The 57,671-nt window shown below is 73.8% G+C and carries 46 protein-coding genes and 1 pseudogene (1 of these 47 running past the window's edge); 21 read left to right on the plus strand and 26 right to left on the minus strand.

Going from position 1 to position 57,671, the window contains the following annotated elements:
- Window positions 1-170: 170 nt before the first annotated feature.
- The 3 genes from ACFU9E_RS14415 (at window position 171) to ACFU9E_RS14425 (ending at window position 6,818) form a co-directional block, all read left to right on the plus strand.
- Entirely contained in the window at window positions 171-4,028 is a 3,858-nt protein-coding gene (locus ACFU9E_RS14415) for a DUF5682 family protein (RefSeq protein WP_380688869.1), read from the plus strand.
- Between the two features lie 17 nt (window positions 4,029-4,045).
- On the plus strand, window positions 4,046-6,205 hold the full coding sequence (locus ACFU9E_RS14420) for a hypothetical protein (RefSeq protein ID WP_380715025.1): 2,160 nt from the start codon (window positions 4,046-4,048) through the stop codon (window positions 6,203-6,205).
- A 145-nt stretch (window positions 6,206-6,350) separates the two neighbouring features.
- Window positions 6,351-6,818, plus strand: coding sequence for a MarR family winged helix-turn-helix transcriptional regulator (locus tag ACFU9E_RS14425; RefSeq protein WP_380679385.1), 468 nt, complete (start codon window positions 6,351-6,353; stop codon window positions 6,816-6,818).
- Between the two features lie 82 nt (window positions 6,819-6,900).
- On the opposite strand, the gene ACFU9E_RS14430 is transcribed toward ACFU9E_RS14425, so the two are convergent.
- From ACFU9E_RS14430 to ACFU9E_RS14450, 5 genes are all read right to left on the minus strand, one after another.
- Window positions 6,901-7,473: an ATP/GTP-binding protein gene (locus ACFU9E_RS14430; RefSeq protein WP_355362772.1), complete on the minus strand. Its 573-nt coding sequence runs from the start codon at window positions 7,471-7,473 to the stop codon at window positions 6,901-6,903.
- A 49-nt stretch (window positions 7,474-7,522) separates the two neighbouring features.
- Complete coding sequence (locus ACFU9E_RS14435) at window positions 7,523-7,903, minus strand: DUF742 domain-containing protein (protein WP_355362774.1); 381 nt, start codon at window positions 7,901-7,903, stop codon at window positions 7,523-7,525.
- Window positions 7,900-8,331 (minus strand): roadblock/LC7 domain-containing protein, encoded by a 432-nt coding sequence (locus ACFU9E_RS14440; RefSeq protein ID WP_355362776.1) that lies wholly within the window; start codon window positions 8,329-8,331, stop codon window positions 7,900-7,902. The genes ACFU9E_RS14435 and ACFU9E_RS14440 overlap by 4 nt, the downstream gene beginning before the upstream one ends.
- Window positions 8,331-10,418, minus strand: coding sequence for an ATP-binding protein (locus ACFU9E_RS14445; RefSeq protein WP_380679390.1), 2,088 nt, complete (start codon window positions 10,416-10,418; stop codon window positions 8,331-8,333). The genes ACFU9E_RS14440 and ACFU9E_RS14445 overlap by 1 nt, the downstream gene beginning before the upstream one ends.
- Before the next feature lie 395 nt (window positions 10,419-10,813).
- Window positions 10,814-12,085, minus strand: coding sequence for an acyl-CoA dehydrogenase family protein (locus ACFU9E_RS14450; protein ID WP_380679511.1), 1,272 nt, complete (start codon window positions 12,083-12,085; stop codon window positions 10,814-10,816).
- Between the two features lie 481 nt (window positions 12,086-12,566).
- Between ACFU9E_RS14450 and ACFU9E_RS14455 the strand changes: the two genes are divergently transcribed.
- The 4 genes from ACFU9E_RS14455 to ACFU9E_RS14470 all read left to right on the plus strand — a co-directional run bounded on the left by ACFU9E_RS14455 (window position 12,567) and on the right by ACFU9E_RS14470 (window position 19,280).
- On the plus strand, window positions 12,567-13,634 hold the full coding sequence (locus ACFU9E_RS14455; RefSeq protein WP_355362780.1) for a GAF domain-containing protein: 1,068 nt from the start codon (window positions 12,567-12,569) through the stop codon (window positions 13,632-13,634).
- A gap of 352 nt (window positions 13,635-13,986) precedes the next feature.
- Complete coding sequence (locus tag ACFU9E_RS14460) at window positions 13,987-15,441, plus strand: lipase maturation factor family protein (RefSeq protein ID WP_380679514.1); 1,455 nt, start codon at window positions 13,987-13,989, stop codon at window positions 15,439-15,441.
- Between the two features lie 294 nt (window positions 15,442-15,735).
- Window positions 15,736-18,066 carry a hypothetical protein gene (locus tag ACFU9E_RS14465; RefSeq protein ID WP_380715027.1) on the plus strand — a complete coding sequence of 777 codons (2,331 nt, stop codon included), beginning with the start codon at window positions 15,736-15,738 and terminating at the stop codon, window positions 18,064-18,066.
- Window positions 18,067-18,242: 176 nt separating this feature from the next.
- Window positions 18,243-19,280 carry an LD-carboxypeptidase gene (locus ACFU9E_RS14470; RefSeq protein ID WP_380679397.1) on the plus strand — a complete coding sequence of 346 codons (1,038 nt, stop codon included), beginning with the start codon at window positions 18,243-18,245 and terminating at the stop codon, window positions 19,278-19,280.
- A 39-nt stretch (window positions 19,281-19,319) separates the two neighbouring features.
- Here the strand turns inward: ACFU9E_RS14470 and ACFU9E_RS14475 are convergent, their stop codons facing one another.
- The gene (locus ACFU9E_RS14475) at window positions 19,320-20,147 is read right to left on the minus strand and encodes a helical backbone metal receptor (protein WP_380679517.1); all 828 of its coding nucleotides are present in this window, start codon (window positions 20,145-20,147) and stop codon (window positions 19,320-19,322) included.
- A gap of 228 nt (window positions 20,148-20,375) precedes the next feature.
- Between ACFU9E_RS14475 and ACFU9E_RS14480 the strand changes: the two genes are divergently transcribed.
- The 3 genes and pseudogenes from ACFU9E_RS14480 to ACFU9E_RS14490 form a co-directional block, all read left to right on the plus strand.
- A complete protein-coding gene (locus ACFU9E_RS14480) occupies window positions 20,376-21,467 on the plus strand; it encodes an ABC transporter substrate-binding protein (RefSeq protein ID WP_380679400.1) in 1,092 nt (363 codons plus the stop codon).
- Between the two features lie 3 nt (window positions 21,468-21,470).
- The gene (locus ACFU9E_RS14485; RefSeq protein ID WP_380679403.1) at window positions 21,471-22,619 is read left to right on the plus strand and encodes a FecCD family ABC transporter permease; all 1,149 of its coding nucleotides are present in this window, start codon (window positions 21,471-21,473) and stop codon (window positions 22,617-22,619) included.
- Window positions 22,616-23,401: pseudogene (locus ACFU9E_RS14490) on the plus strand (ABC transporter ATP-binding protein); the annotation flags it as partial. The gene ACFU9E_RS14485 and the pseudogene ACFU9E_RS14490, both read left to right, overlap by 4 nt.
- 203 nt (window positions 23,402-23,604) lie before the next feature.
- Here ACFU9E_RS14490 and ACFU9E_RS14495 read toward each other — a convergent pair.
- From ACFU9E_RS14495 to ACFU9E_RS14510, 4 genes are all read right to left on the minus strand, one after another.
- Window positions 23,605-24,627, minus strand: coding sequence for an L-tyrosine/L-tryptophan isonitrile synthase family protein (locus tag ACFU9E_RS14495; RefSeq protein ID WP_380679406.1), 1,023 nt, complete (start codon window positions 24,625-24,627; stop codon window positions 23,605-23,607).
- Between the two features lie 132 nt (window positions 24,628-24,759).
- Window positions 24,760-26,121 (minus strand): cytochrome P450, encoded by a 1,362-nt coding sequence (locus tag ACFU9E_RS14500; protein ID WP_380679409.1) that lies wholly within the window; start codon window positions 26,119-26,121, stop codon window positions 24,760-24,762.
- 55 nt (window positions 26,122-26,176) lie between these two features.
- Complete coding sequence (locus ACFU9E_RS14505) at window positions 26,177-27,643, minus strand: MFS transporter (protein WP_380679412.1); 1,467 nt, start codon at window positions 27,641-27,643, stop codon at window positions 26,177-26,179.
- 305 nt (window positions 27,644-27,948) lie between these two features.
- Complete coding sequence (locus tag ACFU9E_RS14510; protein WP_380679415.1) at window positions 27,949-28,536, minus strand: sigma-70 family RNA polymerase sigma factor; 588 nt, start codon at window positions 28,534-28,536, stop codon at window positions 27,949-27,951.
- A gap of 55 nt (window positions 28,537-28,591) precedes the next feature.
- On the opposite strand from ACFU9E_RS14510, the gene ACFU9E_RS14515 reads away from it, so the two are divergent.
- A complete protein-coding gene (locus ACFU9E_RS14515; RefSeq protein ID WP_355362797.1) occupies window positions 28,592-28,903 on the plus strand; it encodes a zf-HC2 domain-containing protein in 312 nt (103 codons plus the stop codon).
- A 400-nt stretch (window positions 28,904-29,303) separates the two neighbouring features.
- On the opposite strand, the gene ACFU9E_RS14520 is transcribed toward ACFU9E_RS14515, so the two are convergent.
- Window positions 29,304-30,188, minus strand: coding sequence for a hypothetical protein (locus tag ACFU9E_RS14520; protein WP_380679418.1), 885 nt, complete (start codon window positions 30,186-30,188; stop codon window positions 29,304-29,306).
- 358 nt (window positions 30,189-30,546) lie between these two features.
- On the opposite strand from ACFU9E_RS14520, the gene ACFU9E_RS14525 reads away from it, so the two are divergent.
- Window positions 30,547-31,860 (plus strand): cytochrome P450, encoded by a 1,314-nt coding sequence (locus ACFU9E_RS14525; protein ID WP_380679421.1) that lies wholly within the window; start codon window positions 30,547-30,549, stop codon window positions 31,858-31,860.
- On the opposite strand, the gene ACFU9E_RS14530 is transcribed toward ACFU9E_RS14525, so the two are convergent.
- Window positions 31,850-32,626, minus strand: coding sequence for an MBL fold metallo-hydrolase (locus tag ACFU9E_RS14530; protein WP_380679424.1), 777 nt, complete (start codon window positions 32,624-32,626; stop codon window positions 31,850-31,852). The genes ACFU9E_RS14525 and ACFU9E_RS14530 overlap by 11 nt on opposite strands.
- 70 nt (window positions 32,627-32,696) lie before the next feature.
- Here ACFU9E_RS14530 and ACFU9E_RS14535 point away from each other — a divergent pair, with 70 nt between their 5' ends.
- Window positions 32,697-34,205 (plus strand): CoA transferase, encoded by a 1,509-nt coding sequence (locus ACFU9E_RS14535; RefSeq protein WP_380679427.1) that lies wholly within the window; start codon window positions 32,697-32,699, stop codon window positions 34,203-34,205.
- Window positions 34,206-34,286: 81 nt separating this feature from the next.
- Here ACFU9E_RS14535 and ACFU9E_RS14540 read toward each other — a convergent pair whose 3' ends face one another.
- On the minus strand, window positions 34,287-34,886 hold the full coding sequence (locus tag ACFU9E_RS14540; protein WP_380679430.1) for an HdeD family acid-resistance protein: 600 nt from the start codon (window positions 34,884-34,886) through the stop codon (window positions 34,287-34,289).
- 212 nt (window positions 34,887-35,098) lie between these two features.
- Between ACFU9E_RS14540 and ACFU9E_RS14545 the strand changes: the two genes are divergently transcribed.
- Window positions 35,099-36,943 (plus strand): NAD-binding protein, encoded by a 1,845-nt coding sequence (locus ACFU9E_RS14545; protein WP_380679433.1) that lies wholly within the window; start codon window positions 35,099-35,101, stop codon window positions 36,941-36,943.
- A gap of 185 nt (window positions 36,944-37,128) precedes the next feature.
- Here ACFU9E_RS14545 and ACFU9E_RS14550 read toward each other — a convergent pair whose 3' ends face one another.
- The 6 genes from ACFU9E_RS14550 to ACFU9E_RS14575 all read right to left on the minus strand — a co-directional run bounded on the left by ACFU9E_RS14550 (window position 37,129) and on the right by ACFU9E_RS14575 (window position 42,201).
- On the minus strand, window positions 37,129-38,232 hold the full coding sequence (locus ACFU9E_RS14550) for a GDSL-type esterase/lipase family protein (RefSeq protein WP_380679436.1): 1,104 nt from the start codon (window positions 38,230-38,232) through the stop codon (window positions 37,129-37,131).
- A gap of 116 nt (window positions 38,233-38,348) precedes the next feature.
- Window positions 38,349-38,675 (minus strand): hypothetical protein, encoded by a 327-nt coding sequence (locus ACFU9E_RS14555; RefSeq protein ID WP_380679439.1) that lies wholly within the window; start codon window positions 38,673-38,675, stop codon window positions 38,349-38,351.
- Between the two features lie 99 nt (window positions 38,676-38,774).
- Window positions 38,775-39,443 carry a class I SAM-dependent methyltransferase gene (locus tag ACFU9E_RS14560; protein WP_380679441.1) on the minus strand — a complete coding sequence of 223 codons (669 nt, stop codon included), beginning with the start codon at window positions 39,441-39,443 and terminating at the stop codon, window positions 38,775-38,777.
- A gap of 211 nt (window positions 39,444-39,654) precedes the next feature.
- Window positions 39,655-40,236: an HD family hydrolase gene (locus tag ACFU9E_RS14565; RefSeq protein WP_380679444.1), complete on the minus strand. Its 582-nt coding sequence runs from the start codon at window positions 40,234-40,236 to the stop codon at window positions 39,655-39,657.
- A 139-nt stretch (window positions 40,237-40,375) separates the two neighbouring features.
- Window positions 40,376-40,891: a GNAT family N-acetyltransferase gene (locus ACFU9E_RS14570; protein ID WP_380679447.1), complete on the minus strand. Its 516-nt coding sequence runs from the start codon at window positions 40,889-40,891 to the stop codon at window positions 40,376-40,378.
- Window positions 40,888-42,201 carry an XRE family transcriptional regulator gene (locus tag ACFU9E_RS14575; protein WP_380679450.1) on the minus strand — a complete coding sequence of 438 codons (1,314 nt, stop codon included), beginning with the start codon at window positions 42,199-42,201 and terminating at the stop codon, window positions 40,888-40,890. The genes ACFU9E_RS14570 and ACFU9E_RS14575 overlap by 4 nt, the downstream gene beginning before the upstream one ends.
- A 235-nt stretch (window positions 42,202-42,436) precedes the next feature.
- Here ACFU9E_RS14575 and ACFU9E_RS14580 point away from each other — a divergent pair, with 235 nt between their 5' ends.
- The 3 genes from ACFU9E_RS14580 to ACFU9E_RS14590 are packed head-to-tail and all read left to right on the plus strand — an operon-like array spanning window position 42,437 to window position 45,143.
- Entirely contained in the window at window positions 42,437-42,940 is a 504-nt protein-coding gene (locus ACFU9E_RS14580) for an ATP-binding protein (RefSeq protein WP_380679453.1), read from the plus strand.
- Window positions 42,941-42,957: 17 nt separating this feature from the next.
- Window positions 42,958-44,997 (plus strand): hypothetical protein, encoded by a 2,040-nt coding sequence (locus ACFU9E_RS14585; RefSeq protein WP_380679456.1) that lies wholly within the window; start codon window positions 42,958-42,960, stop codon window positions 44,995-44,997.
- The gene (locus ACFU9E_RS14590) at window positions 44,994-45,143 is read left to right on the plus strand and encodes a hypothetical protein (RefSeq protein ID WP_380679459.1); all 150 of its coding nucleotides are present in this window, start codon (window positions 44,994-44,996) and stop codon (window positions 45,141-45,143) included. Before ACFU9E_RS14585 ends, ACFU9E_RS14590 begins: the two co-directional genes overlap by 4 nt.
- A gap of 73 nt (window positions 45,144-45,216) precedes the next feature.
- On the opposite strand, the gene ACFU9E_RS14595 is transcribed toward ACFU9E_RS14590, so the two are convergent.
- Window positions 45,217-45,996, minus strand: a complete 780-nt coding sequence (locus ACFU9E_RS14595; protein WP_380679462.1) for an enoyl-CoA hydratase — start codon at window positions 45,994-45,996, stop codon at window positions 45,217-45,219.
- Between the two features lie 133 nt (window positions 45,997-46,129).
- On the minus strand, window positions 46,130-47,164 hold the full coding sequence (locus tag ACFU9E_RS14600; protein WP_380679465.1) for an enoyl-CoA hydratase/isomerase family protein: 1,035 nt from the start codon (window positions 47,162-47,164) through the stop codon (window positions 46,130-46,132).
- Window positions 47,165-47,275: 111 nt separating this feature from the next.
- Between ACFU9E_RS14600 and ACFU9E_RS14605 the strand changes: the two genes are divergently transcribed.
- From ACFU9E_RS14605 to ACFU9E_RS14620, 4 genes are all read left to right on the plus strand, one after another.
- Window positions 47,276-50,494, plus strand: coding sequence for a caspase family protein (locus ACFU9E_RS14605; protein WP_380679468.1), 3,219 nt, complete (start codon window positions 47,276-47,278; stop codon window positions 50,492-50,494).
- Window positions 50,495-50,759: 265 nt separating this feature from the next.
- A complete protein-coding gene (locus ACFU9E_RS14610) occupies window positions 50,760-51,338 on the plus strand; it encodes a hypothetical protein (RefSeq protein ID WP_380679471.1) in 579 nt (192 codons plus the stop codon).
- Window positions 51,335-51,691 (plus strand): hypothetical protein, encoded by a 357-nt coding sequence (locus ACFU9E_RS14615; RefSeq protein WP_380679474.1) that lies wholly within the window; start codon window positions 51,335-51,337, stop codon window positions 51,689-51,691. The genes ACFU9E_RS14610 and ACFU9E_RS14615 overlap by 4 nt, the downstream gene beginning before the upstream one ends.
- Window positions 51,688-52,293, plus strand: a complete 606-nt coding sequence (locus ACFU9E_RS14620) for a hypothetical protein (RefSeq protein WP_380679477.1) — start codon at window positions 51,688-51,690, stop codon at window positions 52,291-52,293. Before ACFU9E_RS14615 ends, ACFU9E_RS14620 begins: the two co-directional genes overlap by 4 nt.
- A gap of 151 nt (window positions 52,294-52,444) precedes the next feature.
- Here the strand turns inward: ACFU9E_RS14620 and fahA are convergent, their stop codons facing one another.
- The 5 genes from fahA to ACFU9E_RS14645 form a co-directional block, all read right to left on the minus strand.
- Window positions 52,445-53,665, minus strand: a complete 1,221-nt coding sequence (gene fahA, locus ACFU9E_RS14625; protein WP_380679480.1) for a fumarylacetoacetase — start codon at window positions 53,663-53,665, stop codon at window positions 52,445-52,447.
- Window positions 53,662-54,534, minus strand: a complete 873-nt coding sequence (locus tag ACFU9E_RS14630) for a hypothetical protein (RefSeq protein ID WP_380679483.1) — start codon at window positions 54,532-54,534, stop codon at window positions 53,662-53,664. The genes fahA and ACFU9E_RS14630 overlap by 4 nt, the downstream gene beginning before the upstream one ends.
- Window positions 54,531-55,730, minus strand: a complete 1,200-nt coding sequence (locus ACFU9E_RS14635) for a homogentisate 1,2-dioxygenase (protein WP_380679486.1) — start codon at window positions 55,728-55,730, stop codon at window positions 54,531-54,533. The genes ACFU9E_RS14630 and ACFU9E_RS14635 overlap by 4 nt, the downstream gene beginning before the upstream one ends.
- Before the next feature lie 101 nt (window positions 55,731-55,831).
- Window positions 55,832-57,046, minus strand: a complete 1,215-nt coding sequence (gene hppD, locus ACFU9E_RS14640; RefSeq protein ID WP_380679489.1) for a 4-hydroxyphenylpyruvate dioxygenase — start codon at window positions 57,044-57,046, stop codon at window positions 55,832-55,834.
- Between the two features lie 374 nt (window positions 57,047-57,420).
- On the minus strand, window positions 57,421-57,671 hold the 3' portion of the coding sequence (locus tag ACFU9E_RS14645) for a phosphoribosyltransferase family protein (RefSeq protein WP_380679492.1). 1,144 nt of this gene lie beyond the right edge of the window; 251 of the gene's 1,395 nt are visible here — the last part of the coding sequence; its start codon lies beyond the right edge, outside the window; it ends in the stop codon at window positions 57,421-57,423.

A 57,671-nucleotide genomic window follows, 5' to 3' on the forward strand; every position in this document is an offset into this window, starting at 1 on the left:
CGCCGGGGGTGGTACGTTTTTTTATCCCGCCCGGGCCCGCCCGGGGGCCCCGCCCCCCCCGGGGGCGGGGGCCCCCGGGGGGGCCCCCCCCCCGCCCGACCCCCCACCCCCGCTCCCCGTCTCCGATTCCGAACCTCCGACCTTCCGACCTTCCACCGAGAGGTGAACACATGAGCAGCGCGGTGCCGCCCGGCGGGGCGGGCCCCGGTCTCGACGACCCGCGCGGGACGGTCGAGGCCCAGGCCGCCCGACTGGCCGCGTCCGGCCTCGACACGCCCGGCCCCTACCTGATCGGGGTACGCCACCACGCGCCCTCGCTCAGCGCCGTCGTGCCCGCGCTGCTCGACGCCGCCGCGCCCGAGCTGCTGCTGGTCGAGCTGCCCGCCGAGTTCCAGCCCTGGCTCGACCTGCTCGCCGACGACGCCACCAAGGCTCCGGTCGCCCTCGCCGCCGCGCCCGCCGCCGACCGCTCGGACGAGCGCGCCGACGGCATCGGCGCCGAGGCCGGCCACGGCCCCGGCCTCGCCTTCTACCCCTTCGCCGACTTCTCGCCCGAACTCGCCGCCCTGCGCTGGGCCCGCCGCCACGGCGTCGAGACCATCGCCTGCGACCTGCCGCTCGCCGCCCGCGACCGCGGCACCGGACGCGAGCGCACCGGCCCCGACACCGGCCCCGATGCCCGCCCCGGCGTCGCCGACGCGCTGCGCCACCGCCTCACCGGCCGCGACGACGACGAGGACCTCTGGGACCGCCTCGTCGAGACCGCCGCCCCCGGCTCCGCCCCGGAGGCCGTCCGGCGCGCCGCGCTGCTGGTCGGCTGGGCGCTGCGCCGCGACGCCGAGGACGGCCCCGGCGTCGACCCGTACGACCTGCGGCGCGAGGCCTGGATGCGCGAGCGCATCCGGGAGGCGGGCGCGGGCGGGCGCCGGGTCGCCGCCGTCATCGGCGCCTTCCACGCCCCCGCGCTCACCCAGGACGCACCCGGCGAGCCCACCGGGCCCGTCGGCTCGACCGCGCTCACCGACGAGCCGACCCCGGACGCCCGTCATGTGGTCTCCCTGATCCCGTACACCTACCCCCTCCTCGACGCCCGCTCCGGCTACCCCGCCGGCATCCGCGACCCCGAGTGGCAGCACACCGTGCTCGACGCCGCCGGCGATCCGAACCGGCTCGACGAGGCGCTCGTCCGCACCGCCGTGCGCATCTGCGAGGCCCTGCGCGCCCAGGACCACCCCTCCGGCCCGGCCGACGCCCGCGAGATCGTCCGGCTGGCCGGCGACCTCGCCCGGCTGCGCGCACTCGCGGCCCCCGGGCGCGGCGAACTCGTCGAGGCGGTGCAGACCGTCCTCGCCCAGGGCGAACCCCTCGGACGCGGCCGGGCGGTGGCCCGCGCCCTGGAGAAGGTCCTGGTCGGCACCCGCACCGGTGAGCCCACCCCGGCCGCCCCGCGCAGCGGCCTCGGCCCCGCCGTCGAGCGGCTGCTCGCCGACCTCGGCCTCCCCGGTCCCGGGGACACCGCCGAGTCGGCGCCCCGCGAACTCCGCCTCGACCCGCTCCGCTCACCGCTCGACCGGCGCCGCGAACTCCTGCTCAACCGCCTCACCGTCTGCGGCGTCCCCTACGCCGAAACCGTCGAGACCACCGGCGCGGGCGGCACCGAGACCCTCACCACCCGCTGGCGCGTCCGCTGGACCCCGGCCGTCGCCGCCATGCTGACCGTGGCCGGCACCCGGGGCGTCACCCCGGCCCAGGCGGCCGAGGGAGCCCTGCGGGAACGGCTGCGCCGCGAACAGCAGGCGGACGGTCCCACCGCCCGGGAGGTGCTCCGGGGCCTCGCCGACGCCGCCGCCTGCGGCCTGCCCGCCCTCACCGACACCCGTCTGACCCAGCTCACCGCCGTCCTCCCGTCGAGCGGCACCCTCCCCGACCTGCTCGACGGGCTCGCCCTCCTCGACCGCCTCACCGCCACGCACCAGCCCTCGGCGCCCGCCGACCCGGCCTCCTCCACCGCGGCCCCGGGGGCGCCGGTCACGACGCCGCCCACCGGTGGTCCGGCGGTCGCCGCGCCGCAGGGCGAGGCGCCCGCCGCTGCCGACCCGGTTCTCGGCGCGCTCGCGGCGGCGGCCGAGGTCGTGACGGTGGCGGCGGTGCGGCAGTTGGAAGGGCTCGGCGGATCGGACGACGCGGACGACGCCCGGGCGCTGGTGGAGCTGGCCCGGCGGGCGGACCTCTCCGGAGGCATCCGGCTCCACCACGTGCTGACCGAACTCGCCGACGGAGGCAGCCCCTTGGTGCGTGGCGCGGCCGGGGCGGTGCGGGTGCTGCTCCGGCAGGAGGAGCCGGCGGTGTTCGGCGACCGGGCCGCCTCCTGGGTGGACGGCGCCACCGGCCCCGACGCCCGGCACGCCCTCGGACGTTCCCTCGTCGGACTGCTGACGGCCGCCGAAGGACTGTTCTCGACCGCCCCCGGGGTGCTCGAACCGGTGCTGGAGCGGGTGGTCACGCTCTCCGACAGCGCCTTCCTGGACCGTCTGCCGGCGCTGCGCGGCGGGTTCGACACGCTCAGCCCGGCCGCCCGTGACCGGCTGCTGCAGCTGGTCGAGGAACGCCTGGGCACCCGCCTGGAGACGCTCCCCGAGGAGGTACCGCCCGCGCTGCTCGCCGACTGGTCCCGCGCCGACCTGGCCGCCCGCGCGGCGCTCGCCCGCCGTGGCCTGCTCCCGGCCCTCCTCCCGGCGCCCACCGGCGAGGTACCGGACCCCGCCCCGGCCCCCGTCCAGGCCACCACACCCGCCCCCGCCCCCGCCCCCGCCCCTGCCCCCGCCCACGCCGGGATCGACACCGGGACCGGTACCCGGACCCACGCCCTGAGCCCGGCCGAGCGCTGGCGGCTGCTGCTCGGCCGGCCGGGCAGCGGCGGCCTCGGCGGCCGGGCCGCCCGTCTGGCGACCGCGCTCGACGAGCTCTACGGCACCGGACAGGGTGAGGGCTCCGGGCCCGGCCTGGAGGGCCGGGGCGGTGCGGGCGGCAACCGGGGCGGGCGTGAGGCGCCGTACCCGGGGGTGCGCGAGTGGTCCGAGGAGCTGACCGCCCTGTTCGGGCCGGGCCTGCGGGAGGAGGTGCTGGCGGCAGCCGTCGCCCAGGGCCGGGGCGACGCCCTGGAGGCGATCGACCCGGGCGCCGTCCGCCCGTCGGTCGACCTGCTGCGCACCGTGCTGGAGCACGCGGGCGGCCTGCCCGAGGCCCGGTTGGCGGGGCTGCGTCCGCTGGTCCGGCGCCTGGTCGACGAGTTGAGCCGGGAGCTGGCGACCAGGCTGCGCCCGGCGCTCACCGGGATCAGCGTGCCGCGCCCGAGCCGCCGCCCGGGCGGCGGGCTGGACCTGCACCGGACCATCCGGGCCAACCTCGCCACCGCCCGCCCGGCCGACCCCGTCGGCGGTCCGTCCGCCGACGGCCCGTCCGGCGGCGAACCGGGCGGCATGGTGATCGTGCCGGAGCGCCCGGTCTTCCGGACCAGGGCCCGCCAGGCGTCCGACTGGCGGCTGATCCTGGTGGTGGACGTCTCCGGCTCGATGGAGGCGTCGACGGTCTGGGCGGCGCTGACGGCGTCGATCCTGGCCGGAGTGCCCTCGCTGAGCACGCACTTCGTCGCCTTCTCCACCGAGGTGGTCGACCTGACCGACCGGGTGGCGGACCCGCTGGGCCTGCTCCTGGAGGTCCGGATCGGCGGCGGCACGGACATCGCGGGGGGCCTGCGGTACGCGCGGAGCCTGGTGACCGTGCCGTCCCGCACGCTGATCGCGGTGGTCAGCGACTTCGAGGAGGGCGGCCCGGTCGGCGGGCTGCTCGCGCAGACCCGGACGCTGGTCGGTTCCGGCTGCCACCTGCTGGGCTGTGCGGCCCTGGACGACACCGGGACGGCCCGGTACTCGAAGGCGGTCGCGGGCCAGCTGGTCGCGGCCGGGATGCCGGTGGCGGCACTCAGCCCGCTCGAACTGGCCCGCTGGGTGGGGGAGAAGGTCCGATGACGGAGGTGGCAGGGACAGTGACGGGAACAGGGACCGGGACGGGGCCGGGCGGGCAATGGCCGGCGGTCCGGCCCGAGGTGGTCGCCGAGGTGGTGGCCGGGCTGTCGGCGCGGCTGCAGAAGCGTCTGGACGGCGCCGCGGCCAAGCTGGCGGAGCGACCGGTGGAGCGCGCCGGCGAGGACTGGCGGATCGCCGTCGACGAGGAGACGGTGCTCGTCCTGCACGCACCGGGCGGGGTCGTCGCCGACCAGGCGGACGTGCGCTGCGGCTGCCTGCTGGCGCCCGCCTGTGTGCACCGGGCCGCGGCGGTCACGGTCTGCCCGCTCGCCGACGACGAACCACCGGCCGACGCGGACACCGCACCGGAGGAGGCCCCGACCGTCCCGCCCCCGGCCGCGGACTCCCCGTCGGACCCGTCGGACCTGGCGAATCCGACGGCTCCGCCCGGGCCCGCCCGCCCGGCCGAGTCCCTGCCCGCCGGAGCCGGGTCCGCCGGAGCCGGGTCCGGCGAGGCCCTGCCCACCGAGGCGCTCACCGCCGCCGAACTGGCCGCCGTCGAGCACCTCCACCGGGTCGGCTCCGCCGTGGTGGCGGCGGGCGTGGGCGGCGCGGGCGCGGTGCTGCAGGCGGAACTGCTGCGCGCGGCCCACCGGGCCCGGCTGGCCGGCCTGTACCGGCCGGCCGCCGCCGCGGTGGCGGTGGTCACCAGGATCCGCGCGGCCCGCTCGGGCGAGCCGGACCACCGGCTCGCCGATCTGGTCGCCGGTCTGCGCGAACTCCTCGGCCTCAGCACGGCACTGGCCCTCGCCGCCACCCCGCGACCGGACGTACCGGGCGAGCCGGGCGTGCCGGGCGTCGCGGAGCTGCGCGGCACGGCGCGCCAGGCCTACGCACCGGCGGGCGGCCTGCGGCTGTACGGGCTGTTCGCCGAGCCGGTGCTGACGGCCACCCACGCCGGTGTGCTCACCTGGGCGGTGGACGCGGGCGGTGGGCTGCACACGATGGCGGAGGTGATGCCGCACGCCGACGCCACGGCGGCGGCGCCGCAGGCGGTCGGGGCCGGGAACCGGACGGTGCGGCTGGGGGACGCGATGCTCAGCCACCGCGAGTTCACCCGGGCCGGGCTGGCCGTCCAGGGGGCTACCAGGTCGGCGGCGGGACGGCTCGGGGCGGGCGCCTCGGTCCGGGCGGTCCGCGCGGCGGGCGCGGCCTGGACGGCGGAGCCGCTCGCGGGGCTCTGGGCCGAGCCCCCGGCCGCCCAGGTGGCGCGGGCGCTCGCGGCGGGGGCGATGCCGCCGGAGGTCCGGCCGGCCGGGAGCGAGTTGCTGTTCCTGGACGTGACGCTGCTCGGTGCGGTGCCGTACGGGCCGGGCGGGGAGCCGCGGCTGCTCGCGGAGAGCGACGGGGTGGTGCTGGCGCTGCGTGCCGCGCACGACCATCCGGGGCTGGCGTACCGGGGCAATCTGGCGTTGCTGGCCACCGCCCCCGGCCTGCGGCTGCGGGTGATCGGCCGGCTGGAGCGCGCGGCCCGTCCCGAACTGCGGCTGCTGGCCATCGGCCTGCCGCCCACGGGCCCCTCCGCGACGGCCGGTTCCACAACGGCCAACTCCACAACGGCCGGCTCCACGGCAGCCGGCTTCGCGACGGCCGCCGACGGCGACGCCGGTACCGCGTACCCGGGGGAGCCCTCCCTCGCGCTGCCCGCCGACCGCTCGGGCCGGGTCAACCTGGGCCTGGAGCGGCTCCAGACGGCGGACCTCACCCTCCCGCGCGCCGACCCGACCGGTCCTGCGTCACCCACGGCGTCCGGTGCACCGGTCGGCGGCGAGGCCCCGACGCCCCCGGTGCACCTGCTCACCCGCCGGGTGGGCCAGGCGGTGACCGGCGGCCGTGACGCGCTGGCGCTCGCTTCCCGGGTGGCCTACGGCGACCGGGCCCGGCTGCGGTCGGCGGGACTGGCCACCGGTGCGGCGCTGCTGGACGGGCTGCTCGCCTCGGCGGTGGACCAGCCGCGCGACGTCTTCGGCCGGGTGGTCGCGGACGACCACGGCGCCTTCGCGGCCGCGTGGCTGGCGGCGGCCTGGTACGAGGAGGAACTGGCCTCGGCGCTCTGCGCGACCGCCTGGTCCGGGCCCCAGGGCGCGGTTTCGTCGGAGGCGACCACGAATCGGCCATGAGGATAACTATTTGCACAAGCAGGTAAGCCGCGCCGACTGGCATAATTGAGCCGGGGGGAGCGCGTTCCACCGGAACCGCACCCCTCCGGACCGGAGCACAACCCGAGCACAACCTGAGCAGAATCCGAGCAGAGAGGGGCGAGCCATGGGAATCCAGGACGACGCCGCCGAGATCCGCGCCGGCGGCTGGCGGACGCTCGCCGCGCTGCACGGGCTGATCGACTCGGCGCTGGAGAAGGCGCTGCAGGCGGAGCACCGGCTCTCGGTGGTCGAGTACACGGTGCTGGAGGCGCTGTCGCGACAGGACGGCTGGCACATGCGGATGCAGCAGCTGGCCCGCGCGGCCGCGCTGAGCAGCAGCGCCACCACCCGACTGGTGAGCCGGCTGGAGGAGCGGGGGCTGCTGAGCCGCTACCTCTGCGCGGACGACCGGCGCGGCATCTACACCGAGCTGACCCCGCAGGGGCGCGAACTGCTCGCCGCGGCCCGGCCGTTGCACGACGCGACCCTGGAGGCGACGCTCACCGAGGCCGCCGACCTGCCCGAACTGGCGCCGCTGGTCCGGGCCCTGTACGAGCTGGAGCTGGCCCCGGCGGCCCCGACCAAGGCCTGACCGTCTCACCCAGGCGCCCCACTCGGCTGCCCCACGCGGCCGCCTCACCCGGCCGCGTCGCCCCGTCGGCGGCGCGCCGGTCTCACCCGTGCGCCGCCAGCGCGTCCCGGTGGACCCGGTCGAGGAGGGCGAGCAGCAGTTCCTTGCTGGACGCGCGCTCCCGGACGTCGCACAGCACCACGGGCACGCCCGGGTCGAGGTCCAGCGCCCGGCGGACGTCCTCGGGGGCGCAGTCGCGGCGCCCGTAGAAGCAGTTGACGCCGACGGCGAAGGGGATGCCGCGCTGCTCGAAGAAGTCGACGGCAGCGAAGCTGGACTCCAGCCGCCGGGTGTCGGCCAGCACGATGGCGCCGAGCGCGCCGAGCGCCAGGTCGTCCCACATGAACCAGAAGCGGAACTGGCCGGGCGTGCCGAACAGGTAGAGCACCAGGTCCTCGCGGACGGTGATCCGCCCGAAGTCCATCGCCACGGTGGTCGTCGACTTGTCCTGGACGCCGTCGAGGCTGTCGATCCCGATGCTGGCGCGGGTCATCCGCTCCTCGGTCTGCAGCGGCTCGATCTCGCTGACCGAGCCGACCATGGTGGTCTTGCCGACGCCGAAGCCGCCGGCGACGAGGATCTTGACCGCGCCCGGCACCAGGCTCTGGGTCGTCACGTCGGGTCTCCTGAAGGGGGGAACGGGGCCGAGGAGGGAGCGGGGCGGCTCAGAGCCGGCGGACACCCTCGATCACGGCCTGGATCAACGCGATGTCCGGCGCCTCGGCAAGCTCGACGGGTGCCCGGGTGAGGATCATCCGGGCCTCGGCGAGATCGTCCAGCAGCACCTTGACCACGCTCACCGGGAGGTCCAGCACGGCCGCGATCTCGGCCACCGCGAGCGGGCGTTCCCGGCAGAGGTCCAGGATCGCGGCCGGTTCGGGCGTCAGCCGGCTGGTGTCGGTGCGGGGGTCGGCGGTGACCACCAGGGTGATCAGCGCGAAGCCGTCACGGACCGGACCGGTGCGCCCGTTGGTGATGGCGTAGGGGCGGACCAGATGGCCGGCCTCCTTGTCGAAGAACCAGGCCTCGGCGGCGTCGGCGGTCACGCACCGCCACCCGCATCCGGATGGCCGGCGTCGCTGCGCGGTGCTGCGGTGAGGTACTGGCCGACCTGCTTGACCAGCATGTTGATCTCGTAGGCCATCAGCCCGGCGTCGACCGCCTCGCTGGTCAGCACGGCGAGCCGGGCGCCCTGGCCGGCGGTCGTGACGAACAGGAACAGCCGGTCCATCTCGATCACGGTCTGCCGCACCCGCCCGCCGTCGAACCGGTGGCCGGCGCCGCGGGCGAGGCTCTGCAGGCCGGACGCGACGGCCGACAGGTGCTCGGCGTCGGCCCGGTCGAGCCCCTGGGAGAGCCCGACCAGCAGGCCGTCCTCGGACAGGACGACGGCGTGCCGGGTCTCCGGGACCCGCGCCACCAGCTGGTCCAACAGCCAGTTGAGGTCGCGCTCGGCGTCGGTGTGCTGCGTCATCACTGCTGTTCCTTAGCTGCGGAAGGCGCGTCCGGGTCGGGGGTCGTGGCACGGGCGGTGCGGGTGCCGCGCTGGATGGCGGCCATGGTGGCCCGCGAGCGCTGCGGGGAGGGATCGTCGCCGGGCGGTGCGGGGAAGCCGGGCTGCCCGCCGTCGTAGGGCGAGGGCTGTCCGTGCGGGGCGGGGGAGGACGCGTGGGCCTCGCGCAACTGTTCGGCGAGGCTGGCGTTGCGGACCCGCTGGGGCAGGATGCGCGGCGTGCGCAGCTCACTCTGGGGCCCGTGCTCGTCGCGGGCCTCCCCGGCACGCTGGTGCACGGGCGCCGCTGCTGCCGCGGACGGCGCGGGTGCCCCCGGCGGCGCGGCCGACGGCCCACGGGTACCGCCCTCGAACACGCTCGGCCGGGGGTCGTCCACCGGCTCCTGGTACGGCAGCGGCCGACTGGGCCGCGCCACGACCACCGCGCCCGGCAGGCCGGGGATCGGCGAGCCCACCGGCAGACCGCCGTTGACCGTCGGATCGTCCTGGTCCTGCGGGCCGGCGCCCTCGGGGTAGCGCGCGACCAGCTCGCCGATCACCAGACCGCCGTCGCCGTCGCCGTCGCTGCCGCTACCACCGCCGCCCGCGGGCCCGTCGCCCCTGGCGGCCACCTCATCCGGACCAGCACCAGCACCAGCGGCACCCGGACCGGGTCCCACCGCGGCGGGCCCGCTGCCCATCAGCCCGTCGAGCACCCCGGCGAGCGCGCCCGAGAGCTCCTGGTCGATCCTGCCGACGCCCGTACCGACGCCCGTACCGGTGCCCGCACCGGTGCCCGCGCCCACACCCGCAACCGGCCCCGCCGCGCTCTCCGGAGCTGCGCCGGGAGCGCCACCGGGCTCGTTGCCCGGCCGCAGGTCCGGGGCCGGGGACCGGGTGACCCGGGCGCCCGCCGGCAGGCCGGTGACGGCGGACGGCGCCTCCGCCTGGTGCAGCAGCGCCGCCGGCACCAGCACCACGGCCCGCGTCCCGCCGTACGGCGAGGGGCGCAGGGTGACCTGCACGTCGTGCCGGGCGGCCAGCCGGGCGACTACGAAGAGCCCGAGCCGCAGGTCGTCGCCGAGCGCGGAGACGTCCAGCTCCGGCGGGTTGGCCAGGTAGTCGTTGAGCCGCTGGTACTCGTCCTCGACCATGCCGAGGCCGCGGTCCTCGACCTCCACCACCAGGCCCTTCGGGACCTCCTGCGCGGAGACCTGCACCTGGGTGTAGGGCGGGGAGAAGGTGGTGCCGTTCTCGATCAGCTCGGCGACGAGGTGGATCACGTCGGCGACGGCCTGGCCGCCGAGCGAGGTGCGCGGCACGCCCTGGACGACGACCCGCGAGTAGTTCTCGGTCTCGGAGACGGCGCTGCGCAGCACGTTGACCATGGGCACGGCGTTGCGCCAGCGCCGGGCGGGCAGCGCGCCGCCGAGGATGACCAGGTTCTCGGCGTTGCGCCGCATCCGGGTGGCGAGGTGGTCCACGGCGAACAGCTCGCGCAGCAGGTCGGGTTCCTCGTGCTCGCGCTCCAGCGCGTCCAGCATGCTGATCTGGCGGTGGATCAGGATCTGGGTGCGGCGCGCGATGTTGAGGAAGACCTTCTTCGTCCCCTCGCGGCCCTGGGCCTGGTGGACGATCGCGGCGACGGCGGCCTGCCGGACGGCGGCGAGGCCGTCGGCGGCCTGCTGGAGTTCGTCGCCGGTCCGCCGGGACGGGGTCCTGGCGGGCGGGGTCGGGACCGACTCGCCGGCCCGCAGACGGCCGACGACCTGCGGGATCTCCTGCTGGGCGATCGCCAGGGCGTCGGCGTGCAGGGCGGAGATCCGGGCCGGCAGGACGCGCGCGGTGCGCAGCCCGCGCGCCAGGCTCAGGAGCAGGACGACACCGACGGCCGCGCTGCCCGCGTACAGGGCGTTGCGCTCTCCGGTCCCGCGCAGCAGGTAGCAGGCGTAGCCCCAGGCGGCGGCGAGGCCGAGGCAGGGGACCAACGTGAGGGTGAGGAGCGAGCTGCGTAGGGAGCCGGGCCGGCCGGCGCGGTGGCCCGTCCGGGGGGCCGATATGCCTGGCATCTGATTCCTTGTAGCAGGGCCGAACGGCGGGGTGTCCGTGTGCGGTCCGGCGGGGCCGCTGGGGCGCCACGGCCGACAGTGCCCGGAGGGTTGCCGGAGCTGGTGACCCGGGGGTGCACCGTCCGGACGGATGCAGCACGGCCGCCGACTTCAGGCACGCTACCAGCCCCGGGTGCCCTTCGGGCAACATCAACTGACCATATGTGAACGCCTGATGACAGGTCGTCCGGACATCCCGTGGCCGCCCGATCGGGTATTCGCACTGGTCAGCGAAGGCGTGGGGGGAGTGTCGGACGGCTTTCCGGCGGCCGGGGTCGCGGGCGCCGGAAAGCCGTCAGGGACAGGTCAAGAAGCGCTGTCCTGATGGGCCGCGCCGAACGCGCGGACCCGGCGGGTCAGCCCGCCAGCGGCATCCGCAGCACCGCCGCCGCGCCGCTCTGCAGCTCCGCCTCCGCGCGGGCCTCGCGTTCGGCCGCCTCGCTCCATGCCCAGCCGGCCAGGTCGGCGAGCTCGGCCGACCACTGCTTGCCGTAGGTGCCCGAGGCCACCTGGCCGAGCCGCAGCCGCTGGACGTCCGAGGTCCCGGCCGGCGGGTAGGTGTGGGTGGCGTCGCGCAGGTAGCGCTCGATGTGGAACTCCGCCTGCAGGCCGCGGCCGGCGTGGATCTCCATCGCGTTGCGCGCCGAGTCCAGCGCGTACTCGGTGTTGACCAGTTTGGCGTTCATCAGTTCGGCGTCGCAGGGCTTGCCGTGGTCCAGCAGGTGCGAGGCGTGGTACGCGGCGAGCTTGGCGGTCATCAGCCGGGACTGCATCTCGCCCAGCTTCAGCGCGATGTTGGGCAGTTGGGAGAGCGGCTTGCCGTAGAGCACGCGCGCCTCGGCGAACCGCACGGTGTCCTCGACGATCGCCACGTGGATGCCGAGGGCGACCGCCGCCAGGTTCAGCCGCCCGTAGAGGGTGGAGGAGGAGTAGGCGACGTCCAGGCCCTGGCCCTCCCGGCCGAGCAGGTTGGCGGCCGGGATCCGGCAGCCCTCGAAGACGAGCTCGCCGAAGCTGAAGCCGTGCAGTCCGCTCTGCGAGCCGAGGGAGCCGGTACGGAACCCGGGCCGGTCGCTCTCCACCAGGAAGGCCGAGAGCCCCCGGCTGCCCTGGCCGGTGCGCAGCACCACGCCGTGCACGTCGCCGATGTGCGAGTTCCCCACGAACCACTTGCGGCCGTCGAGCACGTACTCGTCGCCCTCGCGGCGGGCGGTGCCGCTCATGCCGAGCACATGGCCGCCGGACTCCGGTTCGGTCACGGCGATGGTGGGCAGTGCCGCGCCGGAGGCGAACCTGGGCAGCCAGTGGCGGCGTTGGGCGTCGTCGCCGAAGTGGATGACCTTGGCGACGCCGAGCTGCGAGGCCTGGGCCATCGCCCCCATGGCGCCGCTGACCCGGGACAGCTCCTCGACGATGACGGTCTTGGCGAGGTGTCCCAGCCCCAGCCCGCCGAATTCGCGCGGGATGGTCACGCCGATCCAGCCCCGGCGGGCGATCTCCTGCGCGAGTGCGAACTCGACCTGGCGCTCGGCCTCCATTCTGGCCACCTGCGGGCGCACTTCCTTCTCCGCGAACTCGCGCACCTCCGCACGGAGGCTCTCGTGTCGTTCGTCGGTGAAGTAGTCCATCGCCATGCCCCGGTCCTCTCGGGTTCGGTTCGTTCGGTGGATGTGCCTCCGTCCGTGCAGCCGATCCGCGTCGGCCGCCGAGGGCGTGGGGGATGTGACGGTGGCGGCCGGGCGCCCCGTTGCAGCGGGCGCGTGCGGAAGTGCCGGCGGTGGCCCTCGCTGCCCTTGGGGACCGCCGATTTTCGGCAGGGCTCATTGTCATATGTGCTTGGGAAGCGCTCTACGGAGGATCTTGGATTGGCGCGATCAGGTCGTTCGGGCGCGGTGGAGGGTTGAAACCCCGCGAGGCGGGGATATGAGGTCCCCCCGATCGCCGGATCGGTCGGATCCGACGGTTCCGCTTCCGGTTCCCCTCCCGTTCCCGACAGGCGGCCTGGCCGCCGCCTCCTTGTCCAACATCAGGCTTTGACGGCTCATCAGCAGTCGAGACGGCGCGGGCCGAGAGCGCCGAAGCTGCCGGATGTCTGATTACATGTGCGCCATGACTGATGTGATGAGCACTCAAGGCCAGTTCCCGGGTGCCGCCGGGGAGTCGGAACGGGCCCGCAGGCTTCGCAGCCTGGGGCTCGACGAACCCACCGCGGACGAGGCCTTCGACCGCTTCGCCCACCTGGCCGCCAGCATCACCCGCGCCCCCATCGCGATGGTCAACTTCATCAACGACGAGCGCCAGATGTTCCGGGGGCTCTACATTCCGCCAACCTCCCCCGACATTCCGGCCGGAGAGGGCTCCTCCTGGGCCGACCGCGGCATCGCCTTCGACCTGCCGACCCGGCAGATGCCGCTGAGCCACGGCTTCTGCCCCCACGTCGTCGCCCAGCGCTCCCCCCTCGCGCTGGACGACATCCTCGCCTACCCCCGGTTCGCCGGTAACCCGGTCGTCGACGAACTCGGCGTACGCGCCTACCTCGGCGCTCCGCTCGTCGACGACACCAACACCGTCATCGGCACCGTCTGCGTCCTCGACCGCGAACCCCGCCAGTGGGGCCGCGAGCGCCTGCGCGACATCCAGCACCTCGCCGAGGCCCTGCTCTCCGAGATCCGGCTGCGCGACAACCTGCTCGCCCAGCAGCAGGAGATGTTCGCGGCCTTCGACGGCTCGCCCTTCCCGATCATGCTCACCGACGGCCCCGGCCAGGAGATCCGCTACGCCAACGCCCAGCACGCCGAGGTCTTCGGCGCCCCGGCGGCGTACGGCGCCATCGGCCAGGCCTACCCCCAGCTCGGCGCCGCCGGCCTCCAGCAGGCGGTCTCCGAGGCCTACCGCACCGGCCGCGCGACCGTCCTCAACGACGTCCGCGTGCCGTCCCTGCGCCCCGACGCCCAGCGCGGCCAGCAGATCTTCAGCTTCACCTGCAGCCCGCTGCGCACCGCGCGCACCGGTCAGGTCACCGGCGTGCTCACGGTCGGCATGGACGTCACCGCGCAGTCCCGCACGGAGGAGGAACTCGGCACCCTGGCCGCGCTCCTGGTCGACCGCCTCCAGCAGAACGGCGCCCCCGTCACCCGCCCCGGCACCGGCGAGGCCGGGCTCGTCCTGCCGGCCTGAGCGCCGGCCGTCTCCCGCCACCGCACCGGTTCCCACCGCACCAGCCCCTATCGCACCGTCTCCCCACCGCACCGGCCCCCTGCCGTGCAGGCCTGCTACCACAGGCCCCGAAGGACCCCGGGCACCCGCCGCACCCCGACCGTGCGCCCGGTTCCGCCGCGTCCGCCACCGCGGCGGGGCGCCTCTCACCCCCGAGGAGAGGCCCCCCGCCACGGTGCTGTCCCGACCGGCGCGGTCCGGCCCGGCGCCGTCCCGACCGGCGCCGTCCGGGTGAACGCCGTCCGGGTGAATCGGGCCCGCCGCCCCGCCGCGCACGCCCGCGCGAGCGCCGCCGGTGGTAGGCATGGGCCGCATGCAGTGGTTCGCCGCCCCCGAGTACTGGCTCAGCAGGCTCCTCGTGCAACGGCTGCTGGCCGCCCTCTACCTCACCGGCTTCCTCGCCGCGGCCCTCCAGTTCCGCGCTCTCATCGGAAGCCGCGGCATGCTCCCCGTCCCCCGCTTCACCGCCCGGGTCCCGTTCCGGCAGGCACCCGGCCTCTTCCACCTCCACTACAGCGACCGCTTCTTCGCCGCCGTCGCCTGGACCGGCGCCGCACTCTCCGCCGCCCTCGTCGGCGGCCTCGGTGACGCCGTGCCGCTGTGGACGTCGATGCTCTGCTGGGCGGCGCTCTGGGCCCTCTACCTCTCGATCGTCAACGTCGGGCAGACCTGGTACTCGTTCGGATGGGAATCGCTGCTGCTGGAAGCGGGCTTCCTGGCCGTCTTCCTCGGCAACGGCGACACCGCCCCACCCCTTCCCGTGCTGTGGCTGCTGCGCTGGCTGGTCTTCCGGGTCGAGTTCGGCGCCGGACTGATCAAACTGCGCGGCGACAGCTGCTGGCGCGACCTGACCTGCCTGCGCTTCCATCACGAGACCCAGCCGATGCCCGGACCGCTCAGCTGGTTCTTCCACCACCTGCCCGACCCGCTGCACCGGGTCGAGGCCGCGGCCAACCACGTCACCCAACTCGCCGTCCCCGTCTTCCTGCTGCTTCCACAGCCGGTCGCCACCTACGCCGCCTGCGTCGTCGTCGCCACCCAGTTCTGGCTGGTCGCCTCCGGCAACTTCGCCTGGCTCAACTGGCTCACCATCGCCCTCGCCCTCGCCGCCGTCGAACCGGCCCGCCTCGGCCTGCCCGTCCACCCCCGCGCCTACGGCGACACACCGCCCTGGTTCGAGGCCCTCGCGCTCGCCGTCACCGCCACCGTCCTCGTCCTCAGCTACTGGCCGGTCCGCAACATGCTCTCCCGCCGTCAGGTCATGAACCGCTCGTTCAACGGCCTGCACCTGGTCAACACCTACGGCGCCTTCGGCAGCGTCAACCGGACCCGCCAGGAGGTCGTCGTCGAGGGAACGGACGAGCCGGTGGTCACCCGGCACACCGTGTGGAAGGAGTACGGCTTCAAGGGCAAACCCGGCGACGTGCGCCGGGCCCCGCGCCAGTACGCCCCTTACCACCTGCGGCTCGACTGGCTGATGTGGTTCGCCGGGATCTCACCGGGCTACGCCCGGCCGTGGTTCCTGCCGTTCGCCGCCAGGCTGCTGGTCAACGACCCGGACACACTGCGCCTGCTGCGCCACAACCCCTTCCCGGAGGGTCCGCCGACCCACGTCCGGGCGACCCTCCACCTCTACCGGTTCACCGGTTGGCGCGAACTGCGGCAAACCGGAGCGTGGTGGCACCGCACGGCGCTCTACGAGTACCTCGCGCCGGTCGACCTCGCCACCCTGGCCCGCGCCGGCCACCGTCCGCCGCCCGCGCGGTGACCGGGCGCCGGAGCACCGGCGGCCCCCGGGTGACCGGGCGGCGCACGACCGGTGGACGACCACCCGACCGGCCCTCCCGAGTGGCGCCCGGGCGGGCGGTACGGCACGCCACACCGCCCCGAGGGACGGTGGGTGCGTGCATGGCTCGAACGGGCACCCGTATTCTTGGCCTCCGACCGGCAGCCCGACCGCGCGCCCCCGGCCCCTCGCACCGAGGCCCACCGCGCACCCGGACCGCCGCCCCCTCGCCGCCCGTCCACGCCCCCGCCGCAGCCGCCCAGAACCGGACCTCACATGACAGTGCTTCACTCCCGCAACGCCGACGCGGCCGACGCAGCCGGCTCCGCAGACGTCAAGGACACCACGGACACCAAGGCCGCCACGGACACCGCCGACACCGCCGACACCGCCGAGAGTGCCAACCCCGCGGACACGACGGACACGACGGACACCAAGGACGTCGCCGCCACGGCCGACACCGGCACCGACACCGGCCTCCGCGAGGACCTCGGCCGCTACGCCGAACTCGGCGCGTTCACGCTCACCGCCGACACCCACCCCTGGTACGCGGCCCTCGACACCGTCGCCACCCCCGAGGACGCCCGCGCCGCGTCCACCGTCCTCGCCGAACTCCGCGGCCACGACCTCCAGCAGGTGTGGGAGGACGTCACCACGCTCGCCGCCGACGTCAAGCTCGACGCACCGGACACCGTCGGCAAGAGCGCGGTGCTCGTCGAGATGCTCCAGCTGGTCCGTCGCACCGCGACCGTCCTCGTGCCCGCCGCGTACGACACCGACCTCGAATCCCTGATCGCCGCCACCGCCGACCGCAACTGGCGGCGCGAGCGCGGCGTCAAGCTCTCCTGGCTGCGCGCCCGCTCGCTGCGCAAGCAGGCCGCCGCCCTCGCCGTCACCAGCCGCCCCCGCGCGCAGGACCTCCACGAGGCGCTCGCCTCCGCCGAGGTCGAGCGGCGCGCCTGGGCCGCCCTGGCCTCCGTCGGCACCCTGCCCAGCGCGCCGTCCGACGGCGAGCTGGCCCACCGCACGGCGCAGGCCTTCGAGGCCGTCAACAGCGGCGTGCGCGAACTCGCCCGCCTGCTGCCCGGCCAGGACCTCGACGGGCTGTCCTTCCCGGACCTCGTCGACCTGGTCGACCGCCTCGCCACCGACGAGGGCACCCTCTACCGGCTCCCCACCCTCCGCGGTCTGCGCGCCACCCTGGAGGACGCCGGCCTCGCCGACCTCCTCACCGAACTCGCCGCCACCCACGCCGACCGCCGCGCCGCCGAGGCCGCCTACACCGCCCGCCAGGCCCTGGCGGGCGGCCAGCGTGACGGCCTGACGCCGGCGACGGAGGAGCGGGCGGCGGACGCCACCGAGGACGCCGCTGCGGAGGCCGTCGAGGGGACCGCCGAGGCGGTGAACGAGGCCGAGGCCGAGGCCGAGACCGAGACCGCCGAGGCCGTGACCGCCGTGACCGAGCCCGAGGCGGCGGCGGAGGCGGAGGCCACGACCGACGAGAAGCCGCTCAGTGTCACCCTCCCCGCTCCGTCCCCGGCCGCCGACGACCTGGTCGGCATCACCGCCGCCCCGCCGGCCCAGCCCTCCGCCCCCGACGCCGAGACCATCGCCCCCGACGAGGCGGAGGCCGAGGTCGCGGTTGAGGCCGAGGCCGAGGGGCCGGCCATCGCCGTGGTCACCACGTTCGTCGCCGTCGACGACACCAAGCCGGAGCCCGTGGCGGAGGCCGAGGCTGCTGAGGAGCCCGCCGAGCCGGCCATCGCCGTGGTCACCACGTTCGTCGCCGTCGACGACACCAAGCCGGAGCCCGTCGCGGAGGCCGAGGCTGCCGAGGAGACGGTCGAGCCGGCGGTTGACCTGCCGGTCGAGGCTGAGCCGGTTGCCGAGGAGGCAACGCCCGAGGTTGTGGCGGAGCCCGTGGCTGACGAGGTGGTCGAGCCGGCGGCGGAGGTCGCGGTCGAGGCTGCTGAGGAGACCCTGCCCGAGCCGGTTGCCGAGGTTGCTGCTGAGGCTGTGGCCGAGACCGCCGTGGAGGCGCCGGCTGACGAGGTGGCCGAGACCGACGTTGAGGAGGTAACGCCCGAGGCTGCTGCCGAGGTTGTGGCGGAGCCCGTGGCTGAGACTCCGGCTGAGGAGACGGTCGAGCCGGTGGTTGAGCTGCCGGTTGACGTTGAGCCGGTTGCCGAGGAGGCAACGCCGGAGGTTGTGGCAGAGTCCGCCGTGGAGGTTCCGGCCGACGATGAGGTCGAGCCCGAGACTGCTGCTGAGGACGCCGTGGCGACTTCGGCTGAGGCCGAGGCTGCCGTCGAGCCCGAGCCCGAGGCCGAGCCGGTCGCCGAGACTGCCGAGGAGCCGGCCACCGAGCCCGCCACCGCCCCCGAGGTCGGTGGGCGGCCGGAGAAGCCGGAGTTCACGCCGGGGCGGCCGGTGACCGCGTACTCGGCGGAGGAACTGCTCGCGATCGTGCGCTGGGTGGACGGCGACGGGGTCGAGCGGAGCGACGAGGAACTGCTGCGGGCGGCGATGAAGGAGCTCGGCTTCGCCCGTCTCGGTCCGCGGATCAAGGAGGCGCTGGGCGCCGCCGTCGGCGCCGCGCGCGCCTGACACCCGACGGGTACCCGGGAAGGCTCCGGGCGTGCGGTCACCGACCGTGTGCCCGGGGCCTTCGCCGTGTCCACCCTTCGAAATCCGATTGCCCTGCCTGCGCGGGCTGTTGAGACTCGGCGACGGTCGGACAAACCGATCAACGCCGATCGGCGCCAACAGAGTGGAGCCCCCGCATGCCCGACCTCCTGCGTCCCCGCGCCCTCGGCCCGGGCGACCTCGTCGCCGTCGCGGCGCCCGCCGGACCGTTGGAGGCGGACGCCGCGCCGCTGCTGGAACGCGGCGTCGCGACGCTCACGGCCATGGGCTTCCGCGTGCGCCGCACGCCGCTGACCGAGCCGGGGCGCCGCCGCTGGTGGGCGGCGGCCGGGCCCGCCGAGCAGGCCGAGGAGTTCAACCGGCTGCTGCGCGATCCCGAGGTCCGGGCGATCGTCGCGCACACCGGCGGGCAGGCCACCGCGGGGTGGCTGGACCGGCTGGACGTCGACGCCGTCCGCGCCGACCCCAAGCCGGTGCTCGGGTGCAGTGACGTCTCGCTGCTCCTGCTCGCGCTGCACGCCCGTACCGGCCTGGTCGGTGTCCACGGCGACATGGCGACCTACGGACTGGGCGGCTCCTGGCACACCGCCGAACCGGCCACCGAACCAACCACCACACCGACCACCACACCGACCGCCACGACGCTCGCCGGCCTCTACCGCCGCGTCCTCACCGACCCGGCCGTGCCGCTCGGTCCGCTCCCGGAACTCCGCGCCTCGGGCGGCCGGGAGTGCTGGCGGCCCGGCCGCGCGTCCGGACCGCTGCTCGGCGGCCTGCTCGGGCGGCTGGTCGCGCTCCAGGCGACGCCCTACGCGCTGCCCGCCGAGCGCTTCGACGGGGCGGTGCTGTTCTGGGAGGAGGTGGACCGGCCGCTGTCGGGGGTGTGGCAGGACCTGCACCTGCTCCGGATGTCCGGCGTGTTCGACCGGATCGCCGGGATGGTCGTCGGGGTGCCGCACCGGGTCACCGCGGCCGGCTGCGCGGACGACGCCCCGGCGCCGGCGCTGCGCGAGGTCGTGCTCGACGTGCTGGGCGACCGGCCGCTGCCGGTGCTCGGCGGGGTGGATCTCGGCCACGCCGGTCCCAACCTGCCGCTGCCGCTGGGTGTGCGCGCCACCGTCGACGCCACGGCCCGCACCCTCGGCCTCGACGAACCGGCCGTCACCCCGCGCTGACGCGGCCCGGGCGCACCCGACCCTGGACGACCGGATCCCTCACCCGTGCACCGACGCCCGGGCGAGCTGCCGGGCCAGCACCGCCGGGGCCTCCGCCAGGGACGGGCCGTACCAGGTGAGGTGGCGGCCGCTCACCAGGGCCGTCGGGATGTCCGGGAAGCACTCCGGGCCGTCGTCGGCGGTGAAGCGGTAGGGCTCGTCGGGCAGGACCACCAGGTCGGGGCGGGTGGCGAGCAGATCGGGGAGCGGGACGGCGGGGTAGCGCTCGGGCCGGGCCGGGTCCTCGGCGTGGGGGAGGCGCAGGCCGAGACGGCGCAGCAGGTCCCCGGCGAAGGTGTCGTGGCCGAGCACCATCCAGGGGCGGCGCCAGATCGGCACCACCGCCCGGCGGGCCGGTCCCGGCAGCGGCCGGACGTCGGTCCGGGCCGCGGCGGGCCGTGCGGCGTCGCTCCGGGCCACGGCGTCCGAGGCGCCCAAGGTGTCCAGGGCGGCCCAGGCGGCCTCGGCGGCGTCCAGCCAGGGCGGGCGGGGCAGGCCGCAGCCGACGGTGAGCAGCCGGTCCAGGGAACGGAACGCCTGGTCCAGGGTGCGGATGTCGGTGACCCAGACGGGCAGGCCGGCCGCGCGCAGGGCGTCCAGGTCGGGGCGGCGGTTCTCCTCGTCGTTGGCGATCACGAGGTCGGGGGCGAGTGCCGTGATCCGGGCCACGTCCGGGTTCTTGGTGCCGCCGATCCGGGGCACGTCGAGGCCGGCGGGGTGGCTGCACCAGTCGGTGGCTCCGGCCAGCAGCCCCTTCGCGCTCGCGGCGACCGCCTCGGTGAGTGAGGGCACCAGCGACACCACCCGCCGCACCGGCCCCGGCCCCAGCGGCACGGGCAGCCCGAGGTCGTCGGCCGCAAGCCCGACGGCGGAGGGCCCGTCGGCCGACGGGCCCGGCCCGGGGGTGGCGGAGAGCGAGGTCACCGCGTCACCATAACGGCAACGGCCGGTGGCCGAAGGGGCAAACTCACGGGAACCGGGCGGGCACAGCGGCCGACTACTGGTCCGGGTTCAGCGGACGAACCCGAGCACAACCATTCACCAGGAGAGTTTCTGATGCGCCCTCGCGTCTTCTGCGGTATCGCGGCCGCCGTCGCCCTGTTCGCCACGGCGTGTACCAGCGGTGGTGACGGCGGTGGGGACACCGCGGGGGGTGGCGTCAGCGCCTCGGCGGGAGCCGGTGGGGCGTTCCCGGTCAAGGTGGCCGACTGCGCCGGCAAGGAGACCACCGTCAAGCAGGCGCCCCGGCGGATCGTCACCAGCGACGCCGCCGCGCTGGAGATGCTGCTGCAGCTGGGCGCCGGCGAGCGGGTCGTGGGCACCGGGTTCCCGCCGGGCAAGGGCAGCCTGCCGGCGGCCGTCGCCGAGCAGGGTGCCAAGGTGCCGACGCTGGGCGACACGCTGATCCCCAAGGAGAAGCTGCTCGGCTCCGGCGCCGACCTCTACGTGGACACCTTCGGGCCGATGCCGGGGATGGGCGCGGCGGGCGCCGGGCCGAGCGAGGAGGAGCTGAAGGCGGTCGGCATCCAGCACGTGCTGCTGCTCTCCACGGCCTGCGCCACCGGGCCCAAGGCCGCCCAGGGCCCGCGCACCGACCTCGCCGCCGTCGAGGAGGACATCCGCCGCCTCGGCGCGGTCACCGGGACGGCGGCCCGGGCCGAGGAACTGGTCGGGGTGATGGAGAAGCAGATCACGGAGGTCAAGAACGCCACCGCGGGCGTACCGGAGGCGCAGCGTCCCGGGTACTTCCTCTTCGACTTCGACGCCGGTACAAAGCAACCGATGGCCGTCTGCGGCAAGCAGGTCGCCAACGCGGTGATCACCTTGGCCGGCGCGCGCAACGTGTTCGCCGACTGCGACGCCGACTTCCGGCCCGTCTCCTGGGAGGACGTGGTGGCGAAGAACCCGGACTGGATCCAGCTCGCGGTGCGCGACCGCGGCGGCGAGGACGCGAACCGCAAGGCCTTCGACGAGGCCGAGGCGTTCCTCAAGGGCTTCCCGGCCACCCAGGGACTGAAGGCCGTGCAGGAGGGGCACCTCCTGCGGATCGGCTCCGAGGTCACCACCATCGCCGGGACCCGCACCGCCGACACCGTGCGGCAGATCGCGGCGGCGCTCCACCCGACGCTCGTCAAGAACGGGCAGTAGGCGATGGCCAGGGCCACCACCCCCGCGACCGCCGCCACGGCCGCCGCGGAGCCGTCGGCCGAGGACGTCGGCGGGGCGGCCGCCGGCACCGCCTTACGGCGCAAGCGCGTGCGGGCGCTGCGTGCCGGACCGCTCGCCGCCGTGCTCACCGTCGCCCTGGTCGTCGCGCTGACCGCCGCCGTCTCGCTCGGCGCGGTGGACATCCCGCCCGGCGAGGTGTGGAGGGTGGTCGGCCGCCGGATCACCGGGCAGCACCCGGCGCCCGGCACCCGGGACCTCATCATCTGGCAACTGCGCGTGCCGCGCGCCCTGTTGGCGGCCGTGGTCGGGGCCGGGCTGGGCGTGGTCGGCACCGCCGTCCAGGCCCTGGTCCGCAATCCGCTCGCCGATCCGTTCCTGCTCGGCATCTCCTCCGGTGCCTCGCTCGGCGCGGTCGGCGTGATCGTGCTCGGCAGCGGCCTCGGCCTGTCGCTGACCATCGGCGGCATCGCCGGGATCACCGTCTCGGTGGCCGCCTTCCTCGGCGCGCTCGCCGCGTTCTCGCTGGTGTGGGTGCTGGCCCGGCGCGGCGGAGGATTCTCCCCCTTGCGTCTGGTGCTGGCCGGCATCGGCATCGGCCAGTTCCTCACCGGCCTCACCAGCTACCTCGTGCTGCAGACCGGCGACGAGCAGCAGACCCGGGGCGTGCTGTTCTGGCTGATGGGCAGCCTGAGCGGCGCCACCTGGAGCCAACTCGCCGTCCCCGCCGCCGCCGTGGTCCTCGGCGCGGTCCTGCTCCAGGGCCGCGCCCGCGGGCTGAACGCCATGCTCATGGGCGACGAGACGGCCGCCGGCCTCGGCATCGACGTCGCCCGGCTGCGCCGCGAGATCTTCGCCGTCACCAGCGTGCTCACCGGGGTGCTGGTCGCCGTCTCCGGGGCGATCGGCTTCGTCGGGCTGATGGTCCCGCACGTGTGCCGGATGCTGGTCGGCGGCGACCACCGCCGGCTGCTGCCGCTGTCCGCCCTCACCGGCGCGGTGCTGCTGGTGGTCGTCGACCTGCTCGCCCGCACCGCGCTGGACGGCCAGGAGGTGCCGATCGGCGTGGTGACCGCCCTGCTCGGCGCGCCCACCCTGCTCTACCTGCTGGACCGACGACTGGAGCGGAATTGAGAATCGCCGTCGAAGACGTGAGCGTCGCCCTCGCCGGGCGGACGGTGGTGGCCGGGGTCCACCTGGTCGCCAAGGAGGGCGAGATCGCCGGCCTGGTCGGTCCCAACGGCAGCGGCAAGTCCAGCCTGCTGCGCACCGTGTACCGGCATCTGCGGCCGAGCGCGGGGCGGGTGCTGCTGGCCGGGCGGGAGCTGTCCGAGCTGAGCCCGGCGCAGTCCGCCCGGCACATCGGGGCGCTGCCCCAGGAGCGCGGCGGGGACTTCGAGTTGACCGTCCGCGAGGTGGTCGCGATGGGCCGCACCCCCTACAAGCGGGCCTTCGCCAAGGACGACGCCGAGGACCACCGGCTGGTCGGCGAGGCGCTGGAGCGGGTCGGCATGGCGCACGCGCCGGACCGCCGGTTCGCCCAGCTCTCCGGCGGCGAGCGCCAACGCGTGCTGCTGGCACGGGCGTTGGCCCAGCAGCCGGACGTCCTGGTGCTGGACGAGCCGACCAACCACCTGGACGTCCGGCACCAGGTGGAACTGCTCGCGCTGCTGCGCGAACAGCGCCGCACCACGCTGGTCGCGCTGCACGACCTCAACGCGGCGGCCTCGGTGTGCGACCGGCTGCACGTGCTGCACCGCGGCACCCTGGTCGCCTCGGGCGAGCCGCGCGAGGTGCTGACCCCGGAACTGCTCGCCGAGGTGTTCGGCGTCCGAGCGGCGGTGGTCGAACACCCGCTCACGGGTGATCCGTTGATCGCGTTCGACCACCGCACGCCGGCCGGCGCACCGGTCCCGGGGCTGCCGGGAGCGGGCGCTCGGGATTCAGCGGCGGCCCCGGGACGTGACGTGCCGGCCGTGGACGTACCCGGCGTGGAGCTGCCGGACGTGGACGGACCGGCCGTGGACGTCCCGGGGGAGGGTGCACCGCTGTCCGGGGCGGGGGCGCTCCGGAGGTCCTCCGGACTCCCGGTCACCGCCGCCCCGGCCTCCGTGGAACGTCAGGAGGTCTCGTAGTGGCTGGGGCGGCCGTTGCGCTCGACCAGGCGGCCGACCTCGGCGGCCTGCTCGCTGCGCAGCAGCTCCCATCCGCCGTCCTGGCGGTGCAGCACCGAGGAGTGCCACGGCGTCATCCACATGTCCGCGTGCTCCAGCAGCCGGATGCCGAACTTCAGCACGCCGACCTTCTGCGGGTGGATGGAGAGCCGGAACGAGCGGGGGTGCTGCTCGGCGATGAGGTCGCCCCAGGCGCGGCTGCGCTGGATGACGCCGTAGGCACGCTGACGGCAGTCCTTCTGCAGGGCGGACTTGGTGCCGGTCCAGCCGAAGGTGTCCTCGGTGAGGAAGCGGGTGATGCCGCGATAGAGCTTGGCGGTCTCCTCGTCGGTCAGCACTTGCTCGCGCAGCTCCTCCTTGGTGGGCGCGTACTGCGCGTGCACCCGGGCGCGCTTCTCGTCGAACGGCAGGTCGCCGAGGACGGCCCGCAGGTCGAAGGTGTCGAGGTGGGACAGGCCCTCGCGCTCGATCAGCGCGGACAACTCGTCGGAGTACTGGTCGATGTGGTCGTCGGGCACGTGGATGAGGTCGCCGAAGATGTGGCCGTCGGAGCAGATCAGGATCTTGGCGCCGGGCTCGTAGAGCTTGCCGATCTCCTGGGCGAGGCCGTTGAGGAAGGTGAGCGAGAGCCGCTCGCCCTCGTCGGGCAGGTGGCCGAGCACCTTGGCGAGGTTGGGGGACTTGCAGGGGAACCCGGGGAGGGTGAACAGGATCGGGTCCCCGGCCGTGATGAAGTCGGCCAACTGCTCCATCTGGAGGGGGAATTCTGCGGGTGTGGCGGCGACCTCGGGATCGGAGGCGCGGCGGTGCGGGAGCAGCAGGTCGAGGATCTCGGCGGACAGCCGGGCCACGGTCTGCTGGTCGGGGACGGTGTACCCGGTGGTGGTCTGCACGGTGGTCACGGTGCTCTCGTTGCTGTCGGCCTGGGAGTTGCTGGAGTCAGTGGCGACGGCGCCGGCGCGCGGCATGGTGGTCCTCCATGGAACGGTGAACGGGCTTCGGGCAGGCGGAGCCACGCCCCGGCGGTGTACGCCGGGACGCTGTGGTGGATGCAGGGAGATGCGTGGGTGCCCCTTCGCGGGTGCTCGGATCCGCGGTGCTCAGATCCGCCGGTCGTAGGCGACCGGGAGCCGGTTGACGCCACGGGCCAGCACCGCGGGCACCCAGGCGAGCGCGTCGATGCGCTCGTCGTCGGCCACGGAGGGGCGCAGCCCGGGCAGCCGGGTGAGCAGGGTGGCGATGGCGATCTGCAGCTCGGCCCGGGCCAGGGCGGCGCCGGGGCAGAAGTGGATGCCGTGGCCGAAGGCGAGGTGGGCGTTGGGGGAGCGGTCGAAGTTCAGGACGTCGGTGTCCGTGAACTGTTCTTCGTCGCGGTTGGCGGCGCCGAGCGAGACGATCACCGAGTCACCGGCCGGGACGACGGTGCCGTGCAGGTCGCTGTCCTCGGCGAAGAAGCGCCAGGTGGTGAGTTCGAACGCGCCGTCGTAGCGCAGCAGTTCCTCGATCGCCCGGGGGAGCAGGCCCGCTTCCCCGCCGGCCGTGGCGGGGTCGAGGCTGCTGCGCAGTCGGTCGAGCTGCTCCGGGTGGCGCAGCAGGGTGATCAGCATGGTGGTGATCTGGTTGGTGACCGGCTCCTGGCCGGCGACCAGCAGCTGGAACACCATCGAGTCGAGCTCCTCGGGGCTCAACTCGCCGGTGTCGCAAGCGGTGACGAGCCGGCCGAGCAGGTCCACGTCGGGCCCGGCGGGGTCGTAGGTGGCGCGCTTGTGCGCGACCACGTCGGCGATGTAGGTCTGCAGGCCGCGCAGGCGGCCCTCGTACGCCGGTCGGCCCGGGTCCTGCGGGCCGACCGGTTGCACCACCTTGCCCCAGTCGCGGTCGAACTTGACCGCCAACTCCTGCGGAAGGCCGATCACTTCGGCCAGCACCCGGAAGGGGTAGTGGGCCGCGAAGCCGTCCACCAGGTCGGTTCCGCCGGCCGGCGCGGTCGGCGGCAGCTCGTCGATCAGGGTGTCGGCGAGCTCCTGGATGCGCGGGCGCAGCGCCTCCACCCGGCGCGGTGAGAAGGCGTCCAGGACGAGCTTGCGCATCGTGGTGTGCTTCGGCGGGTCCTGGTGCAGCAGGTGCACCTGGAGCTGCGAGTGCTGCGGTTCGGGCATGATCGAGGCCAGCCGGCGCCAGTCCTCGTTGCCGAGCTCGTGGTTCTTGCCGAGCCGGGGGTCGTTGAGCGCCTCGTGTGCGGCCTTGTAGCCGGTGACGAGCCAGGCGCCGACGCCGCTGGGGAAGGTCACCCGGTGGACCGGGCCGGCGGCCCGCATCTGCCGGTACAGGGGGTAGGGATCGCTCTTGTACTCAGGCCCGAACAGCGGCACGGGATCGGGGAGTTCGTCGTATCCGAACGGGCAGCGTGGCCCGTCGGGCGCCTCGCCCGCCGCGGTCGGGTCGTGGACGGTGTCGGTCATTGCGAATGTTCCTCCGGTGTGGATCTGTGGTGTGCAGGCCGGCCTTGACGGCGCGTCAGGCCGGGCTGCCGATCGTCCGGTCGTTCTCGGTGGCGCTGGTGGTGCCGTCGGTGCTCTCGGTACGGTCGGTGGTCTTGGTGTGCTTGTCGGAAGTGCGGTGATGCAGGGTCAGCAGGGCCACGGCGATGGTGGCGGCGAGTCCGGCGAGAGTGAGGCCGGCCCGCACGCCGGCGATCTCGGTGGCGCCGTACAGGGTGGCGGCAGTGCCCAGGGCGGGGCCGAGCGCGAAGCCGAGGCTGCGGGAGAGCTGGACGGCCGAGCCGGCGGTGGCGAGCTGGTCCGGCGGGGCCGAGGTCATCACAAGGGCCTGGACCGGGCCGCCGTTGAGGCCCATGCCGACGCCGGCCACGGCGAGGCGCCAGGCGATGTCGGGGGAGGACCAGTCGGTGTCCACCGGGACGAGCAGCAGCAGGCCGAGGGCGGTCACGGCGGCGCCGGTCAGCGCCGTCGGGCGGGCGCCCCAGCGGTCCGCGAGCCGCCCGCCGAAGCGGCCGGCCACCACCATGCCGAGCGGGAACGCCAGCATGGTGAGCGCGGTGGCGGTGGCGCTCTCGCCGTCCTCCCGGCGCAGGTACTGGGCGAGCAGGAAGTGGTTGGCGGCGAAGCCGGCGGCGAGCGCCAGCACCGAGCCGTTCACGGCGGCGGTGCCCGAGGCGCGCATCACGGTGGCGACCGGGCGCCCGCCGGGGCGGCGCAGCCAGAACAGCACCAGCGGGACGGCGGGCAGCGCGAGCAGCAGCCAGAGCGGGGCGTCGGGGGCGAGGGTGAGGCCGAGCAGGACGGCGGCGATCGCCGAGCCGATCAGCGCGGCGTCGCCGAGCGAACCGCGGTCGGGCAGCCGCAGCCGCCCGCCGCCGCGCGGGGCGTCGCGGCGGGCGATCAGCCAGGCGGCCAGGCAGATCGGCAGCTTGACCAGGAAGATCGCGCGCCAGCCGACGTGGTCCAGCAGCAGGCCGCCGATCACCGGGCCGAGTACGGCGCCGAGCGGGCCCAGGGTGGCGGGCACGCTCATCGCCCGTCCGCGCAGCTCCGGTCGGACGGCGGTGGCGGCGAGCACCGGCATGAGCACGAACAGCACGGCGCCGAAGGCGCCCTGGGCGAGGCGGGCGGCGATCAGCCAGCTCGCCCAGGGGGCGGCGGCGGCCAGTGCGCTGCAGAGCGCGAAGCAGCCCACGGACAGCAGGAGGGCGGCGCGCAGGCCGACCTGGTCCAGCCACCGCCCGGCGGGCAGCAGCAGGGCGACCAGGGGGAGCTGGTAGCCGAGCACGGCCCACTGGGCGGTGGTGGGGGAGACGTCGAGGGCGTTCGCGATGTCCGTGAGCGCGAGGTTGACGACGTTCATGTCGAGCATCGCGACGAAGGAGATCAGTCCTGCGGCGAAGACCAGGCTCCACCGGTCCACCGGCGTCCCGGCCGGGCCGTCACCCGGTGTGCTGGTGGCGGGCGACTGCTGCGTTGCCATGGGTCATCCTCCGTTCCCCCGTGCTGTCCGGACACCACCTCGGCGGCGGCGTCCGGTACAGCAGTCGGAGGTATCCGGGCCCGAGTTCCGAACAGGTGGGGGATTTTTGCGGCTTGGCCGGATCATGACGACAGTGGCCGATCTTGCCCGCCCGGAGGGGGCTCCGGGGCGCCCGGCGGACGGGCCGGCGGGCAGCTAACGACTGACAGCTGACAGATTTCAGATGACAGATAACAGCTGACAGATATTGAAATCTGTCAGCTGTTATCTGTCAGTCGTCAGTCGTCCGCCGGATCGGCGCCGCCTCAGCCGACGGCGGCCAGTTCGGCCGGCGAGGCCGGGGCCGGCTCCCCGGCCTCGGCCGCCCGCAGCCGGGCTATCAGCTCCTCCCGTGCCCGGGCCACCCGGGAGCGGACGGTGCCGACCGGGCAGCCGGCCACCTCGGCGGCCTCGGCGTAGCTCAGGCCGACGACCTGGGTCAGCACGAAGGCCTCGCGCCGCTGGGCGGGCACCCGGTCCAGCAGGTCGCCGAGCGCCACGCCGTCCTCGAAGCCCGCGGTGGGCGCGGTGCCCTGCCGCTCGGCGGCCTCCTGCCAGTCCGGGAGCGCGGCGCAGCGCGGCCGGGCGGCGGCGGTGCGGTAGCGGTCGATGACGGTGCGCCGGGCGATGGACAGCAGCCAGGTGCGGGCGGAGGAGCGTCCGGCGAACCCGGGCAGGCTGCGCAGGGCCCGCAGAAAGGTCTCCTGGGCGAGGTCGTCCGCGGACTGCACGTCGGTGAGGTGGGCGACGAAGCGCCACACGTCCCGCTGGGTGGCCCGGACGAAGGCCTCGACGTCGGCGGACCGGCCCTCGCGGGCGGCCAGCGCGAGCGCGGTCAGCTGCTCGTCATCCACGACGGCCCCCCACCCGGTCGGTCCCACCTGGAAGGAGGTACGGGACGATGGTCATATGAGATGCGCGCAACTCCGTACCGCTCTGTCCGCCCGCCTCGACGGCGAACCGGCCGGTGTGCCGGACCGCCGGCTGGACAAGCACGTCGCGCGGTGCGCGGCCTGCCGGGAGTGGCTGGAGCGGGCGGAGCGACTGCGCGGGCCGCGGCTCGCGGACCCGGCCGACGGGCCGTCCGCGGACTGGACGGCGAAGCTCCTCGCGCGCCTCGGCGCGCAGGACCCGGGCGTGGCCGGCGGCCCCGGAGGGGTCGATGACGGTGGAACCGGAGAGGGCCGCCCCGGGCAGGGGGACGGCGGACGGACGCGGTAGGACGGTGGCGCCGGGCAGGGCCGGTGCGCCGTCGAAGTCAGGCATGAAGGGATCCTGAGGGGAGGACGGGGTGCGGTGCCGTTGCGGACGGCACCGTCGGCGTCGGTGGGCGGCCGCGCGGCCTCGGCCCCGACCGGCGGAGCGGCGGGGAGGGTCGGCGCACGCGGGCCCGGGCCCCGGCGGCGGCCTCCATCGGTACCGCCGGCTTCCCGGACCCCGGCGCACCGGCCGTCCACGCCGGACCACGGCCACCCCGAGGGAGGGACGGCGGCAGTGGTGCGCGGTCGGTCGGCGGTCGTCCGGGGACGGGCGGCGGTACCCGGCGGCGCGGCTGCGGCGCGGGGCGACCTGCCCACCGCGCGGCGGACACCGGCGGTGTCCGGGAACGGCGGCGGGCGCGTCAGCGGGCGAACGCGGCCGAGGGAGGTCCGCGACGGACCAGGGCGTGCGAAAGCAGGACCGACCGCGCCCGCCGGGCCCGGTGGCCGTCGGGTCCGGGCGAGTCCGGCGGCCGGTAGCCCGCCGGACGGGTGAACAGGACGAGCAGCGGCGCCAGTAGCGCCCCCGCCAGCACCGAGCCCAGCGCGCCGAGCAGTTCGAACAGCCGCACCAGCGCCGTCTCGCCGCGCCAGAGCAACAGCGCGCAGGCCAGTGCGGCGAGCACGTGGGCGGTGACCATGCCGGGCGACATGCCGTGCGCGGCCATGTCGTGGCCACCCATGCCACCCATGCCGCCCATCCCGCTCATACCGTGGCCGGTCATCCCGGACACGGCCGCGGACCCGGAACCGGACCCGGAGCCCGGCAGCGGCACACCGGCGGTGGACGCGAGGTCCGTGGTCGCCGCCGCGCCGTGCGTGTGGGCGACGGCCACGGCGCCGGACGGCGGGACGTCCGGATCCAGCCCGGCCATCAGCGCCAGGTCGTCCGACGACAGCCCGGTGGGCGTCGTGTCCGGATTGCACAGCAGCAGCGAGGCCCAGTCCGTCGGCTGCGCGCCGGCGAACCCGCCTCCTCCGAACAGCGAGCCCGCCTGTTCGAACGTCAGGTGCAGCGCCGTCTGCGCGGCCACCATCCAGCAGCTGATCACCGCGAGCCCCCGCCGCCGGCCGGCCAGCAGCCAGGTGAGGCCGAGGGTCAGACCGAACGCCCCCGTCAGGACCGGGAGCGAGACCCCGGAACCGGCCATGGCGACGTGCGCCGTGGCGGCCAGCGCCACGCAGAGCGCGGCGAAGACCACGGCGCGCAGCGAGCGGATCCGGTCGGTCATCACGATGACACTCATCGTCGCACCCGCCTCCGTCGACCTGTACCGCGCCCTCCGGTATTGGCCGGTTCCGCCCCTGTCCGGGCATGTCCGGCCGCCTCGGGCCCGGGCCGTCGGGGCAAGCCGTTCGGGCACCCGCACTGTCGGGGGCCGGTGGGGGCGCTGGTGGGGGCGGTGACGCTGCGGTGGCCGGATCCCGGCGGTGCGCGAGCGACCGTCGTGACGGCGTGTGCCGGACTGGTCCCGGAAGATGCTCTTCACACCGTCATATCGGTTTGACACGTCCGTGCTGATACGTACTGAATGTGACGCCACGAATGTGACGTCGCACACACGGGCACCCATGGCGACCACCGACGGCGACAGGAGACCCGGCATGGACACCAGCGCACCCGAGACCGACACCGGTCCCGCCGTTCCGGCGGCCCCGGCCGTCCCCGTCACCCTGCCCGGCCCCGCCGCTCCGCCCGCCGTCGACCTCCCCGACCTCGCCGACCCGGCGTTCTGGCGGCTGCCCGACCGGGCCCGCGCCGCCGCCTTCGCCGAACTGCGCCGTCTGCCCGCCCCGGCCCGATTCGGCGCCGCCCCGGGCTTCCACGCCCTCGTCCGGCACGCCGACGTCGTCGAGGCCAGCCGCAACCCCGCCGTCTTCCTCAGCGGACCCGGTGTCACCACCCCCGAACCGGCCCGCTGGGTCCGCCTCCTGTTCGGCGACTCCATGGTGAACCTGGACGACCCCCGGCACGCCCAGCTGCGCCGCATCGTCTCCCGGGCCTTCACCCCGCGCCTGATCTCCCGGGTCGAGGACGACATCCGGCTGGTCGCCGCCGAGCTGGTCGACCGGGTCGAACGCGAGCGCCCCGCGGACTTCGTCAACGCCGTGGCCGCCGAACTCCCCTTCCGGGTGATCTGCAACATGATGGGCATCCCGGAGGAGCCCCGCCGCGCCATCCTCGACCAGGTCGACCACGCCTCCGAGCACACCGGCGTCGACCGCCCGCTGCGCCAGCGGATCCGGATGCCCGGACGCGGGCTGCGGGCCCTGGCCCGGATGCAGGGCATGGTCGCCGACCTCGGCCGCGAACGCCGCCGCCGGCCCACCGACGACCTGATCTCCGCCCTGGTCACCGCCGATGTCGACGGCCGCCGGCTCTCCGGCCGCGAACTCGGCGCCTTCTTCTCCCTGCTGCTCGTCGCCGGTGTCGAGACCACCCGCAACGCCCTCGCGCACGGCCTGCACCTGCTCACCGTCCACCCCGAGCAGCGTGCCCTGCTCCTCGGCGACCTCGACGGGCACCTCGGCGGCGCGGTGGACGAGATCGTCCGCCACGCCACGCCGATCATCCAGTTCCGCCGCACCCTGGCCGTCGACCACCGGCTCGGCGGCACCGACGGCCCGCTGCTGCGGGCGGGCGAGAAGGTGGTGCTCTACTACGGCTCCGCCAACCGCGACGAGACCGTCTTCAGCGAACCAGAGGCCTTCGACATCACCCGCAGTCCCAACCCCCACCTGGGCTTCGGCGGCGGCGGGCCGCACTACTGCCTCGGCGCGCACCTCGCCCGGCAGGAGATGAAGGTGCTCTACCGGGAGCTGTTCACCCGGCTCCCCGAGGTGCGCTCGGTCGGCGAGCCGGAGTTCGTCCCGTCCAGCTTCGACCACCGGATCCGCGCGCTCTGCTTCACCTTCTGAACGTCCCGAGCGAGCCCCTGTCCACGTCGCTCCACTCCGGCTCGGTCGGTTCCCCCGGCTCCCAGACCGCGTGGTCGTGGGCGAACAGCACCCGGCGCGGGCCGGACCCCGTCAGCCGGTCCAGCCAGGCCGGGTACCCGGGCAGCGGCGCGCCGACCGCCCCCTCCCGGGCCGCCCGCCGCGCCAGCACCGCCGAGCCGTAGCCGGACGCCGTGTCGAACGCCTGCCCGGCCAGCACGGTGCAGCCGTCCGGCCCGGTGACCACCAGTGACTGGTGACCGGGGGTGTGACCGGGCGTCGGCACCACCCGCACGCCCGGCCACACCTCCGCCTCGCCGTCCAGCTCCCGGTGGCGGACGCCCGGGAAGTCCACCAGCGCGTCGATCGTGTACCCGCCCGCCCGGGCCGCCGCCGGCTCCGCCGCCTGCGTCCACACCGGCACGCCGGCCAGCAGCGGATTGCCGCCGCAGTGGTCGAAGTGCAGATGGCAGTTGACGACCACGTCCACCTCGCCCGCCGCCACACCCGCCGCCGCCAGTGCCGCCGTCAGCGGCCGCCGCACCGGACGGTAGCGCGCGTCCGCCTCCGGATCGCCCTCGCCGAGGCCGGTGTCGAACAGCAGCAGCCCCTCCGGCCGGCGCACCAGGTACGCCGGCACCGGCTCCACCCGGGGCTCCGGACCGCCCGCCTCCTCGGCCGGGCGGACGAAGTAGCCGAGGTCGAGCCGCCGGATCGAGGGCGTCCGATCGGAGCGGAGCCTGGCCATGCGGGTCCTCCTGAGGGGTGCGGTGGCGGACATCACTGCGCCTACCCACCATGCGGAGCACAATGCGCACATGACCGACCGTCCGCTCCCCGCACCGACCGGCCCCGACGACGTGCGGTCCTCCGCCACCGATTCGCCCGCCGCCGACATCCCCGGCGTCGACATCCCCGGCGTCGACAACCCAGGCGTCGACGGTCCCACCGCCGACGCCTGGCGCGCCCTCGGCGGGCCGACCGCGCTGCTGGAGCGGGTCTCCTTCCACGGCCCCGACGCGGTGCTGCCCTCGCGGCTGCCCGTGCGGCGGCTGGCCCGGGCCACCGTGGCCGCCTGCTCGCTGGCCGCCGCCGAACTCGCCGCACTGCGCTCCGCCGGCCCCGGCCCCGGCGCCAGCGGCCCCGGCCCCGGACCCGTGCCGCAGGTGCGGATCGACCAGGGCGCGGTCGCCACCGCCTTCGTCAGCGAACGCCACCTGCGGATCGACGGCCGCCCCCCGGTCTCCTTCGCGCCGCTCTCCGGCTTCTGGCCGACGGCCGACGGCTGGCTGCGCACCCACGCCAACTACCCCCACCACCGCGAGCGGCTGCTCACCGCCCTCGGCCTGCCCGAGGACACCGGCCCCGACCGGCTCGCCGCCGTGCTGCGCGAACTGCCGGCCGCGACCGTCCAGGAGCGCGCGTACGCGGCGGGAGCGCTCGCCGTCGCGGTCGCGCCGGTCAGGGACACCACGCTCCCGCTGGTCGAGGTCCGCGCCGTCGACGACACCGCGCCCCGGCCGCTGGAACCCGCCCCCGTTGGCCGGCCCGCCGCCGGGATCCGCGTCCTCGACCTCACCCGGGTCATCGCCGGACCGGTCGCCACCCGCACCCTCGCGCTGCTCGGCGCCGAGGTGCTGCGCATCGACTCGCCGCGGCTGCCCGAGGCCGAGGACGCCCACGCCGACACCGGCTTCGGCAAGCGCTCCGCCCGCCTCGACCTCGCCGAGCGCGCCGACCGGGCCGCCTTCGAGGACCTGCTCGCCACCGCCGACGTCGTCGTCACCGCCTACCGCCCCGGCGCGCTGGACGTGTACGGGCTGGCGCCCGACGCCCTGTCCGCCCGCCGCCCCGGCCTGGTCGTCGCCCAGCTGAACGCCTGGGGCTGGACCGGCCCGTGGGCCGGACGGCGCGGCTTCGACAGCCTGGTCCAGGCCGGCTGCGGCATCGCCGCCACCGAGGCCGGCGCCGACGGCCGCCCCGGCGCCCTGCCCGCCCAGGCCCTCGACCACGGCACCGGCTACCTCGTCGCGGCCGGCGTGCTGCGCGCCCTCACCGACCAGCGCACCGTCCGGCCCGGCGGGCGCCACCTGCGCTACTCGCTGGCCGGCACGGCCTCCTGGCTGCTGCACGGCATCGCGCCCACCGCCGACCCGCACCTGCCGCCCAACGCCGAGCCCTACGACCCCGCCCGGTGGCTCACCGAGACCGACACGCCGTACGGCCGGCTCCGGCACGCGCTGCCGCCCATCGGCTACGCGGGCGCCCCGGTGGACTGGGAGCGCCCGCCGGGGCGCTGGGGCGCGGACGAGCCGCGCTGGCGCTGAGAACCGGGGCTGAGGACCGGCGCCGAGGACCGGCGCCGAGGACCGGCGCCGAGGACCGGGGCCGACGTCGCGCCGACGCGTTCAGACGCCGGAGGGGATCTGCCGGGCGGTTCGGCGCACCTGGAAGGCCGTCGCGATCTCGATCAGTCCGAGGATCACCAGCCAGCAGCCGGCCAGCACGGTCAGCGCGGTGATCGAACCGGCCGGGAAGACCATCAGCAGCACACCGGCCAGCGTGTTCGCCCCGCCCGCGAACGCCTGCCAGCCGCGGGCCGGCATGGTCGGGTCCGAGGCGGCGGCGGCGAGCTGGGTGATGCCGCGGAACAGCCAACCGATGCCGATCCAGATCGCGAGCAGCAGCACCGACTGCGCCGCGCTGCGGAAGCACAGCAGGCCGAGCAGCACACAGATCGCTCCGCTGATGAACGCCAGCACCCGCATCGCGGTGGTGGCGTGCGTACCGAACGAGGCGACCAGCTGCACGATGCCGATGACCAGCAGGTAGAGGCCGAACAGCACGCCGACCACCAGCAGCGTCTCCTCCGGCCAGACGAACACGACGATCCCGAGGCCGAGTGAGACGAGTCCGGCGACCAGCAGGACCTGCCAGGCGGCCTTGGCCAGCAGCCCGAGCGGGCCCTGCACGGGGGAGCCGTCGGGGGTGATGATCGGGGAGACCACGGTGACGTCCTCCAGGGGAGCGTGCAGCGGAGCGGGTGCCCGGGCGTGCGAGCGGACACCCTCGGCGTGCGGGCGGGTGGGTGCTCCTCACGATCGCCGCGCACGCCCCGTCCCGCGCGCCGGATACACCCGTTCGGGCGATCCGACAGATTTCCCCCGGGGTTGCCGGAACGCCATCTGCGTCACATCCGACATCGATAAGATCCGTCGATGTGACTTCTGAAGGGTGGGGGACCCCTCCGGTCGAGCCGATCAGTCAGCACTACATCGTCTGCGGTGGCAACGCGCTCGCCCACCGTCTGGCACTCGAACTCGTCGAGCACTATGAAGTACCGGTCGTCGTCCTCGTCCCGGACCGCGCCCGCGACCACGCGCCCCGGATCGAACAGCTGGAGGGCGTCGCCGCCGTCGTCGAGTACAGCAGCGTCACCGAGGAGGCGCTGCGCGCCGTCCGGGTGGAGACCGCGCGCGGCATCGCCTTCGTCGACGGCGACGACCAGGGGAACATCCACGCCGCCCTCTCCGCGCAGGGACACAACCCCGGCATCCGCATCGTCCTGCGCATCTTCAACCAGCGGCTCGGCGCCAACATCCAACGCCTGCTCAGGAACGGCACCGCGCTGTCCGGCTCCGCCACCGCCGCCCCCGCCTTCGCCGACGCCGCCCTGTCGCGCCCCAACTCCGTCCAGGTCGGCGACCGCTTCCTGCACATCGCCTACGACGACGACATCAAGTCCGACCGGCTCTGCGTCGTCGCCGACCGGATCGACCCCCAGGACCTCGACCGCATCCGGCTGCTGCCCGACCAGGGCGGCGACTCCGCCTCCTTCGTCCGGCTGGCCAGCGAGTTCGGCGACGACGGGCCGATCCGCTCCGGCACCGAGGCCCGCCGCGCCGCCGGCTCGGACGGTCGGGGCGGCCCGGGCGGCCCGGGCGGATCGGACGGCTCGGGCGGTCCGGACGGTGGCATCGCCGCCCTCCAGACCCTCCCCGTCGAACCCGCCGTACGGATCGCCTGGTGGCGGCGGCTGCGCTGGCGGCTGCTCGACACCCTGCGCTTCTTCACCAGCGCCCGGCTGCGCCTGGTGCTGATCACCGCCCTGGTCGCGGTGCTGCTTGCCTTCGCCCTGCTCTGGCACCTCAACGGCAACTTCGCCTGGACGCTCTACGCCTCGCTGCTCGACCTCGCCGGCGCCGCCCAGCCGGACCAGCCCGGCTCCCCCGACGGGACCGGCGGCGCCTGGCAGCGGGTCGCCCAGGTGGTGATCACCTTCTGCGGCATCACCTTCGCGCCGGTCGCCACCGCCATCGCGGTCGAGGTGCTCGCCTCCGGCCGCCGCGGCCAGCCCCGCAACCCGGGCGCCGGCACCCGCGACCACGTCGTCGTGGTCGGCCTCGGCAACGTCGGCACCCGCGTGGTCAGCCAGTTGCACGGCCTCGGCGTGCCGGTGGTCGGCCTGGAGAGCGACCCGCAGGCACGCGGCATCTCCGCCGTCCGCGCGCTCGGCGTCCCGGTGGTGGTCGACGACGGCCCGCTCGCGGAACAGCTGCGCCGGGCCCGGCTCAAGCACAGCCGCGCGGTGGTCGCGGTCAGCGGCGACGACGCCACCAACCTGGAGGCGGCCCTGGAGGCGCGCGCCGAACGGCCCGACGTCCGGGTGGTGCTGCGGCTCTTCGACGACAGCTTCGCGAGCCATGTGTACGCGACCCTGGACAACGTCGCCTCGCGCTCCACCTCCTACCTCGCCGCCCCGGCCTTCGCCGCCGCGCTGATGGGCCGTGAGGTGCTCGGCACGCTCTCGGTGTTCCGGCACGTGCTGCTGATCGCCGAGCTGTCCGCCGAGCTCGGCAGCGGCCTGATCGGCCTCAACCGCCACGACCTGGAGGACCCGGGCGGCGTCCGCGTCCTCGCCGTCCGGCTGGCCCGCAATCCGCAGCTCTACCAGTGGCGGTACGCCGACCGCACCCGCGCCCTGGAGCCCGGCGACCGGGTGGTGGTCGCCGCCACCCGCAGCGGCCTGGCCCGCCTCAACACCGCACTGACGGTCGGTGATTGAGCCCGGGTCCTGTCCGGCGCGGCGCGTGAACGTACCGCGGAGAGTCGCATTCCGCTTGCGAATGGACGGAAAGGATCGTCGGCGGCCCTGCCGTCGCCCTCGGCCGCCGCCACCTCGGCCGACCGCACGAACCTGACCGCACGAACCTGGCCGACCTGGCCGACCTGACCACCTCGCCCGTGTGATCAGGCGAACGGACCCGCCTGCGTGAAGGCGATCCCGGCGAACCGTTCGGCGATGCGGTGGTGGCCGGCGGTGTTGGGGTGAAGGCCGTCCGGGAGGTCGGGGATGTCGCCCATGCCGAACAGGTCACGGCCGTCGAGGTAGTGCAGGTTCGGATCGTGCACCCGGCGAGCGGTCACGATGTGGGCCAGCTCGTCGCGTACGACGTCGAGCGTCAGCGCCCCGGCCGGGACGTCGGCGGGCGCGCCGAGCGCGGTGAAGTGTCCGTCGGCGGCAAGGGTGACCGGGCCGGGAGTGTGCTCGACCGGGGGACAGATCACCGGGGAGACCACCAGCAGGGGGGTATCGGGGTGCCCCTCGCGGATCGTGTCGAGGAAGCCGTGAACCGCCGGCCCGAAGGAACGCCGCCGGAACGAGGCACCGGTCACGACGTTGAGACCCAGCTTGAGGCTGATGAGGTCGACCGGCGCGTCCCGGATCGCACGCGCCACGAAGGGGTCGAGCCGGGCGTTGCCGGCCAGCGAGAGGTTGACGAGTTCCACCCCGCCCAGGCCTGCGGCGATCACCGGCCAGGTGTCGAAAGGCGAGTCGGCCTCCGGGAAGTGGCTGACGGAGCTGCCGTGGTGCAGCCAGCTGCGCCGACCGGTCGCCGACGGTGGCCCGACCGCGGCATCGGCCCACAGACCGACCACCTCGGTACGGGACTGCTGCGGCAACCAGATCTCGATCGCCTTCTCGCCGGACGGCAGCTGATCGAACGTCACGCGGCAGCTCGGGCCCGGGACCGTCCTGCTGCCCCCGACCAACACCTGCGACACCTTGCCCGCGAGCAGCGGTGCCCTGTGCAACCGGACCCCGTCGACCACCAGCTCCAGGGCCCCGGGCGCAGAGTGTCCGGCACTGCCCTCGTACTGGGTGACGGTCGTGAGCGCCTCGACCTCCAGCACCGTCGCGCTCGTCACGAACGCCAGCCGGACCCCCGACGACAGCGTCGCCATCCGCTCGACGGAGTCGTCCGGGAACTGCGCCCGCGTCCACAGGGGCAGCCGCCACGGCAGCACACCGGCCTCGGTCCGCTCCAGATCCAGCGCTCCGCGGAACCTCACCGGACCGCCGATCAGTGGGATCTCACGGAGTTCGCCAGTCACGTCACGCCCGCCCGTTCAGCTGCTTCGTCAACGACCGAAGCAGCGTATCCCGTCGCGCAAGTGCTTTTCCGCGCTCACCAGATGACGACACCGCCTCCCGTCGCAGCCGCGCGCCCGGCGACCTCCTCGATGATCGCCAACCGCTCCGAGATCGCGGTCCCGGGCTCCTGGTTCGACATCATGGGGCCGGTGCCCGCGACGATCCGCTCCAGGTTGTCGCGCAGCAGCCGGCACTCGCGCAGCAATGCGGGGACCTGCTCGGGCTCGACCCACAGGTCCCCCTCGGCCAGGACCGGAAGGAACCCGGCCCCCAGCGAGCGGACGACCTCCGAGCCCCACACCCGTGTGCGCCAACTCTCGGGGCCCGCACCGTTGAAGTATCCGTCCGGAACGTCCTGCACCTGCCTCTCCCCATCCGCGCCGACGACGAAGACATGCGCCAACAAGCTCACGAGCGCAGTGGATCACGCGCCCGACGGCACGGTCCAAGGAATTCGACGTCAGCCCCTCGGAGTCCTTCCCGTCACGATCAGCGTCCCGATGTGCCCCTCGGTCGGGGCGTCGAGCACCGAGGCCTCCACCGACTCGAACCCGCTCCGCCGGAGCAGACCGAGCCACCCGCGGGGCGTGTAGGAGTAGCGGTACGTGTACAGCGCCTTCCCGGCGAAGCCACCCTTGTACATGCCCTGCGGACCGTAGGCGCCGGGAATCGCGGGGGGTTGCGAGAACGCGAGGACGCCGCCGGGGTTCAGACGGGAGGCGACGAGGGGGAGCAGCTTCAGCGGGTCCGTGAACCAGACCGCCCCGAACACCGAGTAGACCGCGTCCCAGGTCTCGTCGGTGCCGCGCAGGTAGTCCAGCACCTCCGCACAGTGGACCCGGACGCCGGAAGACCCCCAGCGCGCGGAGGCCCTCCCGACCATGACGGGCGAGAGATCAACACCCGTGACCTCCACACCCTGCCCGGCCAGCGCGTCCATCGCCCGCCCGGTGCCGCACCCGATCTCCAAGGCACTGGCCGGCGACCCGAGCAACTCCGCCCCGGGCCCATGGCCGGCGTACTGCGTCCAGCGGAAGACCGGGCCCGCCTCGAACACCTCGTCCTTGATCCCGGCCGCGTACGTGTCCCAGAGTTCGCGCTCCGATTCGATGTCATGCCGTGCGGGCAACGGATCTCCTCTGTGCTGTCACTGGTGCAGTCCCAACGCTTCTGGAGCGAGGGGACCCTGGGGTGGCCCTCTTCGGCGAGGAGGTTCGATCAGCCCTCGATCCGGTGGCTCGGCAGTTCCTCGTGGGTGTAACAGTTGGCAGTGAGGGTCTGGGCCATGGCGGCACTTCTCCCGGTCGTGCGAACGGTTCCAGCGGCGTGGGTGGGTTGATTCAGCTGGGCTTCTCCCCGAGGGCGTGGCGGAGCCAATCCAGGGAGTCGGTCGCCAGGATGGCGTCGGCGAGTTCGTTGGCGGTCCTTGTCGTCAACCGCCGGCGACTGTTGTCAATCCAGCGTTGGGCGTTCATGTAGCCCTGGGCCACGTACTCGACGCCCTGGATCAGGCATTCCAGCTTGTCGGCGTCGCGGGCGCAGACCGCTTCGGGTGATTCGTTGCCTTCGTATTCGGAGACCAGGTCCCGCACTGTGGACGCCAGCACCTCCGGCATGCCGGCGACCTGGTCGGAGGTGACCGCTTCCGGGTCGGCGCTGGTCGCGTACTTCTTCCCGACGTAGTTGACGTCGCCGGTCCGCGTCTCGGCGACGTCGTGCCAGGTGGCGAGGAACGCCGCCCGCGCGGGGTCGGCGCCTTCGAGCTTGGCGATGATCGAGGCGAGGAGCGAGGTCCGCCAGGAGTGCTCGGCGACCGACTCAGGATCCCGGACGCCCGCCATCCACCAGCCTGTGCGCTTGGTGTGCTTGAGCGTCCCGGCTTCGAACAGGAACCGCGCCACCGAGGCAAGATCAGCGGACACCCTCGGGCTCCTCTCACGCCTCGGCGAGGCGAATTGCGAAGCGAAAGCTGGAGCGGTGTTGATGAAGTACGCGAGACGGTCTTGATCGCCATGCCGAGCGGCGACCCTCGCAACGGAGCGTAGGTTGAGCCAGGCGCTCTCATCGGAGCGTGCGGACCATGACGGCGAAGCGGGGCGAGTCCGGGAAGGGTTGCCGGAAGCCGACCTGGCTGTAGCCCCAGGACTCGTACAGCCTCTGCACCTTGGGGTGGTCGGGGTCGACGAGGAGTACGGCCAGGTCCTCGGGCCGGTCGTCGATCAACGCGGACTGGAGTTGGGCGGACATTCCCTTCCCGCGCCAGGCCGGGCGGATCATCAGCTCGGAGAGCCCGAAGGTGGCATACCGCTCCGGAGGGTTGACGATGTGCTCGCGCCACCACTCCCGGCCGGCGGTCAGCGGTGCCCCGTACGCGAAGCCGACCGGTTCGTCGCCGTCGTACGCGACCACGCAAGTAAAGCCGTCCAGGCTCGTCCAGTGGTCGACGAACCATGGGAAGCGCTGTACGAATTCGTCTGCCACCAACTCTGCTGCGTAGGAGTCCGCATGGACGTCGAGGAGTAGCTGCCGGAAGCCTTCGGGCAACGTGGGACTCTGGTAGTGACGCAGCTGGATCATGTTCGGCTCCATTCGATCCGGTAGCGGTCGCCCCACTCTCTCGCAGCCCTGCCGTTCGCAGAAAGGGTCAGCAGGTCCCGATGGAAGTCACCGAGGAGGGTTCGTAGGCGGCCCGGTAGCGGGGCACCGTCCATGAGGTCGAAGACGGTGGACGCGGTCGCGGTAGCCAGCTCCAAGTCGCCTTGGCGAAGCTGGGCGAGGGCGAGGCGGGCGGTGATGAGGGACCGGTTCCTGCGGAACTGGTTCGGAAGCACGGCGAGTGCTTGATGGGACGCGCCTTCAGCTTGCTGGTTCTCGCTGAGCCGGTCGTGGACGATCGCGGTGAGCGCGTGGAGTTCGGCAGGGCCGTAGAACGCCACCCAGGCCGGCCGGGATTCATGGCGGGCTCGGGAGAGTGCTTCATTGGCGAGCCCGAGGGAACGGACCGCTGCTTGACGCTCACCGGTGTTCGAATGCCCGATGGCTGTGCGGGCGTGCGCGAGAGAGGAGAACATCGGGTCACGGCGAGTGATGCCCGTGACCCGAGCGGCATGGGCAGCGGCGATGGCGTCAGCGTGGCGGCCTCGCTGATTGCTGAGCATCGCGATCAAGTTCCATGCTCTGAACTGAGCGGTCGAGTCCTGGGCGAGACCGGCGAGCCGCATGCAGGCGTCGAGGTGCCGCTGCGCGTCGTCGAGCGCGCGGGCGTCGATGCATGACCAGGATGCTACGGCGGTGAAGTCGGCGGCGACGCTGAAGAGGCGGCGGCGCACTCGCTCGGTGGCGCTGCCGTTGCGGAGCGCGTCGAGCACCTGCCCGGCGCGGGCGAGGGCGGCACGTTCCAGCGCGGCGTGGCCGCCTTGGTGATCGTCGAGGGAGTGGAGCGTCTCCAGACTCGCTCGCAGCCGTAGGACGTCGGATGAGCCAAGCGTGGTCCGAGTGTCGGAGGTCGGGAACGCGGATGCTGCCGCGGCAGCCGGCCCGGATGCGATGAAGGTTCGACGTCTCACGTCTTCCTCCGATTGCGGATCGGGGCGCTTCGCACCCCTGGGGGTGAAGCCGAGCTCTTGGGCCGTACAGTCGAATACTGCCTCCAGCGAAGCGCGTTGCCTCTGGTGAGGCCATGCCGTTCTGCCGCTGAGCCAGTCCCGCACGGTGCGCTGACTGCAACTGCCGTATCGGCCAGTGACCTTCTCGATGTGTCGATTCACGCGATGCGCCAGCTCGGTGTGGCTCATGCCGAGTTCCACCAATCGCTTGCGAAGCACAGCGTTATCGCCCATGAACGCAAAGTAGCGCTTTTGTGGCGTCGTGCGCAGGCGGATTGGCAAAGAGCACACCAAAATCTCCGGTGCGCTGCGAGCCCACAGCCGGAAAACCACCCTGCCCAAATGGCGTTGACGCCCGTTGACTGGAACGCAGTCGCCAGGAACGCCACACGGTTGGCCATTGGAATGCCGGGCGGCTGACAGTGCCGGGCCCGCATTCCCCTGCAGGGCCGGCCGCTGCCATCGCCTCCGTCGCCCCACAGGAGCCCCAGTGCCGCACTCCGTCCGATCCAATGCGGTGGAACCGCAGGGTGTCGCCCGTAACCTCGAGATGCGACCCTGCCCGCAAGCCCCGTACGGCGTTCAGAAGGCCACGTGGTCGGTCGACCACGCGCGAGCCGCCGCTACCGGTCTGCGGGCCAACGTCGCCGACGTCCTCCAGGCTTGGGGACTCGACCCGGACGGCGACCAGTCGTTCGCTGTGCTCCTCGTCCTCACGGAGCTGGTGACCAACGCTGCCCGCCACGGTCGTCCCCGCCTCGGGCTGATCGACGTGGAGATGTGGCTGGACGGCGACCGTGTCGTCGTCACGGTCATGGACGGCACCACCGATGTCCCGGTGGCGCGCGATGTCGGGTCTGGCGACGAGTCCGGACGTGGCCTTCGGCTCATCAGTGCATACGCTGAAGCGGGTGGCTACGAGCCCCACCACCGCGGAAAGCGGGTGTGGGCCGTGATCTGCCCACACCTCGCCGTCGAGGACGACTCACTTCTTCTGGACGCCACACGGCTTGCGGTCTGACGAGGATGCAACAACCCTTGATCAGCAACGCAGTCACCGACTCGCACGCCCAGATCGTCGTGCAGGCCGGGACGATCGCCGGAGGCATCACCCTGCCCGCACCGCCGTCCCCGCCGGTGCCGCGGCTGCTTCCCCGTCGGAGGCCGCTGGCGGATCGGGTCGAGGCGCGGGCGCGCCTTTCCGCGCTCCTCTCCACCGAGGAGCCTCTGCCCGTTCTCATCACCGGGCCCGAGGGGATGGGCAAGACCGCCTTGGCCGTCGACCTCCTCCACGGCCAGAACACCCCCGGCCCGCACCTCCACGCCGACCTCGGTGGCAGCAGCGCGTCCGGCCCTACGAGGCCGGACGCGATTATCGCTCGCTGGCTCCGGGCCCTGGGCGTTGGCGTGCCCACCGACGCCGACGAGGCGCACGACCTGTACCGGAGCCTGACCGCTGGGCGGCGTGTAGCGGTACTGCTGGACGACGTGGCTACCGCCGTGCAGGCCGAACGCTTGCTTCCGTCCGCCTGCGGCCTCGTGATCATCACCGCTCGCCGGCCCTTGCCGGAACTGCTGGCCGCCGGGACGCACCACCACCGGCTCGGGCCCCTGCCCGCCGATGCCGCCGGGCAGCTCCTCCTCAGCGTCGCCGGCAGGGCACTCCCTCACCACCGGATCGCCGAACTCACGGAGGCCTGCCAGGGCATACCGCAGGCACTCGCCCTGGCCGGTGCCCGGCTGGCCGTCGGCGTCCCCACCGTCCTCCCGGAGCCCCGTACGGAGAGCATCGTGTCCACCGCCCTCACCGGCACCTACGCCACCCTCGACGCCACCGCTGCCCGCGTCTACCGGATCGCCGGGCTGCTGCCGAGCGCCGACACCACGGTCGACTTCGCGATGGCCGGTGCCGCAGCCCGCCTCGACCCAGCCACCACCGAAGCCGCGTTCAGCAGCCTCGCCCAGGCGCAGCTACTCGTCGCCCCGAGCACCGATACCGGGCGATGGGAGTTCGTGTCCTCGGGAGTCCGCGCACACGCGGCAGCCCGCGCCGCCGAAGAGGAGGACGAAGGCCAGGCCGTCCGACGCGCCCTCGACTGGCTGACTGCCGAAACCATGGAGGCAGCCCGCCTGGCCGTCCCGTACCGTGACCCGCTCGCCGCACCCCTTTCCTTCCCCCCGCCGCACCGCGTCGGGATCACGACACCCACCCAGGCGCTGGACTTTCTCCGCGTCCGCGGCCCCCACCTCGACGCCGCGCTCAGTGCCGCCGAAACCCACCACCCGGCGATCGTCCCCCACCTCGTGTTCGCCGCCTGGCCCCACTACCTCCGCGCCCGGCATTACCGGGAGTGGCTCGACCACCACGACCGCGCGCTCGCCGCGCTCACCGCCCTCGGCGCCCCGGCCACCGACACCGGACGACGCCTGTACCGCGAACTGCTCGGCGGCCGTGCGACCGTCCTCCGCGCGCTGAACCGCGTCCCCGACGCGCTGGCCGACTGCCACCAAGCCCTCGCGACTGCGAAGCAGACCGACGACCGGGCCGGGATCGCCCAGCACAACCACGACCTCGGCGCGGCCTACCGCCAGGCCGCCGCGCACGCCCTCGCCCGTCAGCACTTCAGCCGCGCGCGGGCGCTCTACCTCGACCTCGGCCGCCCCCGTGGCGCAGCCCTCGCCCACCTCGAACTGGCCCTCACGGACGCCGTCCTCGGCGAGGACGCCGCCACCGTCCTCGACCGGCTCTCCGTCGCCGAACGGGGCCTTCTGGCCACCGGCGATCCGCTCAACTCCTCCAAGGCCCGCGCCTGGCGCGGCCGGATCCTCGCCACCGACGGCCGCGGCGCGGACGCCCGACCGGTCCTCGTCTCCGCCCTGGACGGCTTCCGCGAGCAGGACGCGCGGCTCTGGGAGGCCCGCACTCTGGTGTGGCTCGCCGACATCGACCGGGAGCGCGGGCGCACCGGTGACGCGATCACGCTGCTCCGCCACGCCGCCGCCCTCTACGAGCACCACAGCCCCGCCGACCACGCCGAGGTCACCGTTGTCCTCCGCGACCTCCGGAGCCGAGCGTGACCACCCTTCCGAACGACGGCCCCGACAGCGACCGTTGCCCGCCGGACGCCGATCGCGAGCGGGTCTGGGCGGCCTACGGGGTGTCGGCGGCAGCGCTCCTGCACCTCGTCACCACCGCCGTGCTGCTCCTCAGCCGCTCGCGTTGACAGAAGGACATAGCCCGGAAGGCCCCTTCGTCCTCAAACGGTCCGGGACGAAGGGGCTTCCGAGCAAGCCGGGTCAGCGGTGGTTGAAGACCGCCGGGCGCTTCTCGGCGAAGGCCGCCATGCCCTCCTTCTGGTCGGCGGTGGCGAAGGCGGCGTGGAAGAGGCGGCGCTCGAAGCGGACGCCCTCGGCGAGGGTGGTCTCGAAGGCGCGGTTGACGCTCTCCTTCATCATGATCGCCGCCGAGGTGGACATCTCGGCGACCTTCTCGGCGGTGGCGAGGGCCTCGGCGAGCAGGTCGTCGGCGGGGACGATGCGGGAGACCAGGCTGGCCCGTTCGGCCTCCTCGGCGCCCATCATCCGGCCGGTGAGGCACAGTTCCATCGCCTTCGCCTTGCCGACCGCCCGGGTGAGGCGCTGGGAGCCGCCGATGCCCGGGATGACGCCGAGCTTGATCTCCGGCTGGCCGAACCTCGCGGTGTCCGCGGCGATCAGGATGTCGCAGAGCATCGCCAGCTCGCAGCCGCCGCCCAGCGCGAAGCCGGCCACCGCCGCGACGATCGGCTTGCGCAGCTCGCCGAGGCGGTCCCACGGGCGCAGCCAGTCGTCCAGGTAGACGTCCGGGAACCGGTTGTCCTGCATCTCCTTGATGTCGGCGCCCGCCGCGAAGGCCTTCGCCGAGCCGGTGATCACCAGACAGCCGATCTCCGGGTCCCGGTCGAACGCGGTGGCGGCGGCCACGACCTCGTTCATCAGCCGGGTGTTGAGCGCGTTGAGCGCCTCCGGCCGATTGAGGGTGATCAGGCCGACCCGGCCCTTGCGGTCCACCAGGATCGTCTCGTAGGTCTCGGTCATCGCCGTTGACTCCCATTCGATTGCGCGCTCTGACGAGCCAACGATCTCCGAAGCGGCCCGCCTCGCGCCAGTCTCGGTCCGCGAGACGGTCGTCACCCGCTCACCGGGCGGCCCAGGTCAGCCGAGGTGCAGGTCAGCCGAGGTGCAGGTCACCGTCGGTCGGGGGCTCGAAGAAGGCGGCCACACTCCGCTCGTCGACCTCGGCGAGCACGGCCGGGGACCAGCGCGGGTCGCGGTCCTTGTCGACGACCTGCGCGCGGATGCCCTCCACCAGGTCGTGGTGGGCGAGCGCGGCGCAGGACACCCGGTACTCCTGGACCAGGCTCTCCTCCAGCGAGCCGTGGGCCCGGGCCCGGCGCAGGGCGGCGAGCGTGACCTTGAGCATCGTCGGCGACCGCTCGGCCAGCTCCTCGGCGGCCTGCTTGGCCCCCGGGGTGCCGCCGGCCGTCAGCCGGGCCACGATCTCCTCCACGGAGTCGGCCGCGTAGCAGGCGTCGATCCACCCGCGCTGCTCGGCGAGCGGCGCGGCCGGGGCCTGCTCGGTGTACCGGGCCACCACGTCCGCCACCGGCCCGTCGGCGAGGTCGGCCAGCAGGGCGGGCAGGCTCGCCGACGGCACGAAGTGGTCGGCGAACCCGCACAGCAACGCGTCCCCGGCGGTCATCGAGGCGGCGGTCAACCCCAGGTGGGTGCCCAACTCGCCGGGCGCGCGGGCCAGCAGACGGCTGCCGCCGACGTCCGGCACCAGGCCGATCCGGGTCTCCGGCATGGCCACCACCGAACGCTCGGTGACGATCCGCACCGACCCGTGGGCGGAGAGCCCGACGCCGCCGCCCATGGTGATGCCGTCCATCACCGCGACGTACGGCTTCGGGTAGCGCGCGATCAGCGCGTTCAGCCGGTACTCGTCGCGGAAGAACGCGCGCGTGCCGGCCCCGCCGGCCTTCGCGTCGTCGTGTATCGCCCGGATGTCCGCGCCCGCGCAGAGCCCGCGCTCCCCGGCCCCGGTGAGCGCCACCACCCGCACCGCGTCGTCCGCGGCCCACTCCTCCAGCGCGGCCCGCACGTCCACGACCATGCCGTGCGTCAACGAGTTGAGCGCCCGCGGCCGGTCGAGCACGATCCGCCCGACCGCGCCGTCCCGCCACACCCGCACGTCGTCACCCATCGTCCCCACTCCCGTTCGTCGGCACCGAAAGATCCTCCGGACAAGGTAACCGGTACCCGAGCCGCCCCCGGCTGGTGCGATCATGGGCATCCATCATCGGCGGGGGCTGGGGTGCTTGAGGGGAACAAGGTGGGGGAAGAAAAGGGCGCGGCGACTCGGACGGCGCTGCTGATCGGGGTGGGGGACGCCCCGGCGACTGCGCACCGCCTGCCGTCGCTGGAATCGGTCGTGGCCGCCGATCTCCGGGTGTTGAAGGCGGCGTTGGAGGGCAGCGGCTACAGGACGGTCGGTGTTCTCCACGACAGAAGCCGCAGCGAGATCGCCGAGCAGATCACAGCGGTTTCCCGGCGAACGGAACCGGGCGACACCCTACTGCTGTACTTCACCGGGCACGGGGTGCGGATCGGAGCGACCGACTACCTGGTCCCGGCGGACGCCCGAGGCCCGTTGGAGGACTCGGCCGACTGGGACCAGCCGTACATCCGGGACTCCCTGCTGGACGCGGACATCAGCCGGTACCTGCAGGACTGCCGGGCAAACACGGTGCTGTGGGTGATGGACGCTTGCCGGTCGGCGGAGGCCGAGGGCGGCGCCACGTTCGGCAGCCGCATCACCCAGGGGCCGCCCGGCAGCCGCTTCGTCGTGATGACGGGATGCGGTCCCGGGGAGCGCAGCGGCTACGCGTCCGACGGCAGTCTGTTCACGTCCGCGCTGGCCAGGGCGTTCGACCCGCTCAGCGAGGCGACCACCGTGGAGGAGGTGTACCGGACGGCGTACCGGCTGACCGGCCAGGCCTCCCGGAGCCGGCGCGGGCAGGTCCAAGAACCGCAGATCTACTGCGGCAACGACCGGGACCAGGAGACCCGCGGCGCCGTGGTGGCCGAGGGACGGCGACTGCTGACGGCGTGGACGGAGGCCGTCCACGCGCCGGAGCTCTGGGCGCTGGCGTCGGACGCCGAGGCAGCTGATGTCACCGCCCTCCAGGAGGGGTTGACGAGGTTCGTCGAGAGCGTGGCCCGACAGGTGGATCGGGCCCAGAAGCGGCTGCCCGATCCGTGGGCCGACGACGGCTTCCCGGTCCGGCTCCTGCGTGACCGGCTGCCGCAGCTGGTGTCGAAGGACGCCGGCCTGTCCGCACTGGAGGTGGCGGGACTCGCTGCGGCGGTCTTCGTCCATGAGGCGGCGTGGGCCGGACGCCTCAGCCAGGCAGCGGAGTTGGGTCCGCACTCGGTTCAGCACGACCTGGCGGCGGACGAGCCTAGGCGCTACTACCAGCAGATCCTGGAGCAGTATCCCCAGGCCGCCGACAAGATCAGGGGATACCGCCGCGGGAAGGGCGTCCAGCCGGAGCTGGACGCCACTGTCCTGTGGCTGGTCAACCGCTGGATCGCCGGGCGGTTCGAGACGGACGAGCAGGCGGTTCCGGTCGCCTTGGGCGGAGAAGCCGCGGCCCTGCTACTGGGGGACGTCGCGGGCTCCGCTGATCGGCGGAGCGGCCGGGCCGAGGAACTGGCGGTCGCGTTGCGCGCGATCACGGCCGGCCTCTCCCCAGGACACCGCACGGACCACGGGCCGTTAACGTTTCCCGACCGCCACCTGATACGTGGAAGGACACAGCCGCTGCGTGTGCGGCCGCTGGCCGCTCTGGTACGGCTGGCCGGACTGCTGGCGCTGGACGCGCGGACCCTGCCGGACGTCCTCTCCGAACACCTGGCGGTCTCCGACTCGGTGCTCCCGCGCGAGGTTCTCACGGTTCTCGAGCACGCCTACTGGGACGTTGACGACCGCGGTGACGCCGTACGGGAGCTGCAACTGGACGCCGTCTGCCCGCATCCGGCGATCCATGCGGCGCTCGCTGCTGTGGTCGAGGAGGCGGACGAACTCGTGCAGACATTGACGACGGAGTTGCGAAGCCTGCCGGCCGCCGAGGCCGGGCTGCTCGCTGGGCTCCCTTCCCGGGTGACGGACAGCCGCCTGCGACCGGCAGGGGAGTCGGGCCGGCGGGCGTACGACGTGCCGTTGCTCCGCTTCTCGCTCGCCCAGACCGAGGTGCGGCGGCTGCTCATGGGGGAGCAGCTGTACGGTGGACGGCACGCGGCCGCCCTGCGTGAGTTGTACCAGAACGCCATGGACGCATGCCGCTACCGCGCGATGCGCGAGCGGTACCTGAACGCGTGCGGGCGGAGCGTCGGCCGTTGGGCGGGCTCGATCCGGATCGTGACCGGCGAGGACGAGCGGGGCTGCTACATCGAGTGCACCGACAACGGCGTCGGCATGACTGTTGAGCAGCTGAAGGGGACGTTCACCCGCGCGGGCCGCCGCTTCGAGCAGTCCAGTGAGTTCCGGCGGGAACAGGCGGCTTGGCTGCGGCAGGACGAGGGGCTGCGCCTCTACCCCAACAGCCGTTTCGGCATTGGTGTGTTCAGCTACTTCATGCTCGCCGACGAGATGACGATCACCACCCGTCCGGTTGGCCCTGACGGGAGGCCTGCTCCCGACGCGATGCGGGTGGACATCGCTGGGAGCGGCAGTCTTTTCAGGATCCGGCAGGCCGATGCCGGGGCTGGTGCCGCGCTGGCGGAGGGCGGCACTGCGGTCCGGCTGTACCTGAAGCCCGACCGGATGACCGGTGACGCGTGCGTCGAGGTGCTGCGGTCCGTCGTGTACGTGAGCGAATTTTTCCATGCTGTACGCCCCGCAGGGGCCGGGGCGGATTGTCCGACCAGTGGCTGGGCCGTGGGCTCTGGTGGCGTACGCGGAGAGGACCGGCCTCGAACCCGAGGAAGCGCGGAGGATGCTGGCCAGTTTCGGCTGGCTCGGGTGGAAGGTTCCGTCACAGGAGGAGATCGCCGGGTGGTCCACGCTGGACCCGGGACTCCGGGTGCTGCTGTCGACCTACGTGCTCGTCGACGCTGCCGGCCGCGCCGAGTTTCCTTGGATGACCACCCTCGTTCTGGCTTCTGCACGGGGAATTTCCATGCGGAATGCGGAGAATATTATCTCCAAGGAGTCTGCTCGGCTGGGGATCGCCTATCGGCGGCGCTACATGACAAGCGGGGCGGCCGGGAATTTCGTCCCCGGCGCACAAATTGCGGACTTCGCGCACGAGCTACATGTGATGGGGGTGAGCCTCGAGGGAGGTGTGTCGATGCAGGATATCCAGATTCCCTACGGGTCTTCCGAGGTGTGGGAAGAACATGTCGCCTGCGTGGACGAGTTGCGGGTCGCAGGGGTGGATGTTCCCGAGTCGGTAGCGCTGGTTGCGGCGTGGGACGAGCTTCCTCTCTCCAGCCAGTATGCTTTCTCGGGGACGGACCCGGGTTCGGATGAAGTGGAATATCCGCTCCCGCCCACGTCTGCCGTTCTCTTCGCGGGAAGTATGCACCTGCGGGAGCCTCTCAGTCATCTCTGGGAGGTTGCACGGGCGGAGACCCGGCGGCTGGGAATTCCTGCGCTGTCTCCCTCGCCCCTTCCGGACGGCTGGAAGGATTTCCGGCCGACATGGCACCAGTGTCAGGCATTGATCGGGCAATGGCGTGGTGGAGCGTTCGACGGGCGCTCGGCCCCGTCTTGGGCGCGCCTCGATGCCGCACGCTTGATCGGCTACGCCCGGGCCGAGAAGGTCGGTCCACGAGCGGCGTTCGGGCTCCTCGAGCCGTTCAAGGCCATTGGAGCCCTGGTACCGGACCTGTCACCAGAAGACATCGCGGGACTGCCGGAGAAGGTGCCGGATTCCTGGGATGTCGCTGCGCTCGCCCCGCGGAACCGGATCTCCCCTCCGGGCGCTCCACTCGTCCCGCTCGACCTGGTCAGCGTCGCCTGTCGGCTCGGTGAGCCGCTCGACCGGGCCTGGCAGCGTATGGCGCCGTACTGGGCTCTGCAGGTTTCGGCCGACTCCTCCGAACCCTTCGCGAAGGTGCCCCAGATCCTGCCACTCTGGCAGGATCTGGCGATCCTCTCGGTGGGACTGGATGGCATGCTCCCCGCGATCACGGGCCTGGTGACGCCCAAGCGGTTGGCGTTCTCGGCTGACGGAGTCGGTGAGACGCCAGCCTGGGTCCGCGACCGCCTCGCGCACTACGCCGAGCTGTTCGGGCTGGACCTGCCGGAGCCGGCCGTGGCGGACGCACTGAGACCGGTCATCGACCTCGATGGAGAAGTGGAACGACCATGACCAGTGCCGGGACCGCGCACGCTCACCACCTGCCCTACGCGGAGGACGATCTGGGCGATGTCGACGGCTCGTCGTTCAGCCAGACCGTCGCGCCGGACCGCCGCTCCGCGGTCGTCACCGGACCGTGTCCGCGCTGCCACGGCCGCACCGCCACGGAGTTCCGTCGGGGGAACCCCGGCACCGGGACCAAGGGCCTGTTCGACCGCCTCACCGGGCGGTCGGGCACGGCGCAGCCGGACCCGGAGCCGCTCCATGCCGAAGTGCACTTCTGCGAATGCGGGCACGGGCACCCGCAGATGCCCGCCGACGTGCACTTCGTCGGCTGTGGCGCCAGCTGGCGGATCGCCCCGTGAGCGCCCGTTCCGACCGCCGGTGGGCCGAACTCGCCCGGGAACTGGAGTTCACCCGGCTTCCGGAGCTGCGCCGTCAGGCCGAGGGGTGGCGTACCGGGCTCACCGGTCTGACCGCACTGCTCGCCGTCCTCGCGCTGCTGAAGGGCCGGGACAATCTCGACCAGCTCCCGGCGTGGGCGGGGAGCACCGCGGTGGCCCTGCTCGCGTTGGCGTTCCTCCTTCTGGTGACGGGGTCCCTGTTCGCGGTCCGCGCCGCGCACGGGGTGCCCGGAGAGGAGATCCTGCTCGGAGGGCAGGCGCTGCGGCGCTGGACGGAAGGCGAGGTGGACCGGGTGACCCGGGCGCTCGCCCGGGCATCGGGATGCTGCGTCGGCGGGCTGGTGCTGATCGTGGGGGCGCTCGCCCTGGCCTGGGCGACGACCGAGGAGGCCCCGTCTCACCTGGTCCGCGTGCGGACCGGCACGACGGAGCTGTGTGGAGAGCTGCTCCGGGCCGACCAGGGGCAGGTCGTGCTTCGAACCGGCCGGGAGCGCGCGGAGCGGACGGTCCCGCAGGCCACGATCGTGGCTCTGGAGGCGGTCGCCTCCTGCGGGAAGGGATGACGGCGCCGCGGGTCGGACATGAGGAGAGCACGAAGGGCGGCTCCGGTGGTGAAACCGGGGCCGCCCTTCGTCCGGCGGGGGAAAGTGGTTCAGGGGTGTCGCGCGGGCCTCAGGTGCCGCGAGGGCGGCGGGGGCCGGGAGGCGCGGGGGCTCAGGGGACGATGCGGCCGGTGACCTCGCCGAAGCCGATGACGGTGCCGTCGGGGCCGGGGGCGGTGGCGGTGATGGTCACCTCGTCGTCGTTCTCCAGGAAGGCGCGGGTTGAGCCGTCCGGGAGCTTGAGCGGGTTCTCGCCGTTCCAGGTGAGCTCGATGAGCGCGCCGCGGGTCTCGGGCTCGGGGCCGCTGACCGTGCCGGAGGCGAACAGGTCGCCGGTGCGCAGCGAGGCGCCGTTGACGGTCATGTGGGTGAGCTGCTGGGCGGCCGTCCAGTACATCGAGGCGAACGGCGGGCGGGAGACCGGGTGGCCGTTGAGGCGGATCTCCATCGCGAGGTCCAGGCCCCAGGGCTCGCCGCCGCGGTCGTCGAGGTAGGGGAGCGGCTCGACGTCGCGGGCCGGCGGGGTGACGCGGGCGTGCTCCAGGGCGTCCAGCGGCACGATCCACGGGGAGACGGAGGTGGCGAAGGACTTGCCGAGGAACGGGCCGAGCGGCACGTACTCCCAGCCCTGGATGTCGCGCGCGGACCAGTCGTTGACCAGGCAGACGCCGAAGACGTGCTCGCGGAAGCGGTCCAGGGTGACGGGCTCGCCCATGGCGCTGGGCGCGCCGACGACAAAGCCGACCTCGGCCTCGATGTCCAGCCGGCGGGTCGGGCCGAAGGACGGCACGGCGTCCGCCGGGGCCTTGCGCTGCCCGTGCGGGCGGACCACCGGGGTGCCGGAGACCACCACGGTGCCGGAGCGGCCGTGGTAACCGATCGGCAGGTGCTTCCAGTTGGGGGTGAGCGGCTCGGAGCCGGGGCGGAGGATCCGGCCCAGGTTGGTGGCGTGGTGCTCGGAGGCGTAGAAGTCGACGTAGTCGGCGACCTCGAACGGCAGGTGCAGCTCCACCTCGGCGAGCGGCAGCAGCAGCGGGGTGAGGGCGTCCCGGTGGGACTCCTCGGTCAGCCAGCGGGTGAGCGCGGCGCGCACCTCGGTCCACACCGGGCGGCCGGCGGCCAGCAGCGGGTTGAGCGAGTCGGCGTCGAGGAGGAGGGACGGTTCCCCGGCGGCGCGGGCGGCGGCGCCGGCGTCCAGGACGAAGTCGCCGACGCGCACGCCGATCCGCCGCCGCCCCGGCCGGTCGCCGGCCGTGAAGACGCCGTACGGCAGGTTGTGCACGCCGAACGGCGAGTCGTTCGCGGGCGCGAGCCAGCTACGGGGGGTGGTCAACGGTCCTCCTGGGGCGTCGGGGCGGACGACAGCAGGCCGAGGGCGGCCAGGTCGTCCAGGGGCTCGGCGATGCTACAGGTGCCGAACGCGGTGAACGAGTTGCGGATCACCGTCACCTGACGGTCACTCAAGGTGTGCACGGCCTTGGCGAGCACCTCGCCGGAGCGCTCGGCGAGCACCTCGGCGGCCGCGGCCGGATCGGTCTCCTGCGCGGCCAGCAGCACGTTCAGGAAGCCGTGGTGCTCGAAGCCGGTCACCGGGTCGGTGTGCCGGACGGCGTGGTGCAGCCCGGCGGTGCACTTGTACGGCAGGCCGCGCTGCGCGCACCCGGTGAGGAATCCGGCCAGCTCCCGCTCGTCCGGGAAGGCGCCGGCGACCACCCCGCCGGTGCGGAACTTGGCCCGGTACGGGCTGTCGACCAGCACGTCCAGCACCTCGTCCAGCCCGTCGCCGCGCAGCAGTTCGCGCGGCAGCTCGACGGCGGCCGGCACGTCCGGCGGCAGCAGCAGGTCGAGTGCGGCGACGGCCTCGCTGGCGTCCCGGGTGGCGAGTTCGACGCCGGCCACCTCGAACGGCGCGGCGGCGGTGAGGGCCGGGCCGAGCTCGGCGCTGCCCCCCGGCAGCACCAGCCCGACCCGGAGGGCGGGGCCGGGGCCATGCGCCGCGGCCGCCAACTCGCCCAGCCGGCCGGCTCCGCAGAGCAGCGGGCCGACCGCGTCGGCGTACCAGGCGGTGCGGTGCGCGCGGTGCGCGGGCACCGCGTCGGCGACCGGCAGGTTCCCGGGCGGGAAGACCGCCGCGTCGTCGAACAGCCCCTGGAACAGCGGGGGGACGGCGGAAGCGGCGGCGGGGACGGGGGCGGCGCTCACTGCTGCGGCCCCCGACCGGACCACGTCCAGGCGTAGTTGGCGTCCTCGGAGGCGCGGCCGCCCTCGCCCAGCTCCAGCGGGCGGAAGGTGTCCACCATGACGGCGAGCTCGTCGAAGAACTCCACGCCGATGGACCGCTCGTAGGCGCCCGGCTGCGGGCCGTGGGTGTGGCCGCCCGGGTGCAGCGAGATCGAGCCCTGGCCGATGCCCGAGCCCTTGCGTGCCGCGTAGTCGCCGCCGCAGTAGAACATGACCTCGTCGCTGTCCACGTTGGCGTGGTAGTACGGCACCGGGATCGACAGCGGGTGGTAGTCCACCTTGCGGGGGACGAAGTTGCAGATCACGAACCCGTTGCCCTCGAACACCTGGTGGGCCGGCGGCGGCTGGTGGATCCGCCCGGTGATCGGTTCGAAGTCCCGGATGTTGAACGCGTACGGGTACAGGCAGCCGTCCCAGCCGACCACGTCGAACGGGTGGTGCGGCACGGTGTACCGGGTACCCGAAATGCCGTTCGGGCCACGGTGCTTGACCAGCACGTCGACGTCCACGCCGTCCACCAGCAGCGGGCCGGACGGGCCGCGCAGGTCCCGCTCGCAGTACGGGGCGTGCTCCAGCAGCTGGCCGTACTTGGAGAGGTAGCGCTTGACCGGGGTGATGTGGCTGTTCGCCTCGATGCAGTAGGCGCGCAGCGGCTCGTCGCCGGTGGGCACCCAGCGGTGGGTGGTCGCCCGGGGGATGACCACGTAGTCGCCCTGGCCGACCTCCAGCGAACCGAAGACCGTCTCCACGGCGGCGGAGCCGGACTCCACGTACACGCACTCGTCGCCGAGCCCGTTGCGGTACAGCTCGCTCGGCGCCCCGGCGGCGACGTAGGAGATCCGCACGTCGCCGTTGCCGAGGACGAGCCGGCGCCCGGCGACGACGTCCGCGGACTTCCACTCCTGGCCGGCGAACAGCTCGTGCAGCTTGAGGTGGCGGGGGAGCAGGGGGTGGTTGGGTACCGTCGACTGGTCGGGCAGCTCCCACGGCACGGCGTTCACGACGGCCGAGGGGATGCCCCGGTGGTAGAGCAGCGAGGAGTCCGAGGAGAAGCCCTCCTCGCCCATCAACTCCTCGTAGTACAGCCCGCCTTCGGGTGTGCGGTGCTGCGTGTGCCGCTTGGGCGGGATGCTGCCCAGCTGCCGGTAGTACGCCATCGTCCCTGCTCCTCCCGGACCTTCCTGTGGCCCAGCGCTTCCTACGGCTTCAGCGGTGGCCGCGCGCCCCGGAGACCGGCGGCCTCCGGGGCGGGTCGGCCTCAGAGGTTGCCGCGGCGCTCCTGCTCGCGCTCGATGGCCTCGAACAGCGCCTTGAAGTTGCCCTTCCCGAAACCGAGCGAGCCATGCCGCTCGATGAACTCGTAGAAGACGGTCGGGCGGTCGCCGATCGGCTTGGTGAAGATCTGCAGCAGGTAGCCGTCCTCGTCGCGGTCGACCAGGATGCCGCGGCTCTTCAGCTCCTCGATCGGCACCCGGACCTTGCCGATCCGCTCGCGCAGCTCGGGGTCGTCGTAGTACGAGTCCGGGGTGTTCAGGAACTCGACGCCGCGCGAGCGCAGCACGTCGACGGTGGTGAGGATGTCGTTGGTGGCCAGCGCCATGTGCTGGCAGCCCGCACCGGTGTAGAACTCCAGGTACTCGTCGATCTGCGACTTCTTCTTGGCGACGGCCGGCTCGTTGAGCGGGAACTTCACCCGGTGGTTGCCGCTGGCGACGACCTTGGACATCAGCGCGGAGTAGTCGGTGGCGATGTCGTCGCCCACGAACTCGGCCATGTTCACGAAGCCCATGACCTTGTTGTAGAAGGTGACCCACTCGTCCATCTTGCCGAGCTCGACGTTGCCGACCGCGTGGTCCAGGGCCTGGAACAGGCGGCGCGGCGAGCCCTCCGGGTGCTGCACCTTGCTCTTCGCGGTGATGTAGCCGGGCAGGTACGGACCGGTGTAGCGGGAGCGGTCGACCAGGGTGTGGCGGGTCTCGCCGTAGGTGGCGATGGCGGCGCGGCGCACGGTGCCGTTCTCGTCGGAGACGTCGTTCGGCTCCTCCAAGACGGTGGCGCCCTGGGCGCGGGCGTGCGCGATGCACTTGTCGACGTCCGGGACCTCCAGGGCCAGGTCGACGACGCCGTCGCCGTGGCGGCGGTGGTGGTCCAGCAGCGGGCTGTCGGGGGAGACGCCGCCCTTGATCACGAAGCGGCAGGAGCCGGAGCGCAGCACGAAGGCCTTGCGGTCGCGGCGCCCGGTCTCCGGGCCGGAGTAGGCGACCAGCTCCATGCCGAAGACGGCCTGGTAGAACTGGGCCGTCTGGGTGGCGTTGCCGACCACGAACACGACGGCGTCCTGCGCGGTGACCGGGAACGGGTCGGTGGCGGGGTCGTGCTCGACGAGGCCGACGAGGCGGCGCAGCTGCTCGGCGTCGAGACCGGCCTCGCGCTCCTCGGGGGTCAGCTCAAGGGCGTGGGACTGCGGGGTCATCGGTCGTTCCTCCACATTGAGGCCTCGGCATTGAGGCATCCGCTTGAGGCGGCCGCTCCGCGGGGTTGGGGTGAGGGCGGATGCGGGCGGCTGAGCGCTGAGCTTGCTCCAGTCGGGCGGGTTGGGCAACAGATCGGGTTTTCACTGTTCAATGTGTACAAGGTGATCAGGAAATCACTGGTCGCGCTGTGCAGAATGCATGGTGGATTCGGGATGTTTCACGAGTTCTGCGTATCGGACCCGAACGGGCGTGTGCGCTGGTCAGGGCGGGTTCGGTGGTCAGGGCGGGTTCGGTGGTCAGGGCGGGTTCGGTGGTCCGAGGGGTGGGTTCGGCGGTGGTGGGAGGGACGGGGGACGGACGGAGCCGGGCGCGGTCAGGCGGGGGGCGCGCAGCGGGCGAGGTGGGCGCCGAACCAGTCGCGGGCCAGCTCGGTGACGCGGTCCAGCGTGCCGGGCTCCTCGAACAGGTGGCCGGCGTGCGGGACGACCACCAGCTCACTCTCGCAGCGCAGCCGCTCGCGCGCCCGCCGGTTCAGGTCGATCACCGCACCGTCCCGGCCGCCGACGATCAGCAGCGTCGGCGCGAGCACGGCGCCCAGCGCGTCCGCCCCGGCGAGGTCCGGCC

Origin of the sequence: Kitasatospora sp. NPDC057595, assembly GCF_042800875.1 — a bacterium.
Classification (GTDB): domain Bacteria; phylum Actinomycetota; class Actinomycetes; order Streptomycetales; family Streptomycetaceae; genus Kitasatospora.

Bases quoted from the DNA above. Each gene is read 5' to 3' on its own strand.
- hppD (WP_380679489.1), bottom strand. From the start codon at position 57,046: ATGACCCCGCAGTCCCACGCCCTTGAGCTGACCCCCGAGGAGCGCGAG.
- ACFU9E_RS14500 (WP_380679409.1), bottom strand. From the start codon at position 26,121: ATGACCGACACCGTCCACGACCCGACCGCGGCGGGCGAGGCGCCCGAC.
- ACFU9E_RS14570 (WP_380679447.1), bottom strand. From the start codon at position 40,891: ATGATCCAGCTGCGTCACTACCAGAGTCCCACGTTGCCCGAAGGCTTC.
- ACFU9E_RS14480 (WP_380679400.1), top strand. From the start codon at position 20,376: ATGCGCCCTCGCGTCTTCTGCGGTATCGCGGCCGCCGTCGCCCTGTTC.
- ACFU9E_RS14445 (WP_380679390.1), bottom strand. From the start codon at position 10,418: ATGCCAGGCATATCGGCCCCCCGGACGGGCCACCGCGCCGGCCGGCCC.
- ACFU9E_RS14515 (WP_355362797.1), top strand. From the start codon at position 28,592: ATGAGATGCGCGCAACTCCGTACCGCTCTGTCCGCCCGCCTCGACGGC.
- ACFU9E_RS14425 (WP_380679385.1), top strand. From the start codon at position 6,351: ATGGGAATCCAGGACGACGCCGCCGAGATCCGCGCCGGCGGCTGGCGG.
- ACFU9E_RS14530 (WP_380679424.1), bottom strand. From the start codon at position 32,626: ATGGCCAGGCTCCGCTCCGATCGGACGCCCTCGATCCGGCGGCTCGAC.
- ACFU9E_RS14525 (WP_380679421.1), top strand. From the start codon at position 30,547: ATGGACACCAGCGCACCCGAGACCGACACCGGTCCCGCCGTTCCGGCG.
- ACFU9E_RS14465 (WP_380715027.1), top strand. From the start codon at position 15,736: ATGACAGTGCTTCACTCCCGCAACGCCGACGCGGCCGACGCAGCCGGC.
- ACFU9E_RS14455 (WP_355362780.1), top strand. From the start codon at position 12,567: ATGACTGATGTGATGAGCACTCAAGGCCAGTTCCCGGGTGCCGCCGGG.
- ACFU9E_RS14450 (WP_380679511.1), bottom strand. From the start codon at position 12,085: ATGGACTACTTCACCGACGAACGACACGAGAGCCTCCGTGCGGAGGTG.
- ACFU9E_RS14595 (WP_380679462.1), bottom strand. From the start codon at position 45,996: ATGACCGAGACCTACGAGACGATCCTGGTGGACCGCAAGGGCCGGGTC.
- ACFU9E_RS14535 (WP_380679427.1), top strand. From the start codon at position 32,697: ATGACCGACCGTCCGCTCCCCGCACCGACCGGCCCCGACGACGTGCGG.
- ACFU9E_RS14600 (WP_380679465.1), bottom strand. From the start codon at position 47,164: ATGGGTGACGACGTGCGGGTGTGGCGGGACGGCGCGGTCGGGCGGATC.
- ACFU9E_RS14460 (WP_380679514.1), top strand. From the start codon at position 13,987: ATGCAGTGGTTCGCCGCCCCCGAGTACTGGCTCAGCAGGCTCCTCGTG.
- ACFU9E_RS14615 (WP_380679474.1), top strand. From the start codon at position 51,335: ATGACCAGTGCCGGGACCGCGCACGCTCACCACCTGCCCTACGCGGAG.
- ACFU9E_RS14485 (WP_380679403.1), top strand. From the start codon at position 21,471: ATGGCCAGGGCCACCACCCCCGCGACCGCCGCCACGGCCGCCGCGGAG.
- ACFU9E_RS14470 (WP_380679397.1), top strand. From the start codon at position 18,243: ATGCCCGACCTCCTGCGTCCCCGCGCCCTCGGCCCGGGCGACCTCGTC.
- ACFU9E_RS14415 (WP_380688869.1), top strand. From the start codon at position 171: ATGAGCAGCGCGGTGCCGCCCGGCGGGGCGGGCCCCGGTCTCGACGAC.
- ACFU9E_RS14635 (WP_380679486.1), bottom strand. From the start codon at position 55,730: ATGGCGTACTACCGGCAGCTGGGCAGCATCCCGCCCAAGCGGCACACG.
- ACFU9E_RS14520 (WP_380679418.1), bottom strand. From the start codon at position 30,188: ATGAGTGTCATCGTGATGACCGACCGGATCCGCTCGCTGCGCGCCGTG.
- ACFU9E_RS14505 (WP_380679412.1), bottom strand. From the start codon at position 27,643: ATGGCAACGCAGCAGTCGCCCGCCACCAGCACACCGGGTGACGGCCCG.
- ACFU9E_RS14495 (WP_380679406.1), bottom strand. From the start codon at position 24,627: ATGCCGCGCGCCGGCGCCGTCGCCACTGACTCCAGCAACTCCCAGGCC.
- ACFU9E_RS14440 (WP_355362776.1), bottom strand. From the start codon at position 8,331: ATGACGCAGCACACCGACGCCGAGCGCGACCTCAACTGGCTGTTGGAC.